Consider the following 46507-nt stretch of genomic DNA (forward strand, 5'->3'; position numbering starts at 1 on the left):
CTGCTGCAGTTCCCGCCCGAGCAGAGCCTCCCCGCGGCGGAATCGCGCCGCATCGGCAGTGGCGAGGAGCGCTTCCGCGCCGCGAGCGAGGCGATGCTGGCCTGGGCGGCGCAGCGTGCCGTGGCCGAGATCGTCGAGGTCAGGGCCGCCGCCGACACCGCCTACACGGGCGTCGACTTCGACGTCGACGGGAACCCCGTCGCGCCCGCCGAACTCGCGGGCGAGCAGCGCTTCGACGCCGACGGCGTCCCGCTCGTCTCGAGCGGCGCCACGATCTCGCTGCGCGGCCGTGTGAAGGCCTATCGCGTCACGGGCGAGTACCGCGTGGTGTCGCTGACCGAGACCTCCCGCCGGGTGTCGTTCGCCCTCGGCACGGTCTCAGGCGCCGTCGTCAGCGGCGAGGAGCTGTTCGCGCTGACGTGGCGCGAGGACGACGAGGTGTGGCTCGAGCTGCGCGCCTTCGACCGCCCGACCCGCCCGCTCGGCCGCATGTTCAAGGGGCTCGTCAGGGCACGCAGGCGCGCCCTCTTCGATCGCTACCTGCGCACCATCTCACCCCTGTTCAAGACCCCGTAATGGGCGCTGCCCTGCCCCTCGGCGACCCGGCCCCGGCCGACGGTGCGCTGCCGGCCGACCTCGCGGTCGACCCGGAGTCACCCTTCGGCGCGTACCTGCACGTGCCCTTCTGCCGCGTGCGCTGCGGCTACTGCGACTTCAACACGTACACGGCCACGGAGCTGCGCGGCGCCCGCCAGGATCAGTACGCCGACACGCTCCTGCGCGAGGTCGACCTCGCGGCCGACGTCCTGGCGGCCGCCAGCCCGCTGCGCCCCGCGAGCACGGTGTTCTTCGGAGGCGGCACCCCGACCCTCCTGCCGGCCGGCGACCTCGCGCGCATGCTGGGCGGCGTCCGCGACGCGTTCGGCATGGTGCCCGGCGCCGAGGTCACGGTCGAGGCGAACCCCGACACCGTAACCGATGCCGTCGCGGCGGAGCTCGCGGCGGCCGGCGTGAACCGCATGTCGATCGGCATGCAGTCGGTCCGGCCGCACGTGCTGGCGTCGCTCGACCGCACGCACACGCCCGAGAACGTCGCCCGCGCCGTCGCCGCCGGCCGCGCGAACGGCCTCGACGTCAGCGTCGACCTCATCTACGGGGCGCCGGGGGAGAGCCTCGACGACTGGCGCGCCTCCCTCGAGGCGGCGATCGCGCTCGAGCCCGACCACATCTCGGCGTACGCCCTCATCATCGAGGAGGGCACGAAGCTGCATCGGCAGATCTCGCGCGGCGAGGTGCCCGCGCCCGACGACGACCTGCAGGCCGATATGTACGAGCTCGCCGACGGAATGCTCGCCGACGCCGGCTTCGACTGGTACGAGGTGTCGAACTGGGCGCGGGGCGATGCGCACCGGTCGCGGCACAACCTGGCGTACTGGCGCGGGCACGACTGGTGGGGGTTCGGCCCCGGCGCGCACAGCCACGTCGCAGGCCTCCGCTGGTGGAACGCCAAGCACCCCGCCGCGTACGCCCAGCGCCTCGCGGCCGGTGAATCGCCCGCCGTCGGCACCGAGCGCCCGGATGCCGAGGCGCGGCTCCTCGAGGCCGTGCTGCTCGAGAGCCGCATCCGGGAGGGCCTCGACCTGGCGACGCTGCCGCCGCATTCCCGTCGCGCCGTCGCGGGCCTCGTCGCCGACGGCCTCGCCGACGGCCGCGACGCGCTGCGGGGCCGACTCGTGCTCACGCTGCGCGGCCGTCTGCTCGCCGACGCCGTCGTGCGGGCCCTCACCGCCTAACCCTTCATTTCTGGCACATCTCCCGTGGTGGTTCCGCCCGGAGATGTGCCAGAGATGAAGAGTTGTGTGGGGGAGCCGGTAGGATTGGCAGTCGTATGCGTCGAGTGCTAGGTGAGGAGGGGTGATGGTCTCCGAAAGAGGTCTTCAGGTCCTCCGCGCGATCGTGCAGGACTACGTCGACACGCACGAGCCCGTCGGCAGCAAGTCGCTCGTCGACCGGCACGCGTTCGACGTCTCGGCCGCGACGATCCGGAACGACATGGCGATCCTCGAGGAGGAGGACCTGATCGCTGCGCCCCACACGTCGTCCGGCCGGGTGCCGACCGACAAGGGGTACCGCCTGTTCGTCGACCACCTCGCCGAGATCCGGCCGCTCTCGGCGGCGCAGCGCTCCGCGATCACGACGTTCCTCGCCGACCCCCACGACCTCGACGACCTGCTGGCCCGCACGGTGCGCCTGCTGACCCAGCTGACCGGCCAGGTCGCGCTCGTGCAGTACCCCTCGTTCGCCCGCGCCACCGTCACGCACATCGAGCTCGTCGTGCTCGAGGCGCGCCGGATGCTCGTGATCGTCGTGACCGACACCGGGCGCGTCTCGCAGCGGCTCGCGACCGTGCCCGATGACCTCGACGAGGAGGACGTCGCGCAGCTGCGCGCCCAGCTCGGCACGCTCGTGGCCGGTCGCTCGGCACGCGAGGGCGCCGATCGGATCGCGGCCCTGCGGGCGCAGGAACCCGGCGATCGCCTCGCCCCGAGCCTCGAGGTGCTGGCCGGCGTGATCGGCGAGGAGCTCGAGGAGTTCCGCCAGAACCGCCTGGTGATGGCGGGCGCCGCAACGCTCGCGAAGCGCGAGCAGGACTTCCGCGGCAGCATCCACCCGCTGCTCGAGGCGATCGAGGAGCAGGTCACGCTGCTGCGGCTGATGTCGGAGATGGAGATCGACGACGAGGGCCTCGCCGCCTCGATCGGTCGCGAGAACGACGCGTTCGGGCTCGGCGAGGCGTCGATCGTGACGAGCACGTACGATGCGCAGGTCGGGTCGGCGCGCGTCGGCGTGATGGGCCCGACCCGGATGGACTACCCCAGCACCCTCGGGGCCGCGCGGGCCGTCGCGCGGTACCTCAGCCGGGTGCTGGAAGAGGACGGCAGGCGCTGACAGGGCGCCGACGACGAAGCAGGACTGAGCCCCGACCGGGCTGAGGAAAGGTGACTGGTGGCTGACCACTACGAGGTTCTCGGCGTTTCCCGCGACGCGAGCGACGAGGAGATCAAGAAGGCGTACCGCAAGCTGGCGCGCAAGCTGCACCCGGATGTCAACCCGAGCCCGGAGGCGGCAGAGCAGTTCAAGGACGTCACGCACGCCTACGACGTGCTGAGCGATGCCGACCAGCGCCGCCGCTACGACATGGGCGGCGACGAGAACCCGTTCGGCGGTGGTGGCGGTTTCGGCGGCTTCGGCGACATCTTCGAGACGTTCTTCGGCGGCGGAGGCGGGGGCGGCGGCGGTCGCCCGCGCGAGCGCCGCGAGCGCGGTGAGGACGCGCTCGTCCACGTCAAGCTGGGGCTCGGCGACGTCGTGTTCGGCGCCCACCGCGACATCGAGATCGATACTGCCGTGCTGTGCGAGACGTGCAACGGCTCGTGCTGCCAGCCGGGAACGAGCCCCGAGCGCTGCGACGTCTGCGGCGGATCCGGCCACGTGCGCACGCAGGTGCGCAGCCTCCTCGGCAACATGGTCACGACCCAGCCGTGCGGCTCGTGCCGCGGGTACGGCACGACGATCCCCTCGCCGTGCGTGACGTGCGCGGGCCACGGCCGCGTGCGCTCGCGCCGGACCGTCGCGGTGGACATCCCCGCCGGCGTCGAGTCGGGCCTGCGGCTGCAGATGCCCGGTTCCGGTGAGGTGGGCGAGGGCGGCGGCCCGAACGGCGACCTCTACCTGCAGGTCGAGGTCGAGCCGCACCCGTCGTTCAGCCGCGAGGGCGACGACCTGCTCGCGACGCTGGACGTCGCGATGACCGACGCGATCCTGGGCGCGACCACGTCGATCGATGGCCTCGACGGTAGTGTCGACCTGGAGATCCGCCCCGGTGTGCAGTCGGGCGACGAGCTGAAGATCGCCGGCCGGGGCATCACGGGCCTGCGCTCGAAGAACCGCGGCGACCTGCGCGTCGCCGTGCGGGTCGTCACGCCGACGAAGCTCGACCACAAGCAGCGCCAGCTGATCGAGGAGTTCGCCGGCCGTCAGAAGGCGGAGGGCCCGAAGCTCGCCGAGCACCACCAGGGCCTGTTCTCGAAGCTGCGCGACAAGTTCCGGGCCTGACGTGGCGCTGCACTTCGTCTCCGACGCGGCGGGAGCCGCCGTGCCGGGCGGCACGGTCGAGCTGACGGGGGCGGAGGCGCACCACGCCGCCGCCGTGAGGCGCGTGCGAGCGGGCGAGCGGGTCACGGTCACGGACGGGCGCGGGGCCTGGGCCACCGGCGAGGTCGAGGCGAGCGATGCGGCGAGCGTCGTCATCCGGGTCGCCTCGCGAGAGGATCGTCGGGCGGCCGAGCCGCGCCTCGTCCTCGTGCAGGCGCTCGCGAAGGGCGACCGCGACGAGATGGCGGTGCAGGCCGCGACCGAGCTGGGGGTCGACGAAGTCGTGCCGTGGCAGGCCGCACGGAGCGTCTCGCGCTGGGAGGGTAAGAAGCTCGTCAAGGGGCGCGAACGCTGGGCGGCGATCGTGCGCGAGGCCGCGAAGCAGGCGCATCGGGCGTGGGTCCCGGAAGTCGCAGAGCCGGTCACGACGACGCAGCTGGCCGCCCGCGCGGCCGCGGGCGGCATGCTCCTGCTCGATCCGTGGGCGAGCACCTCCCTGACGGCGGCCGAGCTGCCGTCGTCCGGCGAGGTGACCCTCGTCGTGGGCCCGGAGGGCGGCATCGCAGACGAAGAGATCGCCCGACTCGAGGCCGCGGGGGCCCGCGCCGTTCGGCTGGGGGAGACCGTACTGCGCACCTCCACTGCGGGGCCCGCCGCGCTCGCTGTGCTGAACGCCCGCTGGGGCCGCTGGTGAGTCGGCCTGCCGGGAGCGCGAGCCGCACCCGCCGGGAGAGCCGCGCCGCCGCGCGCGAGCTGTGGCGCCGACCGCCGCTGCCGCTGTGGGCGGCCGTGGCGATCGCCGCGGCCGGCGGCCTCGCCTTCGACCTCTCCTTCCCCGGCGTCGGGGCCTGGCCGCTCGCCTTCCTCGCCGTGACGGCGCAGCTCGTGGCTCTGATCGGGCGCAGGGCGTGGAGCGCCGTGCTCGTCGGCCTCGCCTTCGGCGTCTGCTTCTACTACCCGCACATCGACTGGATGCGCGGGTTCCTCGGCGACGACCCGCTGCGCTGGGTGCCGTGGGTCGCCCTGGCGGGCGTCGAGGCGGTGTTCATGGGGCTCGGCGCCGTGCTGATCACCCTCGGCTACCGGTTCACGGACGGCTGGGGCGGCCGGGCCCGCACAATCGCGGTACCGACGCTCGTCGCGGGGCTGTGGACCCTGCGCGAGCAGATCATGGGCTCGTGGCCCTACGGCGGCTTCGCCTGGGGGCGCGTCGGCATGAGCCAGTCGGAATCGCCGATCGCCCCCGTCGTCTCCTGGGTCGGCGTCGCGGGCCTGACGTTCCTGATGGTGTGGCTGTGCGCCATGGGCATCGAGGCCGTGCGCACCTATGCGCGGGCGCGGCGCGGCGGGTTGCCGCCCGCGCGCTGGGCGCTCGTCCCCGTGCCGTTCGCGGCACTGCTCGTGCTGCTCGTCGCCGCGCCCCAGTTCCCGACGGCCGTCGTCGGCACGATCACGGTGGGCGCCGTGCAGGGGAACGGGCCGACCGCCTACTTCGACGATCGCGAGTACCTCGATCCGGCGCGCGCTCAGCTGGACGCGTCCGGGCCCGTCGCCGACGCAGACGTCGACGTCGCGCTCTGGCCGGAGGGCGGCATCGGCGGCGACCCGATGAACGACCCGCAGGCGGCCGCCGTGCTCGACGCGGCGACCGAGCTCTACGGCGCACCGCTGATCGCGAACGCCGCCGTCGCGGTCGGCGCCGACGATATCTACAACACGTCGATGGTGTGGGAAGACGGCGGGCCGACGCAGACCCACGCGAAGCGCCACCCCGTGCCCTTCGGAGAGTACGTGCCCAACCGCGAGATCTTCGAGCGGATCGTGCCGTCGCTGATCGGCATGCTGCAGCGGGAGTACACCCCCGGGACCGATGCGCCGCTGTTCGAGGTCGCCGGGGCCCGCATCGGCCTCGCGATCTGCTTCGACGTGATCAGCGATTCGCTCGTCCGCGAGGGCGCGACGGACGGCGCGCAGGTGTACATGCTGCAGACGAACAACGCCGACTTCCGCGACAGCGACGAGAGCGTGCAGCAGCTCGCCTTCGCACGGATGCGGGCGATCGAGACGGGGCGCACGGTCGTGAACCTGTCGACGGTCGGCGTCAGCGAGATCATCGCCTCCGACGGCGCGGCGCTCGACCGCGTCGAGGCGGGCGAGGCCGGCGCGATGGTCGACACCGTCGAGCTTCGCGAGGGCCTCACCCCGGCGATGACCATCGGCCCGTGGCTCGCGCCGGTGCTGACCTGGGGTGCGCTGGCCGCCCTCGTCGTCATCCGGATCGCCCGGCGCCGCTGAGGCGGTATCCGGACGCGCGGTGGCATACGCTGGCGGCATGGCTGAGGACAAGCGGTCGGAGCTCACGGGCGAGAAGTACTGGTTCAACATCCGGACCGAGAAGGTGGAGTTCGGTCGGCTGTCGCCGGCCGTGCACCGCATCGGCCCGTTCGACACGGAGGCGGAGGCCGCGCGCGCCCCCGAGATCGTCGCCGAGCGCGCGAGGGCGTGGGAAGCCGAGGACGAAGAGGAGCGCGGCGCCTGACGAACGCACGCCACCGCGTAACGTCGCGGAAACCTGGGGTGGCATAGGCTGACGTGAGTCGACAAGTCTCGGCCGAGCCTGCTCGGGATTCCGGCGGGCCGACGGGAGACTTGCGGAGTTGCCCCGCGACGCCCCGAGAGGACATTTCGATGGACAAGCAGATGGACTTCGTGCTCCGCACGATCGAGGAGCGCGGCGTCAAGTTCGTGCGCCTGTGGTTCACCGACGTGATCGGCACGCTCAAATCGGTCTCGATCGCCCCGGCCGAGGTGGAGGGCGCGTTCAGCGAGGGCATCGGCTTCGACGGCTCCGCCATCGAGGGCCTCACCCGCTCGCACGAGTCCGACCTCCTGGCGCATCCGGAGCCGTCGACGTTCCAGGTACTGCCATGGCGCGGCACGATCGACCCCGCTGCCGGCATGTTCTGCGAGATCCGCACGCCCGACGGGCAGCCGGCCGTCTCCGACCCGCGCAATGTGCTGAAGCGTTCGCTCGAGAACGCCGCCGATGCCGGTTTCAGCTTCTACATCCACCCCGAGATCGAGTTCTACCTCCTGAAGTCGCGGCAGTTCGGCCAGGAGGGCCCCGTTCCCGTCGACTCGGCCGGCTACTTCGACAACGTTCCGGGCGGCACGGCCCACGACTTCCGCCGCAGCGCGGTGCGCATGCTCGAAGACCTCGGCATCTCGGTCGAGTACTCCCACCACGAGGGCGGCCCCGGCCAGAACGAGATCGACCTGCGCTACGCGGATGCGCTCACGATGGCCGACAACATCATGACCTTCCGCACGGTCGTGAAGGAGGTCGCGATCGAGCAGGGCGTGCACGCGACGTTCATGCCGAAGCCGTTCGCCGACCAGCCGGGCTCCGGCATGCACACCCACATGTCGCTCTTCGAGGGCGACGGCAACGCGTTCTACGAGGAGGGCGCCGAGTACCAGCTCTCGCAGGTCGGCCGCCAGTTCGTCGCGGGCCTGCTGACGCACGCCCGCGAGATCGCGGGGGTGACGAACCAGTTCACCAACTCGTACAAGCGGCTGTGGGGCGGCGACGAGGCGCCCAGCTACGTCACGTGGGGCCACACGAACCGCTCGGCGCTCGTGCGCGTGCCCCGCTACAAGCCGGGCAAGGGCAGCTCGGCGCGCATCGAGCACCGAGGCATCGACTCGGCCGCCAACCCGTATCTCGCGTACGCGCTCATGCTGGCCGCCGGTCTAAAGGGCATCCAGGAGGGCTACGAGCTCCCGGCCGAGGCTGCGGACAACGTGTGGGCGCTGAACGAGCGCGAGCGCAGGGCGCTCGGCTACAAGGCGCTCCCGACATCGCTCGACGAGTCCGTCGCCGCGATGGAGGACTCGGAGCTCGTCGCCGAGACCCTCGGCGAGACGGTGTTCAGCTACGTGCTGGCGAACAAGCGCGAGGAGTTCCAGCGCTATCGCCACCAGATCACGCCGTTCGAGCTGAACACGCAGATGAACATCGTCTGAGGCGCCCCGCATGGTCTCCAGGGACCGGATCGAGGCGCACACGGGCCTCATCCGGCTCGGCTTCACCCGCATCGCCGAGGTCCTCGGTGAGCTCGACGAGCTCGCCGAGCTCACCGGCACCGATCGCGATGCGATCGTCGAGGCGAGCGTCGGGGCCGCCGACCCGAACGAGGCCCTCCGCTCGCTGAACAGGATCGCCCGCGCCGACGCCCCCGGCGTCGCGGCGGTGCTGGCCGACGAGCGGGTGGGCGCGACGGCGTGGCGGCTGCTGGGCGCTTCGCGCGGCTTCGGCGAGTTCTTCGTGCGCCGCCCTGCGAGCCTCGAAGTGCTCATCGGCGCGGGCGTCGCCCTGCCGACGCCGGATGAGATGGCGGCCGCCCTGACGCGCGCCGTCGGCGGAGCCCCCGCCGGTTTCGCCGGTACCTGTGACGAGTCCGCATGGGTGGCGCTGCGCGTCGCGTACCGCGAGCAGCTCGCGCGCATCGCGGCCTTCGACCTGCTGGCGGAGGAACCGCTCGCCGTCGTCGCCGACGTCTCGCTCGCGCTGAGCGACCTCGCGGCGGCGGCGGTCGAGGCCTCGCTCGCGGTCGCGCGCGCGCAGCTCGTGTCGGGGACGGGCGGCGCGGGGCGCTTCCCGCAGGCCGACGTCGAAGCGACGCAGCTGTCGGTCATCGGCATGGGGAAGACCGGGGCCCGCGAGCTGAACTACGTCAGCGACGTCGATGTGATCTTCGTGGCGGACGCCGCCGAGGGCGCCGACATCGCCGAGTCGCGGATGCTCGACATCGCCACGCGGCTCGCGCGGCAGACCATCCGGGGCATCTCCGGCTTCGAGACCGAACCGCCGCTGTGGGAGGTCGATGCGAACCTCCGGCCGGAGGGCAAGAAGGGTGCCCTCGTGCGCACCCTCGCCTCGCACGTCGCCTATTACGACCGCTGGGCGGAGAACTGGGAGTTCCAGGCGCTGCTCAAGGCACGCCCGCTCGCGGGGGACGCGGCGCTCGGGGAGGCGTACATCGCGGCGGTCTGGCCGCACGTGTGGGAGAGCTCGGGCCGCGACGGCTTCGTCAGCGGAGTGCAGCGGATGCGCCAGCGCGTCGAGGAGCACATCCCGCAGGACGAAGCGGACCGGCAGCTGAAGCTCGGCAGCGGCGGCCTGCGCGATATCGAGTTCGCGGTGCAGCTGCTCCAGCTCGTGCACGGCCGAATGGACGACGCGATCCGGCAGCGGGGCACCCTCGAGGCGCTCGACGCGCTGGCGGACCAGGCGTACATCAGCCGCGACGACGCCGCGGCGTTCGCGGCCGACTACAGGGTGCTGCGGCTCTGGGAGCACCGGCTGCAGATGCAGGGGCTCAGCCGCACCCACCTGATGCCCGCGGACGACGACGGCCGCAGGGTGCTGGCCAGGGCATCCGGGTTCGGCTCCGCGGGCGAGCTCACCGCCGAGTGGGCGCGGGTGCGCCGCGATGTGCGCGACATCCACGTGCGCATCTTCTACCGCCCGCTCCTCGGTGCGGTCGCGGCGCTCGGCGACGACGAGGTGCGGCTCTCGCCCACGTCGGCGAGGGCGAGGCTCGCGGCGATCGGCTTCCGCGACCCCGACGGGTCGCTGCGGCACCTGCAGGCGCTCACGCAGGGCATCAGCCGCAAGGCGCAGATCCTGCGCCACATCGCGCCCGTCATGCTCCGCTGGTTCGCCGACGGCGCCGACCCCGACTACGGCCTGCTGACGTTCCGCAAGCTCAGCGAGTCGGTGGGGAGCACGTCGTGGTTCCTGCGCGTGCTCCGCGACGCCGCGGGGGCGGCCGAGAAGCTGACCAAGCTGCTCTCAGGCTCCCGCTTCGTGTGCGACCTGATGGACATGATCCCCGAGTCCGTCGCGTGGCTCGAGAGCGACCAGAAGCTCCGGCCGCGCACGGCGGCGCAGATCGACGGCGAGGCGCGGGCGATCCAGGCGCGGCACGCCACGATCGAGTCGGCGATGAAGGCGGTGCGCGCGATGCGCCGTCGCGAACTGCTGCGCGCGGCGATGGCGTCGATGCTCGGCGTCATCACGATGCCCGAGCTCTCGGCCGCCCTCACGGCGATCACGGAGGCGACGATCCAAGCGACCCTGCGCGCCGTCGTCCGCGAGGTCGTGCCCGAGGAGGACGAGTCGTTGGACTTCGCGATCATCGGCATGGGGCGCCTCGGGGGAGCCGAGGTCGGCTTCGGCAGCGACGCCGACATCCTGTACGTCTACCGGCCGGAGGCGGTCGACCCGCAGCGCGCCCAGAAGCTCGCCGAGAGGATCGTGGCGGAGTTCCGCCGAGTCGTCGAGGACGCGCGCGTTCCGCTCGAGCTCGACGCCGAGCTGCGCCCGGAGGGCAAGAAGGGCCCGATCGTGCGCAGCCTGGAGGCGTACCGGGCGTACTACTCGCGCTGGTCCCTGTCGTGGGAGGCGCAGGCGCTCCTGCGCGCCCGCGGCATCGCCGGCTCCGCGAAGCTGATCGATGCGTTCATGGAGATGGCCGACGAGGTGCGCTATCCGGAGGAGCCGTCGGAGCAGGGACTGCGCGAGATCCGGCTCATCAAGGCGCGCGTCGAGGGGGAGCGGCTGCCGCAGGGCGTCGACCCGAAGCGGCACCTCAAGCTCGGGCCGGGGGCCCTCAGCGACGTGGAGTGGCTCGTGCAGCTCCTGCAGCTCCAGCACGCCCACCGCGTGGAGGGGATGCGCACGACGTCGACGCTCGGGGCCCTGGCCGCCGCCGAGGCGGACGGTCTCGTCGACGACGACGCCGCCGTGCGGTTCCGCGAGGCGTGGCTCCTGGCGACCCGTCTGCGGTCGGCCAACACACTGCTGACGGGGCGCTCGAGCGACGTCCTGCCGACGGACGCAGGGGAGCTCGATGCGATCGCGCGCATCCTCGACTACGATGCCGGCTCGGCGATGGAGCTCGAGGAGGACTGGGCCCGCACGTCCCGCCGCGCCCGCTACGCCTTCGAGCGCCTCTTCTACGACGCCTGACGCCGCGCCCCGGTACCCGCCCGCACCCGCATCGGCACCCCGCCGCGGTCGCGGATGACGCGCCATCGGGGCGAAGTTCGGCGCGTCTTCTGCGACCGCGGCGGTGGCCCCGTGGGCCGGTCGGGAACCGAGGGCGAACGCCGGGCGAACGGGGTGGGAACCCCCTGGGAACGGGGCCGGATGGCCGATACCGGGCGTTGGCCGGAAGAGGACGTGTCGCGTGTCCTGGCGCGTTTCTGTCAGCGGCGGGCGTCGCCGGAGGGGTCGTTCACACCCCGCTCGGACCTGCGGCGGCTGCGGTGCTTCAAGAACGTCCTGGCGAGCGAACCGACCGCCAGGATCAGCAGACCCGTGCCGAAGCCCAGGCCCGCCGCGGCCAGCCAGGGGCTGTAGAAGACGCCTGCGAGCACGACGAGGGCGATCGTCAGGAGCCCCACCGGCCACGGCCTGACACCGCGGTGCCCGAGCATGTCGCTCGCGACGATCGCGGCCGCGGCGCAGAGTGCGAGCACGATCCAGTGCAGGATGGTCACGTTCTGAGCATAACGTCGTTGCGAGGCCGAGTCGGGTTCGCAACCGGTCAGACCGGCGGTTACCGTATTCGAGACGTGCCGGCGACGCTGCCGGATTCTTCGAGGAGGACGCAGACCCATATGACGATCACACGGGTGCCCGATAGGCCGGTATGGAGCCGCCGTGCTTAGGTTCATCTCGCTGCGGGTTCTCACCTACGCGATCCTGGCCTTCGTCGCCACGAGCTTCGCCTACCTGCTCGCCGCAGGCCTCATGCACCCGGAAGCGGTCCTCTACCCGCCGATGGCGACGGAACCAGTGCCAGCGGCGACGGCCCAGCAGTACCTCGACGTGCGCAACGTCAACCCCGACACCCCGCTCTTCCAGCGCTACGCCAACTGGCTCGGCGGCCTGCTGCGCGGCGACCTCGGGGTCACGACGGGAACCAACAAGTCGATGGTGCCCGTCACGGAGGAGCTCGCGAACCGCATCCCGATCAGTCTCCGCCTCGTCGTGATCGGCACCGTCATCGGCACGGCGCTCGGCGTCCTCATCGGCATGGTCTCGGCCGTGCGCCGCGGCTCGTGGGACGACCGCCTCACAACGCTCGGCGCCTTCGTCATCCTCGCGCTGCCGACGCCCGTGATCATCCTGATCGTGCAGCAGATCAACCAGGGGTTCATGGACCTCACGGGGTGGGGTCTGCCGGCGATCAACCCGATCAACCCGTTGCTCGAGCCGGGTTCGTGGGAGGCGATCTCGTACCAGATCAAGGCCCTCGTGATGCCGACGATCGTCATCGCCGTCACGGCCGCCGCGTCGTACTCGCGGTACATGAAGGTCACGACTCTCGACGTGCTCGGCAGCGACTACCTCCGCACCGCGAGGGCGAAAGGCCTCACGCGCCGCCGCGCGATGAACCGGCACGGGCTCCGGATGGCGCTGATCCCGATGGGGCAGTACTTCGCTTTCGCGGTCGGGGCCGCGTTCTCGGGCTCGCTCTTCGTCGAGCTGATGTTCAACTGGCAGGGCATCGGCCGATTCGCGATCTCGTCGATCTCCCTCGCCGACGTCAACGGAACCGTCGGCGTCGTCCTGTACACCGCCGTGCTGACCCTGCTCTCCGCCACCCTGGCGGACATCCTGCAGGGCGCGCTCGACCCGAGGGTGAGGTGATCCGGATGAGCGACACGCACACCCGGGGCGGCACGACCGTCGAGAAGAGGCTCGTCGAGGCGGGCACCCTGAGCCGCGGCCAGCTGCTGCGCCGCCGCTTCCTGCGCAGCAAGGGCGCGTGGGCCGGCATGATCCTGTTCGCGCTGCTCGTCGTCGTCGCGATCGTCGCGCCGATGATCTACCAGTACGGCCCGTTCGAGCGCGACCTCGCGAACGCGCTCACGGGGCCGAGCGCCTACCACTGGTTCGGCGTCAACGAGAACGGCCTCGACATCTTCGCCCGCACGATGCAGGGCCTGCGGATCTCGATCATCATCGGCATCGGCACGGCGCTGCTGACGGCGGTGCTCGCGGTGGTGGTCGGCATCACGGCCGGCTACGTCAGCGGCAAGGGCAAGTGGGGCGCGTTCGCCGACGGCGCGCTCGTCAACCTGATCAACCTGTTCCTCGTGGTTCCGTCGCTGCTGCTGCTGATGCTGTTCAGCCCCGTGCTGCAGCAGGCGTCGTGGCTGTGGATGATCCCGATGCTGTCGCTGTTCGCCTGGATGATCACGGCCCGCGTGCTGCGGGCCATGACGCAGCAGCTCGTGCGCACCGAGTACGTCGAGGCCGCGAAGTTCATGGGGGTGAACCCGCTCGTGACCATGGTGCGCCACATCATCCCGAACATCGCGAGTTGGATCATCATCGACACGACCCTCGGGGTCAGCGTCGCGATCCTCGGCGAGACGGGCCTGTCGTTCATCGGCTTCGGCATCCAGTACCCGCAGGTGTCGCTCGGCACGGTGCTGCAGGACTACAACATCGCCGCCCCCTACACCTGGATCCCGCCCGCGGCGGTCCTCGCCGCGCTCGTCGTCTCCATCAACCTCATGGGCGAAGCGCTCCGCGATGCCCTCGATCCGACCAGCGGCGCGAGCAAGCTGTGAGGGGCGCAGAAATGTCAGACATCGTTCTCTCCGTCGACGACCTCAGCGTCACGTTCCCCTCCGAGTTCGGCACCGTCGAGGCGGTGCAGAACCTCTCGTACGAGGTGCGAAAGGGCGAGGCGCTCGCGATCGTCGGCGAGTCGGGCTCGGGCAAGTCGGTCTCGTCGCTCGCCGTCATGGGCCTGCTGCCTGGTACCGCGAGCGTGTCCGGCAGCATCCGAATGCTCGGCAACGACATGTTCGCGCTGAACGACGCGCAGCTGTCGAAGCTGCGGGGCAACGCCATCTCGATGGTGTTCCAGGACCCGCTGTCGGCTCTCACGCCCGTGTTCGCGGTCGGCAAGCAGATCGCCGAGGTCGTGCGCATCCACCACCCCGGCGTTTCGCAGGCGAAGGCGGACAAGCGCGCCGTCGAGCTGCTCGACGCCGTCGGCATCCCCGAGCCGGCCCGGCGTGCGAAGCAGTACCCGCACGAGTTCTCGGGCGGCATGCGCCAGCGGGCGATGATCGCGATGGCCATCGCGAACGAGCCCGAGCTGATCATCGCCGACGAGCCGACCACGGCGCTCGACGTGACGATCCAGGCGCAGGTCATGGACCTGCTCAAGTCGGCACAGGAGATGATCGGCGCCGCGACCGTCCTGATCACGCACGATATGGGCGTCGTCGCCGGCTTCGCCGACCGCGTGCTCGTGATGAAGGATTCCCGCATGGTCGAGACCGGTTCGGTCGACGACATCTTCTACCGCCCGCAGGAGGCCTACACGCAGGGCCTTCTCGCCGCCGTGCCCAGGGTCGATCAGGACGCGGAGCACGCGTCGAAGAGCCTGGCAGGTGCGGCCCTCCGCGAGGTCGCGAAGATCGCCGAGAGCGCCGATCTGCCGCCGCGCGACGAGAGGAAGCCGGTGCTCGAGGTCGAGGGCCTCGAGCGGATCTTCCCGATCACGAAGGGCGCGATCGTGCGCCGCCGCGTCGGCGAGCAGCGGGCGGTCGACGGCGTGACGTTCGACATCCGCGAGGGGGAGTGCCTCGCGCTCGTGGGTGAGTCGGGCAGCGGCAAGACGACGACGCTGCTCGAGATCATGCAGCTGCGCCCGCCGCAGGCCGGCTCGATCCGGATCGGCGGCCAGGACACCGCGAAGCTCACGCGCGCCCAGCGCCGTGGCCTGCGCAGCGACGTGTCGATCGTGTTCCAGGACCCGATGGCGGCGCTCGACCCCCGCATGCCGATCGGCGACATCCTGCGCGAACCCATGCGGGTGCAGGGATACGACGCGAAGCGCATGGACGAGCGCGTCGACTGGCTCCTCGAGGCGGTAGGGCTGCTGCCGGAGCACGCCGCCCGGTTCCCCGCGGAGTTCTCAGGCGGGCAGCGCCAGCGCGTCGGCGTCGCCCGCGCGCTCGCGTGCGAGCCGAAGCTGATCGTGCTAGACGAGCCGACGAGCGCGCTCGACGTCACGGTGCAGGCGGGCGTGCTTGCGATGCTCGCCGACCTGCGCAAGCGGCTCGGCGTGAGCTTCCTGTTCGTCTCGCATGACCTCTCGGTCGTGCGGCAGATCTCGGACCGGATCGCGGTGATGAAGCAGGGCAAGCTCGTCGAGCTCGGCGACACCGACGCCGTGTTCGAGAACCCGCAGCACCCGTACAGCAGGGAGCTGCTCGCTGCCGTCCCGATCCCCGACCCGGAGATCGCACGCCAGCGCCGCCGCATCGCCGTCGACGCGGCGGCGTTCGAGGGGGCGGCGCTCGAAGAGGAGGAGGGCTGATGCCCGGCGCGTTGCGAAGCAGTAACGCTCGGCGCGGCCGTCACCTGCCGGAAACGACGGAATTCCTACACTGAACACACTCCGCGGCGGCCGATTCCGGCCTCCGCGTTCGGCACCACCAGGTGCCTGGGTTGCACGAAGATCTCGGCACCTGCAATCGAAGGAGATTCACATGAAGCTCACGCGGCGCACCGCATGGGGAGCGACGGCCCTGGCCGTCGGCGCGCTGGCCCTGGCCAGCTGCTCGCAGGCACCCGACGGCGGGGGTGACGGCGAGGGGAGCGGCGAGAACGAGGCGATCGAGGCCAGCGCGAACGACATCAACGAGATGGACGTCAGCGAGCTCGGACAGGGCGGCACGCTCCGCCTGGCGAACAACGCGTATCCCGCGAACTGGAACGGCCTGCACTCCGACGGCAACGAGGTCAACACGACCCAGATCCTGAACGCGATCTACCCGACGCTGTACCTGTACACCGCCGAGGGCGAGGTGGTTCCGAACCCGCAGTACACGAAGCGGCTCGAGCTGATCTCGGAGGACCCGCAGGTCATCGAGATCGAGCTGAACGAGGGCATGACCTGGTCGGACGGCACGCCGATCGACTACACCTCGATCGAGAACGTCTTCAAGGTGATGGACGGCTCGCAGGAGGGCTACGGCATCGCCTCCTCGGGCGGCTACGACCAGGTCGAGAAGATCGAGCAGGGCGACAACGAGCTCACCGCCCGCGTGACCTTCTCGGAGCCGTACGCCGACTGGCGCGGCCTCGCCGCCGTCGCCCCCGACTCGCTCGTCGAGTCGGCCGATGCGTTCAACACGTCCTTCCTCGACGAGCCGGCCGTGACCGCTGGCCCGTACAAGGTCAAGGAGCTCGACGCGAAGAACAAGACCGTCCTGCTCGAGCCCGACGAGAACTGGTGGGGCGACCCCGCGCTCCTCGACCAGGTGCTCTTCACGACGATCGAGGACCCTGCCGCGTCGGCCGCCTCGTTCCAGAACGGCCAGCTCGACGTCCTCGACGCCAGCGTCCCCGCCCAGTACTCGGTCGTCGAGCCGATGATCGGCGACGGCGTCGTCCTGCGCAAGGCGGCCGGCCCGAACTGGTCGCACATCACGCTGAACGGCTCCGAGGGCAACCAGCTCGAGGACGTCGCGATCCGCCAGGCGATCCAGAAGGCCTTCGACCGCGAGGAGATGTTCCTCGCGGTGAACGGCACGATGCCTTACCCGGATGACGTCGTGCAGCAGAACAACCACCTGCTGATGACGAACCAGGACGGGTACATCGACAACGCAGGCGACACCGCCGACGGCGACATCGAGGGCGCGAGGGCGATCCTCGAGGAGGCCGGCTACGAGTGGGACGGCGACGGCAACCTCCTGCTCGAGGGTGAGCCGCTCGAGATCGACTACACGTACAACGACGGGTCGAAGACGAACGAGGCCGTCCTGCCGATCGTGCAGGAGAACCTCGCCGAGATCGGCATCACGGTGACGGAGCGCAAGGTTCCGCCGACGGACCTGTTCGCGAAGTACGTCATCCCCGGCGACTTCGACATGACGCTGTTCGGCTGGGCGGGCAATCCGTTCCTCGCCAGCGGCGACACGATCTGGCGCACCGACGGCGAGCAGAACTTCGGCAAGGTCGGCGACGAGACCGTCGACGACCTGCTCGCGCAGGCCGCCGTCGAGGCCGACATGGACACGCGCCTCGACCTGATGAACCAGGCCGACGCCGAGATGTGGAACCTCGCCGGCACCGTCCCGCTGTGGCAGTCGTACGACTTCTTCGTGCAGGACGAGGACCTCGCCAACTACGGCGCGTGGGGCTTCCAGATGCCCGACTGGACGAAGATCGGCTACGTCGCCGGCTCGGACAACCTCGAGGGCTGACCCGCCCGTTCACGGCAGAGCCGTCGCCCCCCACCGGGGCGGCGGCTCTGCCGTTCCGCCCGTGGGGGCGTCAGGCCGTGCGCAGCCAGCCGCGAGGGGGCACGGTGAGGCGCTGCGCGCCGACGGCGAGCGTTCGCGGGGCATCGTCGAGGCTGGCCAGGAGCGCGCCCTCGTTCGTGCGGATCGCCCAGACGAGACCATCGACGCTGTGCGCGGTCGAGGCAGGAAGCCCCCCGAAGCCCGCGAGAACGCGGACGGCCTCCGCCGCCGGCAGCTCATCGCCCGTGGCCGTTCGGACGCCGCGCGGGCCCCATTCCTCGAAGAAGCTCAGCGTCGCGACGCCCGGCACGCCGAGCGCCGCGGCCGAGGCGATCGTCCAGGCGGCGAGCTCGGGGGCGGATTGCCGCTCGTCGTCGGCGTCGAGCAGCTCCGGGCCGTACCCCTCGCCGAGGTCGTCGGACGACGGGCGCGGGGGAGCGGTCGTCGCGACGTTGTTGACGTGGGTGCGCAGCGTGATCGGCCCGATGTGCACGGGCGCCCCGCCCGCGATGCGCACGGCCTGCTGGGCGGCGAGTCGCTGCATCGCGACCGCCTGCTCGACCTGGAGCGTCTCGGAGGAATGGAACGTCGGCGTCGTGCTGAAGGCGATGCCGGCGAGGCCCTCGGGCAGGCGATGGTGCTCGCGGTTCAGCTCGGTGAAATGGCTGCGGACCCCGCCGATCACGGGTGCATCGATGCCCGCGCCGGCGAGGGCCTCGCGCAGTGCGGAGATCGCTGCGGTGTCCGAGACGTGCTGCGCCTCGTGCCCCGCAGGCCGGAACGCCGTGACCCGCGCGACGTCCAGGCCCCGCAGGGCGCCGGCCGCCGCGCGCAGGGCCCCGCGAAGGCCCGCGTCCGCCGCGCCCGTGCAGGTCTCCGGGAGCACGAACCGCACGTCGAGCGGCAGGCCGCTCGCCGCGGCGCGGCGCAGCGCCGCGGGCCAGCCGGTCCAGCCGAGATCCAGCTCGACGAGCACGTCGGAACCGATCGGCTCGGCACGCGGGCCGACGCCAGGGGCGGTCGACGCGCCCACGGACACCGCGGGAAAGGGCGCGGTCGGGCCGAATCCGAGGGCCTCCGCGAGGCTGGGGTCGTTCCGCTCGCGCGCGGCCGAGGGGCTCATCGCCGGCGCGTCGGCCGGTGCGCCCGAGACCGTGACGGTGACCGCCTGTCGCACGGTCTCGCCCGCGCCGATCCGGTACGGGAACGGCAGCGCCAGCGGGCGGCTGTACGTCTTGAACGACGCATCGGACCAGTTGCGCTGGTCCTCCATCTCGAAGACGTCGCCGTCGAACACGCAGCGCACCGCCAGGCCGCCGTGCTCCCATCCCAGCTCCCGGATGTCGAAGGCCGGCTGGTGGGGCGAGATCTCCCGCGGGAACGCGGTGTCCGTGCGCGTTCCGTCCTCGTGCCCGACCGCCAGCGGCGCACCCGCGAGGCCGGGAGGGTGCAGCACGATCAGGCCCGTTCGGTTGGTGTCGAACTCGACGGCGCTCGTCGCCTCGAGCGCGACCGTGAGCCTCTCGCCATCGGCCGTCGCCGCCAGGGAGGCGTAGAGATCCGCGCCGAGCTGGGTCGTGCGCAGCGACATCCGGATGCCGCCGGGCACCTCCCGCACGTCGCCGAGCGCCCACTGCGGCGTCGCCCAATCGCGGTCGCGGGCGACGGCGCGCACGCTGCGGAGCACGTCGATGCCCCGGTACCTGATGCGCGAGACCTCGTCGTCGCGCAGTTCGAACGCCCATTCGCCGAGGGCGAAGGGGGTGACGGTCTCGCGGATCCACGCCATCGCGGTGCCTCCTGGAGGGGTGCGAACCGCGGGCCCGCCGCCCCGGGGTCGGTCGTGAGCTAGAGGTTGGTCATGCCGCCGTCGACGGTGAACATCGCGCCGGTCGCGAAGGCGCTGTCATCGCTCGCGAGGAACGTCATGACGCCCGTGAGGTCATCCGGCGTGGCGGGGCGGCCCATCGGGATGCGGCTCGTGATCGCGGCGCGCTCGGTCGGGTCGCCGCTGATGGCGGCGACGAGCGGCGTTTCGACGTACGAGGGCACGACGGTGTTGACCCGGATGCCCTGGGTCGCGTAGGCGGCGGCGACCGTGCGGCCCATGCCGTGGATGCCGGCCTTCGTCGTGCTGTACGCCGTGAAGTCGCTTCCCTCGCCCGTCACGCCGGTGGGGCTGCCTGTCAGGATGATCGACCCGCCGCCCGAGGCGAGCATCGACCGCACGGCGTGCTTGACCGTGAGGAACGTGCCCGTCAGGTTGATGTCGACGGTGCGGCGCCAGGTGTCGAGGTCGAGGTCGGCGACCTTCGCGTCGTGGCCGAAGAGCTGCACGCCGGCGTTCGCGACGACGACGTTCGGCGCCCACCCGGCATCCGACAGCTCGGCGAACGCGGCCGATACCTGCTCCTCCTGCGAGATGTCGACCGCCGAAGGCCGCGCCGCCGCGCCGATCTCGCCGGCGACGCGCTCGGCCGCGGACGCATCGCGGTCGGCGATCACGACTCGGGCGCCCTCGGCGGCGAACCGCTTGGCGACGGCCTCGCCGATGCCGGATCCGGAACCCGTGACGAGCGCGGTCTTGTTCTCGAGCCGTGCCATCAGCGCTCGATCCGCTCGAGGTGGAGCATCGCGGCGAGGTTCTTGTCGAGCTCGTCGTCGCGGAAGATCTTCTTCCAGTCGTCCTTGATGATCGTCTCCCTGCCGTACTTCATCGCGATCAGGCACGCGTCGCTGAACGGATTGTCGCCGCGCAGGCCGTTCGCGAGCGCCACCTGCGTGTGACCGTACATGATGCTCCGAGCCGCCGCCTCGGGCACGCCCATCGTGTGGACGGCCTCGTGGAGCGCCTCGTTGAGCAGCTCGCCGATCATGCACGCGACGGTCTCGACGAGGGTCGGCTCGAGCTGGGCGAGCTGCTTGATCGTGACGAAGTGCACGTCGATCACCGGCGCGTAGATCGCGCGAACGGTCTCCTCGACGAGCGCCTTCGCGGCGGGGTCATCGCTCTCGACGGCCGCGATCGCGTCCTGCGGCGCGGCGATGCCGCCGAACGTGTCGGCCCACTGCTCGGGCGTCTCCCGCTGCAGGAAGATCGACGGGTGGCACGGGTGTGCGACGGCCTGGACGACGTCGTCGCGCTCGGTGAGCAGCCCCGCGTACGCGGCGGCCGGGTCGAGGGTCAGGCAGACGGCGCCCGCCTTCATCTGCGGCACGAGCTCCGCGGTGACCGAGGCGAGGGCGAGGTCGGGAACCGCGAGCACGACGATGTCGGCGTCGGCCACGGCGGCGGCGCCCTCGGTGAGGGTGCGGCCGGCCCCGGCCACGCGCTCGCGCCCGGCGGGGGAGTTCTCGACGTATCGCACGTCGTGGGCGGTGCGGACGAGGTTGTCCGACACCCGCATGCCCATCTTGCCGCCGGCACCGATCACGGCGATGCGGTGCGTCTCTGTCATGGTGTGCTCCTCAGGTAGTCCAGTGCCGTGCGGGTCCAATCCCGTTCGGCGGTGATCGTGGTCGCCGCGTCGCCCTGCCATGGCAGCCAGTGCTCGACGATCTCGTTCGCGCCCCGCTCACGGGGGCGGACGGCTTCGAGCAGGGCGGGGTAGTCGTGCAGGCCCGTTCCCATCGGGGCGCCGGAGTAGGTGAAGCCGACCCAGCCGTCCTGTCGGGCGAAGGCGAAGTCCTTGGCGTGCACGTTCTTCACGTGCGGCGCCGACTTCCGGATGCATTCGCTCGGCTGCTCGAGCCGGGCGACGACGTTCGCGGGGTCGAGGCAGATGCCGAGCGCGTCGCTTCCGACCCGTTCGACGAGCCCGACGAGGTCGGAGGTCGGCAGCTGCTCGTACGTCTCGAGCGCGAGCTCGACGCCCGCGGCTTCGTACATCCGGACGCTCTGTTCGAGCCAGCCGGCCGCCTCGCCGAGCGAGGGGCGGGACCCGGGGCCGTAGACCATGCTGCGCACGAGCCGCGCGTCGAAGGCATCGGCGAGCCGCAGGAAGCGGTCCAGACGCTCCGGGGCGACGCCCTTCGTGCCGAGTTCGATCGTCATCGCGTTCTCCCGCGCGGCGGTGGCCGCGTCGCGCAACTCGGCGTCGCCCATCCGCTCGAGCCGCGCGTCGTCGCAGATCTGGAACAGCCCGACGCCCAGGCGGCGGGCGTCCTCGAACTCCTCCGCGAGGGTCAGGGGTGCGTCGACGCGGGCGGAATGCCGCCAGAAGTAGGCGTAGGAGCCGAGGCCGATCATGCGGACCGCGCCCCCGCCAGCTCCGCGGCCTCGTCGAGCACCCGCACCAGCGCGTCGGGGTCGTGGGCGAATCGGCCGAGGAAGACGCCGTCGACGTCGTCGCCCAGGGCCGTGATGAGGCCGGGCCCCGCGGCCCCGCCGTAGATGACGGCCGAGCCCGCCCTGTCGGCGTCGGCGTCGAGCATCGCGCGCAGGGCGCGGGCGACGCCCCGGATGTGGTCGTGCCCGGCCGGTTCGGGGGCCCCGATCGCCCACACGGGCTCGTAGGCCGCGATGACGGCGCCGGGCGCGGCGCCCGCGAGCGCGCGACGCAGCTGTTCGGCCGCGACCTCGGCCGCGGCGGCCGGGGCGAGGCGATCGACCTCGCCGATGCAGAGCACGGGGGTCAGGCCGTGGCGCAGGGCCGCCCGCGTCTTGGCCGCGACGACCTCGTCGGTCTCGCCGTGCATCCGGCGTCGTTCTGCATGGCCGATCTCGGCGATCGACGCGCCGACCTCGGCGAGCTCGGCCGCCGAGACCTCGCCCGTGTGGGCACCGGAGTCCTCGGCCGCGACGTCCTGCCCGCCGACGCGCACCGGGGTGCCCCGGAACGCGTCGACGGCGGGCAGGACCTGGAGATAGGTCGGCGTGATGAACAGCTCGACGGCGCCCGACATCACGCCGGCGTGCGCGCGCACGCGCTCCGCGACGTCGCCGAACCACGCCGAGGCGCGCTCGTGCCCGAAGTACATCTTCAGGCTCACGCCGACCCGCACCCTCGACATCGTCAGCAGGACCCCGTCGACTCGTACTTCCCGATCACCGCGACCTTCTCGGCCGATGCGCTCGTCTCGTCGAATCGGTAGGTCAGCCACTCCTTCGCGAGGCGACGGGCGAGCTCGATGCCGACGACGCGCTGGCCCATGCAGAGCACCTGCGCGTTGTTCGACAGCACCGAGCGCTCGACTGAGAACGAGTCGTGCGCGGTCACGGCCCGGATGCCCGGCACCTTGTTGGCGCTGATCGCAACGCCGAGGCCCGTACCGCAGATGAGGATCGCGCGGTCGGCCTCGCCGCGCGCGACGCGCTCGGCGGCCTCGATCGCGACCGTCGGGTACGGCGTGTGGCCGTCCTCGGCGACCCCCACGTCGACGACGCTCGCGACGCCGGGGTTCTGCTCGAGGTCCATTTTGATGGTCTCCTTGTAGCCGTAACCGGCGTCGTCGCCGCCGATCACGATGCGCAGTGCGTCAGCCATGGTGTCGTCCTTCTCTCATTCCGTCAGTGTCGAGGCCAGCAGTGCGAGCGAGTGCGCGCCGGGGTCGGGGGTGCCGAGGGCCTTCTCGTGATGGGCGCGGGCGCGGCCCATCTTCGGAATCATGTCGGCGGTCGCCGCGGCCGCCGCGGCAGCGGCGGACGAGGCCGCGCGCCACGCCGACGCGACGTCGGCGCCGGACGCGACGGCGGCGGCGAACGCATCCGCCAGGGGCACGAGCGCGTCGACCATCGTTTTGTCGCCGGGCACGGCGCCGAACGCGAGCACCCGCTCGGACGCGTCGGAGACGGCCAGCGCGAGCGCAGCGCCATCCGGAACGCCGTTGTCGCCGACGCGGTCGGCGACCGCGCTCAGGATGTTCCCCCAGATCGCACCGGAGGTGCCGCCCGCCCTGTCCGACCACGCGTACGCCGCACGGGCGATCACGGTGCCGGCGCCCGCACCGCGCGCCGCTGCGTCGCGTGCGGCGTCTCGGGCGGCGTGCACGCCGCGCTGCATGCCGATGCCGTGGTCGCCGTCGCCGGCGATCTGGTCCATCCGGCCCAGCTCGTCGGCGTGGGCGTCGATGGTGCCGACCCAGGCGTCGAACCAGGCGGCGACTGCGGCGGCGAGGGCGCGGGAGGTGTCGTCGGCCTCGCCGATCGCGTCATCGGTGTCGGCGGTGAGCTCGTCGGCCGTGAGGGCTTCGCCCGCCTCGGCGGTGCCGCGGCGATAGGCGGGGGTGTCGACCCCCGTGCCCCACAGGGCCTCGAGCTCGTCATCGAGCCAGAGCAGCGTGAGCGACGTGCCGGCCATGTCGAAGCTTGTGCAGTACTCGCCGACGTGCGGATCGACGGCGACGAGGCCGGCCTCGTCGAGCAGCTGGGCGATGCGCCGGTACACGACGAACATCTCCTCGTACTTCAGCGAGCCGAGCCCGTTCAGTACGGGAACGACGCGAGCGCCCCGGAGCTCCGCCACGTCATCCGGCAGCTCGTTCAGCAGGCTCGAGACGAGCAGCTCGGCGAGTGCGTCGGCCGTCGGGATCTCGGTCGCGTCGAGGCCCGGTTCGCCGTGGATGCCGAGCCCGACGGCCATGGTGCCCTCAGCGACCTCGAAGAGCGGCGCCTCGGCGCCAGGGAGGGTGCAGCCCGTGAAGGCGACGCCGAACGAGCGGGTGCGGTCGTTGGCGCGCCGCGCCAGCCGCGCGACCTCGGCGAGGGGGAGGCCGGCCGCGGAAGCGGCGCCGGCGATGCGGAACACCGTCAGGTCGCCCGCGATGCCGCGGCGCTTGTCGATCTCGGAGGCGGGCGCCGACGAGACGTCATCGGTCACGGCGATCGACTCGCAGGGGATGCCCGCGGCGCGGAGCTGCTCCTGCGCCGCGTCGAAGTTCAGCACGTCGCCGGCGTAGTTGCCGTAGCCGAGCAGCACGCCGCCGCCCCGCTCCGCGGCCTTGGCGACCGACAGCACCTGCTGGGTCGAGGGCGAGGCGAAGAGGTTGCCCATCGCGGCGCCGTGCGCGAGGCCGGGGCCGACGAGTCCGCCGAACGCGGGGTAGTGACCGCTGCCGCCGCCGATCACGAGCGCGACGTGGCCGTCGGGCGTCCTGGTCGAGCGGGCGACCCCGCCCGGAACGCGGCGCACCGAGCGCGCGTTGGCCGCGACGAAACCGTCGATCATCTCGTCCGCGAAGTCCGCGGGCTCGTTCCACAAGCGGGTCATAGCAGGGCCGTTTCCGTTCTTCGTCGCCATCGGCGGAGATGGACTCAGTGTGACAAACCGGTTGACCAATTGCAAGGCCCGGTGATTGCGTGTGGAGGGAGATGCGGGTGTCGACGCGCGCGGGGGTACCGTTGGAAAGGGCCTTCGGCCTGCCGTCCAAGCAACCGGTTGACCAGGAATCTCGGATGTGGGATACGCTCGGGGCACCGGCTCCGGGAGGCGGCGCGCGGTGGGTTTCTCACAGATGGGTACGGCCATGGCATCGGATGCCTTCTCTTCGGACCAGATCGTCGACGCGCTCGGCTCGATGCCGACGGGAACACCCGTGAGCGAGGTCGCGCGCCGCCTGTTGGACCTGTTCACGAGCGGCCAGATCGAACCGGGCACACGCCTGCCGTCGGAGCGCCAGCTCGCCTCTTCGCTCGCGGTGGGGCGATCGGCCGTCCGGGAGGCCCTCGCGGCGCTTGAGATGCTCGGGATCGTCGACGTGCGGCCGGGGTCGGGCACGTTCCTGCGGGGCCAGGCGAGCGAGCTGCTGCCCCAGACGCTGCGCTGGGGGCTCCTGATCGGCGAGCGCAACACGGCCGAGCTGCTCGAGCTGCGCAGCGGGCTCGAGATCTACGTCGCACGACTGGCCGCGACGCGTGCGACGAACGACGAGAAGGCGGCGCTGCGCGGTCACGTCGACAGTATGCGGGCCGCGGGCGACGACCTCGCGGCGTTCGCGAAGGCGGATCTGGCGTTCCATCTCGACCTGGCCGATGCCGCGGGGAACAGGACGCTGCACGATCTGCTGCACGTCGTCCGCTCGCTTCTGCAGGTGTATGCGGATCGCGCCGTGCATACCGTCGAGGAGGCCGAGACCGCGGTGCGGGAGCACGAAGCCGTAGCCGGCGCCCTCGAGGCGGCGGATCCCGACGGCGCGGCGTCCGCCATGGCGGTGCACATGATCACGGCGAGCGAGCGCCTGCGCAGCCTCACCGAGGGCGCCCCCGTCGAAGCCTGAGGCCTCTGGCCCTGATCAGGGATGATTCCGCGCGAACTGCTCGGCGCGCGGGAGCCAGCGACGTTCAGTGTGTCCTCGGGACCTCTGGTGCCGGACATCCGCCGTTCCCGGAGCGTTGCAGAATCCGTGGTTCCTCTGGCGCGGGTTGCATGCTAGTTTTGGTCAACCGGTTGATAGATGTCGTGCGCGGAAGCGCGCCGACGGAAGCTCGAAGAGGAGCCCATGACCCATGGCAGCACCCGATAGCCGCCCGCGGATCCGCCCCTGGATGATCGGAACGGTCGCATTCCTGGCCGTTGTGGCGGTCGGGGCGGCGACGACTACGTATCGGTCGATCAGCGACGTGAGCAGTGCGGCGGAGGAGGCGGCGTTCAGCCCCGCCGAGTATGCGGATGAGCGATTCGAGAGCGAGATCGTGCCGCAGATCGAAGAGGACGCCGTCGATCTGACCACGCTCCTCCAGGAGCTCGACGCGGGCGGGGACGAAGCGGAGTACGGCAACTCGTCCGGTTCATCCGGAAATGCGTACAGCTTCCCCGTCACGTTCACCGGCACGGCAGGCGCTCAAGAGGGGGCGATCGTTCCCGTCACGGTCGCGGGCGTGCCGGATGACGTCACGGTGCAGCTGCAGGTCGGGCCCGCGATCAACGGGACGGCGCTTCGGGACGCGACCGGCACCGTCTCGTTCAATGACTTCACGAACCAGCTCGAGTATCAGGAGGTCGCGACCGAGTTCAACAACCGGGTGCGTGACGGCGTGCTCAGCGACATCGAGATCGCCGAGGGCGAGACGGTGGAGGTCACGGGCGCGTTCACACGGATCAACCCGGCGCTCGTCTCCGTCGTCCCCGTCGACCTCGCGGTGGCGCCGTGAGCGCTCCCGCCGCCGTCGACCAGGTCGTGATGACCGCGCGCGGCATCACGAAGACCTACGGTGTGACGCGTGCGCTCAAGGGAGTCGACTTCGACATCCGAGCAGGGACAGTGACGGTGCTGTTCGGTGAGAACGGTGCGGGCAAGTCGACGCTCATGAAGATCCTCTCCGGGGTCGAGCAGCCCACGTCGGGCACGCTCGAGCTCGACGGAGCACCCGTGTCGCTCGAGAACACGGTCGACGCGGCATCGCGCGGCATTGCGATCATCCATCAGGAGCTCAGCCTCGCGCCGAACCTCAACGTGCGCGACAACATCTTCATGGGGCGCGAGTACCGCCGGTTCCGCGGGCTCTTCGTCGACGAGAAGGCCGAGACCGCCAAGGCCAGGGAAGTGCTTGCCCGCATCGCACCGGACATCGACCCGACCGCACCCGTCTCCGAACTGCGACTCGGCCAGCAGCAGATCATCGAGATCGCCAGAGCCCTGTCGGGTGACGCGCGCGTGCTGATCATGGACGAACCCACCTCGGCGCTCAGCGCGAGCGAAGTGGAGGTCCTGTTCTCGCTCATCCGGGAGCTGACCGACGCGGGCGTCGCGATCGTGTACATCTCGCATCACCTCGAAGAGGCACTGGAGATCTGCGACCACGCCGTGGTCTTCCGCGACGGTGACCTGGTCGCGAAGGGGGAGCGGCGCGACATCGACCTCGAGTGGATCATCTCGAACATGGTCGGACGCGCCGCCGACGACCTCGCGCCCGACCTCTTGGAGGAGTTCGGCGACGTGGCGCTCTCTCTGCGCGGCGTGACCGTCGCCGATCAGACCAACCCTGCGCGACTCGCGGTCGACCGGCTCGACCTCGACGTGCGTGAGGGCGAAGTGGTCTGCCTGTACGGCCTCATGGGTGCCGGGCGCACCGAGCTGCTCGAGGCGCTCGCGGGGCGGACGCCGATCGCGGGCGGCACGGTCGTCGCGAACGGACGGACGCTCGGCGCCGAGGGCGTCGCCGACAGGATCTCCGGCGGCATCATGCTCGCTCCGGAGGACCGCCAGCGCGACGGTCTCGTGCAGAGCATGTCGGTGGGGGAGAACGCCTCGCTGGCGAGCCTCCTGTCGTTCACGACCCGCGGCTTCCTCCGCAGAGGGCCGGAGCGCGAGGCCGTCGAGCGCGGGATCACCGACGTACGGGTGAAGACATCGGGCCCGAAGGCATCGATCACCTCGCTGTCGGGCGGCAATCAGCAGAAGGTCGTGATCGCGAAGGCCCTCATGACGACGCCGGACATCATCCTGCTCGACGAGCCGTCGCGGGGCATCGACGTCGGCGCCAAGGCGGAGATCTTCAACCTGATGGCACGAGAGGCCCGCAGAGGGCTCGCCGTGCTGTTCGCGACCAGCGAGGTCGGCGAGGCACTGCAGGTGTCGAACCGGATCATCGTCATGTCGAAGGGGCGCTTCGTCGCCGAGTTCGACCCGAGGACGACCACACGCGAAGACCTCATGGTCGCCTCTGGCGAGGCACCGGAGGAGGAAGAGGCGGGAAACGGCAATGACTGAGGCCACACAGACGACCGGGCGGGGCAGGAAGATCGACATCGGCGCACTGCTGCTGGAGGGGCGCGCGTTCATCGCGCTGGCGGCGCTGATCGTGATCTTCGCGCTGCTGAGCGATTCGTTCCTGACTTTCAGCAACCTGGTCACGATGACCAAGCACGTCGCCTACAACGCGATCCTCGCGCTGGGAATGCTCTTCGTCATCCTGAAGGGCGGCATCGACCTCTCGATCGGGTCCATCGTCGGCCTCTCGGGCGTCGTCGCCGGCACCATGCTGCAGGGCTGGCAGCTCACGCTGCTCGACATCGTCGTGTATCCGCAGGTCTGGTTCGTCGTGATCATCTCCCTCGCCGTCGGCACGTTCTGCGGCTGGGTGAACGGCGTGCTCGTGACGAGATTCAACGTCGCGCCGTTCATCGCGACGCTCGGCATGATGTACGTCGTGCGCGGCGCGGCGATGCTGATCTCGTCGGGAACGACGTATCCACGGCTGCGGGGAACCGAGGAGAACGGCAACCAGGGCTTCCTGCTGATCGGAGGCGGCCAGATCCTGGGCATCCCGGTGTCGATCTGGATCATGGCGGTGTTCGCCGTCGTCGCCTTCCTCGTCCTGCGCAAGACCCCGTTCGGGCGCTGGGTGTACGCCACGGGCGGCAACGACCGCGCGGCAGAGCTCTCCGGCGTCCCGACCACCAAGGTCAAGCTGCGGGTCTACATGATCAGTGGGTTCTGCGCCGCGACGACGGGCCTGATCATCGCCTCGGAGCTGACGAGCGCGGCGCCCCAGACGGGGGAGACGTTCGAGCTGAACGCGATCGCGGCGGTCGTCATCGGCGGCGCGGCGCTCAGCGGCGGCCGGGGCAATGTGCGCGGCGCCCTGATCGGGGCGTTCGTGATCGGGTTCCTCTCCGACGGACTCGTCCTCGTCGGCGTATCGACCTTCTGGCAGATGGCGATCAAGGGCGCCGTCATCATCCTGGCGGTCATGCTCGACCAGGCGCAGCAGCGCATCAAACGCTCGAAGAACTCCGCGGCCGCGGCCGCGAACAAGCGGGAACCGGTGGAACCGGCGCCCGCGACACCCTGACACCCGGCAACCACGCACCATTCAAAGGAGAAATCATGCGACGCACAACCTACTTCGCAGTGGCGGCCACGGCCGCGCTGGCGATCGGCCTTACCGGCTGCGGGTCCGACACGTCGGACGGCGGCGGTGGGGGCGCCGCGCCCGACGGCGGAGGCGAAGGCGGGGGCTTGATCTCGATCATCACGCCGAGCCACGACAATCCGTTCTTCAAGTCGGAGGCCGACGCGGCGGCAGCAGCCGCCGAGGAACTCGGTTACGAGACGTCCGTCGCCTCGCACGACGACGACCCGAACAAGCAGAGCGAACTGATCGACTCGGCGATCAGCAACGACGCCCAGGCGATCATCCTGGACAACGCGGGCGCCGATGCTTCGATCGGCCCGGTTCAGAAGGCGGTCGACGCCGGCGTACCGGTGTTCCTGATCGACCGCGAGATCAACGAGACCGGCATCGCGTCGGCACAGATCGTGGCGAACAACGCGCAGGGCGCCGCCCTCGTGGCGCAGGAGTGGGTCGGGGCGATTCCGGACGGCGGCAAGTACATCGAGCTGACGGGCAAGGAGTCCGACACGAACGCGGGTGTGCGCTCTGAGGCGTTCGCGAGCGTGATCTCGCAGTACCCGGAGTTCGAGCTCGCGGCTCAGGAGACCGCGAACTGGGACCAGCAGGAGGCCTTCAACAAGGTCGAGACGCTGCTGCAGAGCCACGACGACATCGTCGGCATCATCGCGGGCAACGACACGATGGCGCTCGGTGCGGTGGCTGCGGTCGAGGCGGCGGGCTTGACCGAGGACATCACGATCGCCGGCTTCGACGGCAGCCCCGACGCCGTCGCGGCGATCGAAGACGGCACGCTGTTGGCCACCGGCCTTCAGCCGGCCGTGCTGATCGCCGAGCTCGCGGTCGAACAGGCAGACAGCCTCATCACCACCGGTGAGACCGGCGCGGAGGAGAAGCAGTCGATCGACTGCATTCTGATCAACGCCGACAACGCCGACCAATACACGCTCTTCGGTATGGAGGAGTGACCGGATCGGCCCGGCGGAACGCGTTCCGCCGGGCCGATCCGATGCCGTACCCACCTCATCGGCACACATCACGAAGGAGTGAGACGAATGAAGCTGAACCACACCCACCGCCGACACCAACGGGCAGCGACCACGGCACTGTTGGGCGCGGCCTGCTTGGCGGCACCGCTGCTGGCCGCCGCCCCGGCCGCTGCCGTTCCGGACCCCGCAGCCGCGGTCCAGGCCGCTCCCGGCGTCACGGCAAGTGAGAAGGGTCAACCTGTTGCGACGCCGCGAACCGTCATCACCACCGATCCGGAGCTCGACGATCTGAACTCGATGCTGCGGATGCTGCTGTACAGCAACGACCTGAACATCGCGGGACTCGTGTACTCCGCGAGCCAGCACCACTACGCGGGCGACCCAGAGCGGGGAGTCGAGCCGCATCGGTGGCCGGCGCCCGATGCGCGTTTTCACATCGACGACGCGGTCGATCAGTACGAGAAGGTGTACCCGAATCTGGCCGCCCACGACTCCGGCTATCCGGCCCCTGATGAACTCCGCGCGCTCGTCCGGTGGGGGAACGTGTCGGACGTCGGCGCGATGAGCGTGGACACCGAGGGCTCCGATCACATCAAGCGGATCCTGCTGGACGACGAGCCCGGTCAGGTGTTCCTGCAGGCGTGGGGAGGAGCGAACACGATCGCCCGCGCGCTGAAGTCGATCCAGGAGGAGTACGAGGGCACCGACGATTGGGATGCCATCCACGAGAAGGTCTCGAACAAGGCGGTCCTGACGAGCTGGGGACAGCAGGACACGACGTTCGTCGACTACATCCGGCCGAACTGGCCGGAGCTCGAGCATCGCGAAGTCTCGACCAGCATCTGGGGGTACGGGGCGCGCTCGTCGGCACTGCCCGAGTGGCAGAAGTATCTCGAACCGGACTGGATGAAGACGAATATCTCAGACGTTGGTCCGATCGGTGATGCATATCGCGTCTGGGGCGACGGCAAACAGATGGCGGACGGCTTCGACGACGAGGACTACTTCGGGCTGTCCGGTTACACCGCCGACGAACTGCGCGACATGGGCTACGCCGTATGGACCCCGCCGCAGCCGCAGGGTGCATGGATCTCGGAGGGCGATTCGTCGAACTGGGCGCTGCTGCTCGACAACGGCCTCCGGAACTTCGCGGACCCTGGCTGGGGCGGATGGGGTGGCCGCCAGGCGCTGAACCCCGATGACCCGTATCAGTGGCGGAACCGAGGCGTCATGGACATCGGTCCCGACGGAGAACCGCGCGCCGACTACGCCGCCGGCCGCTGGTTCGAGGACTTCCAGCTCGACTTCGCGGCCCGCATGCAGTGGTCTGTCACCTCGGAATACTCCGATGCCAACCACGCACCGGAGGCGAGCGTTCCTGCCGGTCTGCTCGACGTCTCACGCAAGCCCGGAGCGAAGGTCACGATCCCGGGTCGCGCGAGCGATCCGGATGGCGACGCTGTGACGGCGAAGTGGTGGAACTACGCCGAAGCGGGGACCTATGACGGGGAGTTCGAGCCGGAGGGGAGCGACGGTGCGAAGCTTCGTTTCACAGTTCCGGAGGACGCGGATACCGGTGACACGATCCACATGATCCTCGAAGTCACCGACGACGGCGAACCGTCGCTCACGCGCTACCAGCGCGTCGTGCTGACCGTGAAGTAGGCGCGCGAGGGATCTGTTCGAGCGAGGAGGAATCGCGATCGTACGCAGGCGGCCCCAACCCGACGTTCGGGTCGCCTGCGTACGATGGGCCCCATGCCGACGCCCGATTTCATCCTCCGTCTGCGCGAGAAGATCGGGCAGGATCCGCTGTGGCTCATCGGCGTGACCGCCGTCGTCGTGCGCGGTGACGAGGTGCTCCTGGTCGAGCGGGCTGACAACGGCAAGGTGACACCGGTCACGGGGATCGTCGACCCCGGCGAACAGCCGGCGGATGCGGCCGTGCGCGAGGTCGCGGAGGAGACCGGCATCACCGCCGAGGCGACGGGGCTCTCTCGCGTGCGCTCGCTCCCGCCGATGACGCACGTCAACGGCGCCCGCGCGCAGTACCTCGACCTCGCCTTCCGCTGCGCCTACGTCTCGGGTGAGCCCCACCCCGCCGACGGCGAGAACGCGCGGGCCTGGTGGCACCCGATCGCGGAGCTCGACGGTGCGGGCCTCGCCGCCGAGATGCGCGACCGCATCGCTGCCGCGCTCGACTCTTCGGGAACGACGACGTTCGAGGGCGGCCGATGATCGACGACGAGAACCGGATCATCCGCGTGAGCGCGGTCGTGCTGCGGCATCCCGAGACGGGGCATCTCCTCACGGTGCGCAAACGGGGCACGAGCATGTTCATGCAGCCGGGCGGCAAACCGGAGCCGGGGGAGAGCGCGCTCGACGCGGCGGTCCGCGAGATCCGCGAAGAGCTCGGCGTCGAGCTCGACAGGGCCCGGATGACCGAGCTCGGCACGTTCACGGCACCGGCGGCGAACGAGGCAGGGTTCGACGTCACCGCCGATGTGTTCGTGCACCCGCCCGTGGTCGTCAATGCGCCGGCGGCCGAGATCGAGGAGATCCGGTGGGCCGACCTCGACGGCGAGCTCGGCGCCGAGTTCGCGCCCCTGATGCTGACCCGGATCGTGCCCGCGCTGCGGGCGTCCGGAGCGTAGCGGCGCACGAACATCCGCACGTCGGCCGAGGTCGGCGTCGCCCGCGCTGCGGGCGTCCGGAGCGTAGCGGCGCACGAACATCCGCACGTCGGCCGAGGTCGGCGTCGCCCGCGCATGGGGGCGACCCCGGGCCCCAGGCGCACCGATACCGCCGGCTGACAGGCGCTTCACCTTCGCGGGCCGTTCGTATGCTGGAATACGTGCAACTGGGCCCCCGTGCGGCCGATCCGCACGGGGTGCTCAATGGGGGATGTGGGCTGCCGCTGTGCTGTACAGCGGCCGGAGCAAGGGGATATATGTACCGTATTGCGGTGGTCGAGGACCATCTGCTGCAACGCCGGTATGCGACGGCGTTGATCAAGGCTCAGCCGGATATGACCGTCGTGTACGACGGCGATGACCTGCCTTCATTCGAGGCGTGGTTGCAATCGGCTGATCGGTTGTCCAAGCCCCACCTCGCGCTGCTCGATCTCATGGTCGAGCGCGGTCCGGACGCGAACCCGGCGACGGTGCGAGGGCTGGTGGCGGCCGGGATCCGCGTCGTCCTGTTCTCAGGGCTCGCATCGCCGCCGCTCGCCCGGCAGATGATCAGGGCCGGAGCCAGCGGCGTCATCGGCAAGCGCGACAATGAGACGAGCGTCCTCGCCGGGCTGCGGGCCACGCTCGCGGGACAGTGGTGGGTGTCACCGGAGCTGGCCGTTCTGATCGCGCACGATCCGAAGCAGCCCAAACTCAGCGATCAGGAAGAGCGCGCGCTCGTCCTCTACGCGTCGGGCCTGTCAGTCGACTCCGTCGCCGCCTCGATCGGCGTCAAGCCGGGTACCGCGAAGAAGTATCTGCAGCGCGTGCGCGAGAAGTACGCGGCGCTCGACCGCCCTGCTTCCACCAGGCAGGAGCTCATCAGAGCGGCGGCTCGGGACGGATACCTCCCGAGGCATGACCCGAGCATTGCGTGACTGCGGCGGAGCCATCGAGCGCTCCAGCACCGGCAGCAGACCGCGTGCGCGCTCGGCGAAGCGGGTCCGCGCGGAGCGTGTGGTGCGGCTCCTCTGACCTCCAAGGGGGGTCATTTCCGATCCGGCTGACCGCGCGTGGGGGTCAAGTGCCCGCGGGGTGATCAGCCGGAATACTCCGGGCACTTAGCTCGACGATGAGGGAGGCAATGCGACGCGTCCTGCGGCCACGGTCGCGGGTCGTCGCGCAGAGCCGGTGCTTCAGCACAGTTGTCCTGGGTGCCCTGCATCGTCATGCCCGTGGCGACCGCGCGTCCCTCGCAGCCATCGACGTCGCAGGGCTCGGGTGGGCCTCGTGACCAGGGGAGAGGAATCACGTGCACGACAACGAAAGATGGAGCCTTCGCGGCCCGGATCGCGACGAGGAGGTGACGACCGGTCGGAGCCGACGCGCATCCGGCAGGCGAGGGAGGAAGTCGCTCGCAGCCGTGATCGTCGCCTCTCTGATGACCTTCGGAGCTGCGGGTACCGCGAACGCTGTGGAGGCGTCGACGGCGCCGGCCCCGAACCCGCCGATGCCCGCGCAGTGTGAGCTGGACCTGGCTCTGAGCCTGGACCTGTCCAACTCCGTGGACGACACGCAGCTGCAGCAGATGCGTGACGGTGTGACCGAGCTGGCGCAGACATTGAGCGACTACCCGGTGCGGGTGGCCATGCACAACTTCGCGTCCAACGCGCCGGCGACCAACTCCGGAAGCAATGCCCCGCTCGCGATGACGGCCCTCGATGAGCCAGGCGTTGCGGCCGTGACCGAGTGGGTGCAGGGCATCCAGCGTCCTGCGCAGTCACTGGGCGGGACGAACTGGGACCGCGCCTTCGCCGCCGTCGAATCCTCGTCGGAGGAGTACGACGCGCTGCTGTTCGTCACCGACGGCAACCCGACCCAATACGGCAGCCCCGCGCAAGGGCCAGGCAGCTCCACGAACACCGCCACGATCACGGCGGCCGTCAACGCGGCGAACGCTCTGAAGGCCGAGGGCACTCGCGTCGTGGGCGTCGGCCTCACCGACAACATCGCGGATATGGCCGAGTTCCGCGAGCACATGTCGCAGATCTCCGGCCCCACCGAGGGCAGCGACTACCTGTCGACGAACTTCGAAGGCCTCTCCGACGTCCTGCTCGCGCTGATCGAGGAGAACTGCGCCGCCGCTCCTGCGCCGGCAATCGAGCTCGTGAAGACTGCGCAGCTCGCGGACGACGCCACGGGGGCGATCGGCGATACCGTCGAGTACACCTTCACGGCGACGAACACCGGTGACCAGACGCTCACGGACGTCGTGATCGACGACCCGAAGCCGGGCCTCACGGACCTCGAGTACACGTGGCCGGGAGAGCCGGGTGTTCTGGAGCCGGAACAGTCGGTGACGGCAACGGCCACGTACCAGGTGACCGAGACCGACCGCGACAACCGGATCATCCAGAACCACGCGACGGTGTCGGGCAATCCGCCGACGGGTCCTCCCGTCGCGGACGAGGACGACGCAGAGGTGACAATCCCGGACGACCCCGCGATCGAGCTGGTCAAGACCGCCGCACTGGCGGACGGCGACACCGGTGCTGTCGGCGACGTCATCGAGTACACCTTCACGGCCACGAACACCGGGAACGTCGCACTGACCGACGTCTCCATCTCCGATCAGCTCGACGGGCTGTCGGAGATCGCGTACGGCGAGTGGCCCGGCGAGGTCGGGGTCCTGAATCCGCACGAGCAGGTCACCGCGACGGCGACGTACTCGGTCGAGCAGTCCGACGTGAACATCGGCCGGGTGGACAACACCGCGACCACGACGGGAACGCCGCCCGAGGGCGACGATGTCTCGGACACCGACGACGCAACGGTGGACCTGCCGCAGGATGCTCGCATCGAGGTCGTCAAGACGGGCGCGCTGGAGGATGGCGCGTCGGGGCGTGCGGGCGACGTCGTCGAATTCGGCTTCACGGTCACGAACACCGGATCCGTGACGCTGACGGGCGTGGTGCTCATGGATGAGCTCGACGGCCTTTCGGACATCGTCTTCGGCGAGTGGCCCGGCGAGGTCGGGGTCCTGAACCCGCATGAGCAGGTCACCGCAACCGCGACCTACGTGCTGACGCAGTCGGACGTCGACGCCGGCGGTGTCGACAACACCGTCACCACAGCGGGAACCCCGCCTACGGGCGACCCGGTCGAGGACGAGGATGATGTGAACGTCCCCGTCGATTCCGCTCCTTCGATCGATCTGGTCAAGACGGGTGCGCTCGAGGATGGGGCGACGGGCCGGGTGGGCGACGTCGTGACCTACACGTTCACCGCGACCAACACCGGCAACGTCACGCTCGGTGACGTGTCGATCGCAGATGAGCTCGACGGCCTCTCGGACATCGCATACGGCGAGTGGCCGGGCGATGATGGCACGCTGCGGCCGGGGGAGCAGGTCATCGCGACCGCGACATACGCGCTGACGCAGGCGGATGTGAACGCCGGGCAGGTCGAGAACACCGCGTCCACGACGGGAACCCCGCCCACGGGCGATCCCGTCGAGGACGAGGACATCGAGATCGTCCCGGTCGAGCCGACTCCGGCGATCGACCTCGTCAAGACCGGTGGTCTCGAAGCGGGCGCCACCGCTGTGCCCGGCGACCACGTCGAGTACACGTTCACGGCGACCAACACCGGTAACGTGACGCTCACCGATGTGACGCTCGTCGACGAGCTGGTGGGCCTGTCGGACATCGCCTACGGCGAGTGGCCGGGCGAAGCGGGCACGCTCGCCCCGGGTGAGCAGGTCACGGCGACGGCGACCTATGCTCTCACACAGGAGGACATCGACGAGGGAGCGGTCCACAATGCCGCGACCGCGACGGGCAACCCGCCCTCGGGCGACCCGGTCGACGACGGCGACGAGCACGACGTGCTGCTGCCGCAGCTGCCCGTGATCGATCTGGTCAAGACCGGAACGCTCGACGGCGACGGCGTCGCCGGCGACATCGTGGACTACGAGTTCACCATCACCAACGTCGGGAACGTCACGCTCGTCGACGTCTCGATCGACGATGCGCTGGAAGGCCTGTCGGAGATCGTGTTCGGAGAGTGGCCGGCCGAGGCAGGAGTCCTCGCACCGGGTGAGCAGGTCGTTGCAACGGCGGCCTACACGCTGACGCAGGCCGACGTCGACGCCGGAAGCGTGGACAACACCGCGACGGTGACGGGCACACCGCCGGAAGGCGATTCCGTGACGGACGAGGACGACGTGACCATTCCGGTCACGCAGGGACCGGCGATCGAGCTGCGCAAGGTCAGCAGCCTCGAAGCGGGTGCCGGCTCCGGCGCGGGCGACCGGGTGGCGTACGCCTTCACCGCGACGAACACCGGAAGCGTGACGCTCACGGACGTCGTCATCGCGGACGAGCTGGAAGGCCTGTCGGAGATCGAGTACGACTGGCCGGGCGAGGCCGGAGTCCTGGTTCCGGGCGAGCACGTGACGGCAACGGCGACCTACACGCTGACGCAGGCCGACATCGATGCGGGCAGCGTGAACAACCACGCGCTCGTGACCGGCAACCCGCCGGTCGGCGACCCGGTTCGCGACGATGACGAGGTGACCACGCCGCTTGTGCAGCAGGCCGCGATCGACATCGTCAAGAGCGGCCAGCTCGATGGTGACGTCGTCGCGTACGAGTTCGCCGTGACCAACACGGGCGGCGTCACTCTCTCGGGTATCGAGATCACCGACGAGCTCGAGGGCCTGTCGGAGATCGTCTACGGCGAGTGGCCCGGCGAGGCTGGGGTGCTCGCTCCTGGCGAGTCCGTCACCGCGAGCGCGAGCTACACCGTCACAGGTGCCGACCGCGACCGCGGGCATGTCGACAATCACGCCGCGGTGACGGGCAACCCGCCCACGGGCGACCCCGTCGACGCTTCGGATGACGAACGCGTCGTCGTCGGTTCCCTCGCCGTCACCGGTGCCGAGCTGAGCTGGGGCATCGCAGTCCTCGCCCTGCTGCTCATCGCGGGAGGCGCCATCCTGGTGATCGCTCGCCGACGCATCTCGGCGGCCAGCTAGACCGTCGGTGCCGGGACAGTCCTTCCCCCAAAAGGCGGCCCCGGCACCGATAGGCACCCCTCGTCCCGACGGGTGCGACAACTGAACAGATCGGCGCACCAAGGGATGCGAACCCCTTGGTGCGCCGATGGCGGCGCAGAGCGCCGCCGCTTCGGCCCGTCCACACCCCAACAGGGAACAGGATGGGCCGTCCGCGCTTCAGCTATCGGTGAAAGGATCTCCTCATGGCACAGATCACCGGTCTGTCCGCCGGCGCGCCTCGCGCGCGCCCCGGCGCGATGCCTCCCGATTCTTCTCTCGACGAAGCGCCCGGGGTCGGTTCGAGTCTCACCATGGCTATGCGCCGTGCTCAGCTCGCCGGCATCTTCTTGCTTCAGCTCGTGCTGCTGCTCGCCTCCTGTGCCTCCGCGCTCATCGTTCCCACGGCCACAGTATTCGTGGTCGCTGCGATCGTCCTGGCTGCGGGTCTCAGCGTTGCGCTCCTGCGCGTGCACGTGTTGGCGCTGATCGTTGTCCACTACGCGGCGCTGGGCTTCTACTGCGTTGCGGCGGCGACGCCCGATGATGCGCTCGTCGAGGCGCTGGTCCCGTTGACAGCCTTCACGATCATCCTCCCGATCATGCTCCTTCCCGGGGTGTTGCCGATCGCCGTATCCTGCTCGCTCACCCTGGCGTACGCGGCTCTGCTCGCGATCGCACATCCGGAATGGGATCGTGCGGTCGTGAGCAACTCGCTCGCGACGAGCGGAGTTCTCGTCGTCAACGCCGCGGTCTTCATCTATGCCCTGCGCAGGATCGCGCGTTCGTTCGACCGGCGGAAGGTGATCGCCACGGCAGAGGAAGCACGTGCGGTGCGCAGACGGGCCGCGAAGGATGCGACGGCCGAGTACGTGAGGGTGCTCCACGACACGATCGTGAATACGTTCGGCGCACTGGCGCGAGGCGGGGACCACGGCCCGACTCCCGCGGACGCCAGGGCACGGTGCCGCCGAGACCTCGAGCGCATTCGTGACTTCCAACGGCGTACGGCAGCGGGCCGAACCTCTCGGGTCAGCCTGACAGACATCGAGCGCGTGGGCCTGCCCGTGAGGTGGAAAGGGATCGTCGGGGATGACCTGCGCCGGTTCCAGGCGCTGCTTCCGGTGCCGGTCCTCGAGGCGCTCTACGGATGCGCCTCGGAGGTTGCTCTCAACGCAGTCAAGCACTCCGGGGCCGATCACATCGTCATCGACACCCGCTACGTCGATGACGTGCTCCAGGTGGAGATCTCCGACGATGGCAGTGGTTTCGACCGGAACCGCGTGACGCAGCGCGGGGTCGCGGAATCCCTCTTCGCTCGAGGCGAGGCCCACGGCATCGCCGTCGCGCTCGAGACGGAGGTCGGTTCGGGAACCACGGTCCGACTCTCCTACCCGCTCAGCACGGGGGCCGGGGATACGGGCACGGAGGGAGCGGCCAGAAGGGCTCGACCCTTGCGCCGCTTCACACGGGAGGTGACGATCGCCTGGGCGCTGCACGTGAGCGCGATCAGCGCGTCGCTGGAAGTCCTGGGCCCTCGCGGCGGCGACCCTTCGGCATACGCGACGATCGGTGCACTCCTGCTCTTCACTGGCGTGGTCTGGCTCACGACTCGAGACGACCGCTGCTTGCCGAAGTGGCTTGTCGGGCTCGCGATCGTCGCTGTTCCTGCGCTGAACTGGGCAGCGCTCGTCTCCATCGGTGAGGGGTATGACGCACCCTACTTCTTCCAGTCCCTCTCGCTCACCGTGCTGCCCGTCCTGCTTCATGCATCGAGCCGGACGATCGCGCCGTTCCTCGTCGCCGCCGCGCTGCAGGGCGTCAGCATGGTGCCTCTGGGGCTGGTTGTTCTCACAGGTGAGGACCCCGATCAGCTGTCACGCGCTCTTCTGCTCGAAGCCCCCGCCGCGGGTCTGCTCGCTATGTGGTGGCTCGTGTTCCGGAAGTTCCGGTCTCTCGAGGCAGAGGCAGACGTGTCAGAGCGGCGCATGGAGCGGGCGATGCGAGATTCAGCTGCGCATACGGCGGCGATCGAAGTCCAAATGCGCTGGAACGCATCCGGATTGCAGGGCTCCTTCCGTCTGTTGCGTGACATCGCGGACGGGACGGTTCAACCGGATGACCTGGAGGTGCGACGTCGCTGCGGCGATGAAGAGGCGTTCCTTCGTCAGGTCAGCGCGCTGTCACAGGCAACGGCGCTGATGGGACGCTGGTTCGCATTGGCCCTGGCCGAAGCGCGGAGGAAGCAGATCCGCCTCGAGCTGCATGCCGAACGGGCAGAGGTCGAGGACCCTGCCGATGCCGACGCGCTGGGACACCTCATCCTCGACTGCATCGATGCCAGCGCCGAGGACAGCACGGTGAACGTGACGCTCCTGAAGCGCGACGACGTCGTGCGCATGCTCATCGTCGGGAATCGCGACGGTGAGCTCGCCGCTCGCGCGAAAGACCATGTGCAGGACAGGCTGTGCGTCGTGACGGAGACGCTTCGCGACCGAGTTCTGGTCGATGTGACGCTGAGCGGAGCCGTGGCAGTCCTGAACTGACGCGCGCCACCGTCACCGGTATCGCGCCGACGCAACGAGGGCCTGGCTTCCCATTGGGGAAGCCAGGCCCTCGTGAAGGGTCAGCCGGAGCTCAGACGCCGAAGTAGAGCTCGTACTCGTAGGGGTGCGGGCGCTGCGCCATCGGGAGCACCTCGTTCTCCATCTTGTACTCGATCCAGGTCTGGATGAGCTCTTCGGTGAACACGCCGCCCTCGAGGAGGAACGCGTGGTCCTCCTGCAGGGCCTCGAGCACCGCAGTGAGCGTCGTCGGGACCTGGGGGATGCTCTTGGCCTCCTCCGGGGGGAGCTCGTAGAGGTCCTTGTCGATCGGCTCGTGCGGCTCGATGCGGTTCTTGATGCCGTCGATGCCGGCCATCAGCTGGGCCGCGAACGCGAAGTACGGGTTGCCGGACGCGTCGGGGGCGCGGAACTCGATGCGCTTGGCCTTCGGGTTCGAGCCGGTGATCGGGATGCGCACGGCCGCCGAGCGGTTGCCCGCCGAGTACACCAGGTTGATCGGGGCCTCGAAGTGCTTCACCAGGCGGTGGTACGAGTTGATCGTCGGGTTGGTGAACGCCAGCAGCGCCGGGGCGTGCTTCAGGATGCCGCCGATGTACCAGCGGGCGATGTCGGAGAGCTGCGCGTAGCCCTGCTCGTCGTAGAACAGCGGCGAGCCGTCCTTCCAGAGCGACTGGTGCGTGTGCATGCCCGAGCCGTTGTCGCCGAACAGGGGCTTCGGCATGAACGTCGCCGTCTTGCCCCACTCGTCGGCGGTGTTCTTCACGATGTACTTGAACTTGAGCACGTCGTCGGCGGCGTGCACCATCGTGTCGAACTTGTAGTTGATCTCGGCCTGGCCGGCGCCGCCGACCTCGTGGTGCGCGCGCTCGAGCTCGAGGCCCGCGTCGATCAGGCGCAGCGAGATGTCGTCGCGCAGATCGGCCTGCTTGTCGACGGGCGAGACAGGGAAGTAGCCGCCCTTGTACGGGGTCTTGTTGGCGAGGTTGCCGCCCTCTTCCTCGCGGCCGGTGTTCCACGCGGCCTCCTCGGAGTCGACGGCGTAGAAGCTGCGACCCTGCGAGACCTCGTAGCGCACGTCGTCGAAGATGTAGAACTCGGCCTCGGGCGCGAAGAACGCGGTGTCGGCGATGCCCGTCGAGGCGAGGTACTTCTCGGCCTTCTTGGCGACCTGGCGCGGGTCCTTCGAGTAGACCTCGCCGTTGCGCGGGTTGTAGATGTCGAAGACCATCACGAGCGTCTTGTTCTCGCGGAACGGGTCGAGGTAGGCGGTCGTGACATCCGGGATCAGCTGGAGGTCGCTCTCGTCGATGGTGGCGAAGCCGCGGATCGACGATCCGTCGAACATCTGGCCCGTCGTGAAGAAGTCTTCGTCGACCGTCGACGCGGGGATGTTGAAGTGCTGCTGCACACCGGGGAGGTCCGTGAAACGGATGTCGAGGAACTTGACGTCCTCGTCCTTGATGTACTTCAGCACCTCGGAGGAATCGTTGAACATTGGGGCTCCAGAATCGCCGATCTCATGTGGCCGCCGCTTCGGGCGACAGTTAGAACCTACCCACGCGAGGTTGCTCTGTCATATCCCTGATGTTTCAGGCATGTTACGAGCGGGGCCTGCGTAGGCTATCGGGGTGAGTGAAGCCACCGCCGATCAGGACTACCCCGGCCAGCGACTCGGCCTGCCGCCGCAGGGCTCGTCCGGGAGCATCGCGACCTTCGGGCGCCGCATCGCCGCCCTCGTGATCGACCTCGCCTGCGCGGCGCTGATCGGGCTGGCGTTCTTCGACTACTCGCCGTGGGCGACGAACCTGGTCTTCGCCGCCGTGCAGATCGTGTTCATCCCGACGCTCGGCGGCAGCCCGGGGCACCGCATCATGGGCCTGTACCTCGTGCGTGTGTCGGGCGGTTGGGTCGGGGTCTGGCGCCCGATCATCCGGACCGCGCTGCTGTTCCTCGTCATCCCTGCCGTCGTCGCCGACGACGACCACCGCGGCCTGCACGACAAGGCCGCCGGCACGATGCTCCTGCGGCGCTGACGCCGCGCGAACGACGAGGGCCTCCGGATGATCATCATCCGGAGGCCCTCGTCACGGAACGCTCAGCGCGGGCGGGGGGCCCTGGCCTTCATGGGGTCGATGCCCTTGGGGATCGGGAGCGAGCTGAGCGACTGCGAGAGCGACTCGAGGCGCGAGATCACGGCGCCCATGGTCGCCTTGTCGATCGTCTTCGGCAGGGCCTTGATGGTCTTCGCGAGGTGCTTGATCTCGACCTCGTCCTCACCGTGGCCGACGTAGAACGTGTGCACGGGCACGCCGGCGGCGGCGCGCTTGGCCTTCATGTTCTCGTCGCGCATCAGCTTCTTGAGGCGACCGCGCTGGCCCTCGCCGACGAGCACGATCCCTCCGCGGCCGACCGCGCGGTACACGGCCTCCTGAGTCTTGGGGTTGACGCCGACGGGCATCTCGTCGCCGCGCCACTTGCGGCCGAGCATGTTCGAGACCACGTGGCCCGCCGCGCCGGGGTTGCCGTCGAGGCGCCGGTACATCACGACGGTCGCGAGGCGGTTCATCATCAGCATCGCGGCGATCATGCCGAGCATGAGGCCGAAGATCGGCCACAGCACGAAACCGAGGATCGTGGGCTGGAACAGGAGCGCCAGCAGCACGCCGATGGCGATGCCCAGCACGAGGATGCCGACCAGGCCGTAGGGCAGCCAGGGGTAGTCCTTCTTGGTGAAGGAGATGAGGTCCTTGATCTGCGAGAAGAAGTTCGGGCGCTTCTCCGGTTTGCTGCCGCGTTCTGCCATGCCCCCAGTTTACGTGGCTTCCCTCACAGGTGCCGCACACGCGGGCGCCGCCTCCACAGGCGCTCCGCCGCACTTGTGCCATCGGGGCCGTCCCGCGTTCCGTGGTCGATATGGACGAGTTCGACGACATCATCGCGGGGCGGGGCGCGGCGCCGGAACCGCTGACGGACGCGTACCGGGTGATCCGCCCGCTCGGCGGGGCGGAGCACCCCGTGACCGCCGTGCTCGCCCATGGCCCCGATGGCCCGGTCGCTCTGGCGGATGTGCGCGACCTCACCGGCTGGCCGGGGTGCGGCCTGCGCGGCCAGCACGTGCTTGCGCCCATCGATGTCGCGCGCACCGCGGGCGGTCATGCTCTCGTGCTGGCGTGGTGCCGCCATCGCATCACGACCCCATGGGCGGCAGGGAGCCTCTCGGGCGGACAGGCCGTGACGTTGGCGGTCAGCATGATGCGGGGTGCGCTCGAGGCACGTGCGAGGGAGCGCGGCGTCTCGGAGGGCCCGCCGGGTACGTGGTGGGCCGACGACGACGGGCGCCCGCTGTTCGCGGCGACGGCCCCGGGAGCCGCCGTCGGTGACGGCTCCCGGCCCGCAGGTCCGCGGGCGGACGACGCCGGGCGAGGGGGTCGCCGCGGGTCGAGGGGTTCGTCGAGCGGGACGGCGGGGGAGACGGCGGCGCTCGGCGCCGCGGCCGTGCTCGCGGTCGTCGCCGACGGCATGGCGGACAGGGTGGTGCGCCGCCTGCTCGAACGCGCGGTCGCGCTGCTCGGCGATCCTGCGGAGCTCCCGCGCGGAATCGACGAGATCGAGGCCGAGCTCTTCGAGGCCTGTGCGCCGCAGCCGCTCGACTTCACCGACCCGGACGGCTCGGAACCCGATGACGCCCGACCGCCGGCGCGCGTCGGGCGTCGCTTCGCTCCCGCTGGTGGCCGTGCGCCCGGCGGCGCCGCCCGCGGGGGCGGCCCGGCGCGGACGGTGCGGCGCGCAGCTCGGCCGAGGGGCCGTGCCGAAGGTCGCGGCCCCGGGAGGGACAGCGCCGCCGGCGCGCGTGCGTCGGCGGGCGGGAGTATCGGCGCCGCGGCGAAGACCGCGCGGCGGGCAGCACGAGCCGTGGCGAGCCGTGCGGGTGCGGGGCTGAGCGGCCGCCGCGCGGCGTACGCGCTCGGCGGGGCCGCGGCGGCCGGGGTGCTGATCGTCGGGCTGCTGTGGCCGAGCGGCGAGCCGCGCGCACAGGCGGACGAGGCCGGATCGGTCGGGAGCAGCGAGGCCGGTCACGCCGACGGGGCCGATGGTGAGCGCGCTGATGCGGGTGGGGGCGCGGTCGCGGCGGATACCGGTGGCGAGGAGAACGACGGACGGCGAATCGGGAGCGACGGGTCACGGGGCCCCGACGGCGGCGCCCCGAACGCGCCCGACGATGCCGCGGGCGGAGCCGAGGAGGAGCCCGCCGCCGACGACGCGCCCGGCTCCGACGCGGGCATCGAGGTCGAGGTCTCGGCGGATCCCGTCGAATCGGCCGCGCGGCTGATCGGGCGCGCGGCCGAATGCGGCGACGCCTGCGACGGCGTATTCGCCGCCGGGGCCGGCGCGGGGCCGGAGTCGGCGCCGTGGCCCGAGCTCGCAGGCGAGGGGGTCGCGCTCGTCGACGACTACGGCGGCGTCACCCTGGTCAAGGCGGGCACGGGCGGGGGCGCGCACTACCTCAGCCTCGTGCTCTCCGACGGGCGCTGGCTGCTGCGCGACGCGTACCCAGCGGGTTGATGCACGCACGGTCGGGCGGCGCGTCGCGACCGGGAAGCGGCCGCGTCCGTCGCCGTGCGGCGCGAGCACCGCTGGCCGGAGCGGGCCGCGAACACAGACGACGAGGGCGGGAGGGGCTCCTGCCCCCTCCCGCCCTCGTCGGTGATCCGTGCGATCAGATGCCGAGATCGCCGCGGAAGTCGGCGGCCTCGAGGCGCGCCTTCATCGCGGAGAGGAAGCGTGCGGCATCCGCGCCGTCGATTGTGCGGTGGTCGTACGACAGCGCGAGGTAGACGTACGAGCGGATGCCGATGGCCTCACCCGCGTCGGTCTTCACGACGCCGGGGCGCTTGTACACGACGCCCGTGCCGAGGATGGCCGACTGCGGCAGGAACACGACGGGGGTGTCGAACAGCGCGCCGCGCGAACCGGTATTGGTCAGCGTGAACGTACCGCCGGCGAGCTCGTCGGGCTTCAGCTTGTTGTCGCGCGTGCGGGCGGCCAGGTCGGCGATGTCCGCCGCGATCTGGGAGATGTTCTTGTCGCCGGCGTCGCGGATGACCGGCGTGAGCAGACCGCGCTCGGTGTCGACCGCGAACGAGATGTTCTCCTGCGCCGGGTACACGATGTTCTCGCCGTCGAGCGTCGAGTTGATGATCGGGTACGCCTTGAGCGCCTCGACCGCCGCGAGGGCGAAGAACGGCATGAACGAGAGCTTGTTGCCGGTCTTGGCGAGGAACTCGTCCTTCGTCGCGGTGCGCAGCGCGGCGACCGCCGTCACGTCGACCTCGACGACCGTCGTCAGCTGTGCCGTCGACGTCATGGACTCGACCGCGCGCTTCGCGAGCACCTTGCGCAGGCGGCTCATCGGCTGCGTCGTTCCGCGCAGCGGCGACGTCTCGAGCTTCGGGGCGGCAGAGGCAGCGGCGGGAGCCGGAGCTGCCGCCGGGGCCGGAGCGGACGCCGCGTTCAGCACGTCCTCCTTGCGGATGCGGCCGCCGACGCCGGAGCCGGCGACCGTCGCCAGGTCGACGCCGTGCTGGGCCGCCAGGCGGCGCACGAGCGGCGTGACGTAGACCCTGTCGTTCGACGCAGGAGCGGCGGGAACCGGAGCCGGAGCCGCGGCGGCCGGCGCGGCAGCGGGCGCCTTGGCAGCGGGGGCCGGGGCCTCGGCGGCGGGCGCGGCCGGAGCCGGTGCGGCGGGTGCCGCTGCCGGGGCCGCGGGAGCGGCGGCCGGGGCCGCGGGAGCGGCGGGCGCTGCGGCGCCGGAGCCGACGCGGGCGAGCACTGCGCCGACCTCGACGGTGTCGTCTTCGGCGGCGAGCAGTTCGAGCACGGTGCCGGCGACGGGCGAGGGGACCTCGGTGTCGACCTTGTCGGTG

The 46507-nt window shown here is 70.5% G+C and carries 37 protein-coding genes (1 of these 37 cut by a window edge); 26 read left to right on the top strand and 11 right to left on the bottom strand.

Going from position 1 to position 46507, the window contains the following annotated elements; genetic code table 11:
- The 9 genes from C0010_RS08195 to C0010_RS08235 form a co-directional block, all read left to right on the top strand.
- Positions 1-576, top strand: the 3' portion of a protein-coding gene (locus C0010_RS08195) for a DUF1990 family protein (protein WP_105566571.1). 69 nt of this gene lie to the left of the window's left edge; only the last 576 of its 645 coding nucleotides appear in the window; the start codon falls outside the window, past its left edge; its stop codon occupies positions 574-576.
- The gene (gene hemW, locus C0010_RS08200) at positions 576-1793 is read left to right on the top strand and encodes a radical SAM family heme chaperone HemW (protein ID WP_105566572.1); all 1218 of its coding nucleotides are present in this window, start codon (positions 576-578) and stop codon (positions 1791-1793) included. The genes C0010_RS08195 and hemW overlap by 1 nt, the downstream gene beginning before the upstream one ends.
- A 124-nt stretch (positions 1794-1917) precedes the next feature.
- On the top strand, positions 1918-2949 hold the full coding sequence (gene hrcA / locus C0010_RS08205; RefSeq protein WP_105566573.1) for a heat-inducible transcriptional repressor HrcA: 1032 nt from the start codon (positions 1918-1920) through the stop codon (positions 2947-2949).
- Positions 2950-3006: 57 nt separating this feature from the next.
- Positions 3007-4116 (top strand): molecular chaperone DnaJ, encoded by a 1110-nt coding sequence (dnaJ, locus tag C0010_RS08210; RefSeq protein WP_105566574.1) that lies wholly within the window; start codon positions 3007-3009, stop codon positions 4114-4116.
- Position 4117: 1 nt separating this feature from the next.
- Positions 4118-4849: a 16S rRNA (uracil(1498)-N(3))-methyltransferase gene (locus tag C0010_RS08215; protein WP_105566575.1), complete on the top strand. Its 732-nt coding sequence runs from the start codon at positions 4118-4120 to the stop codon at positions 4847-4849.
- A complete protein-coding gene (lnt, locus tag C0010_RS08220; RefSeq protein WP_232531832.1) occupies positions 4846-6450 on the top strand; it encodes an apolipoprotein N-acyltransferase in 1605 nt (534 codons plus the stop codon). The genes C0010_RS08215 and lnt overlap by 4 nt, the downstream gene beginning before the upstream one ends.
- 37 nt (positions 6451-6487) lie before the next feature.
- Positions 6488-6694 carry a hypothetical protein gene (locus C0010_RS08225; protein ID WP_105566576.1) on the top strand — a complete coding sequence of 69 codons (207 nt, stop codon included), beginning with the start codon at positions 6488-6490 and terminating at the stop codon, positions 6692-6694.
- 149 nt (positions 6695-6843) lie between these two features.
- Positions 6844-8181: a glutamine synthetase family protein gene (locus C0010_RS08230; protein ID WP_105566577.1), complete on the top strand. Its 1338-nt coding sequence runs from the start codon at positions 6844-6846 to the stop codon at positions 8179-8181.
- Positions 8182-8191: 10 nt separating this feature from the next.
- Positions 8192-11191: a bifunctional [glutamine synthetase] adenylyltransferase/[glutamine synthetase]-adenylyl-L-tyrosine phosphorylase gene (locus tag C0010_RS08235; RefSeq protein ID WP_105566578.1), complete on the top strand. Its 3000-nt coding sequence runs from the start codon at positions 8192-8194 to the stop codon at positions 11189-11191.
- A gap of 239 nt (positions 11192-11430) precedes the next feature.
- Here C0010_RS08235 and C0010_RS08240 read toward each other — a convergent pair whose 3' ends face one another.
- Positions 11431-11724 (bottom strand): hypothetical protein, encoded by a 294-nt coding sequence (locus C0010_RS08240; RefSeq protein ID WP_105566579.1) that lies wholly within the window; start codon positions 11722-11724, stop codon positions 11431-11433.
- Between the two features lie 163 nt (positions 11725-11887).
- Between C0010_RS08240 and C0010_RS08245 the strand changes: the two genes are divergently transcribed.
- From C0010_RS08245 to C0010_RS08260, 4 genes are all read left to right on the top strand, one after another.
- Positions 11888-12880, top strand: coding sequence for an ABC transporter permease (locus C0010_RS08245; RefSeq protein ID WP_232531833.1), 993 nt, complete (start codon positions 11888-11890; stop codon positions 12878-12880).
- 5 nt (positions 12881-12885) lie between these two features.
- The gene (locus C0010_RS08250) at positions 12886-13809 is read left to right on the top strand and encodes an ABC transporter permease (RefSeq protein WP_105566630.1); all 924 of its coding nucleotides are present in this window, start codon (positions 12886-12888) and stop codon (positions 13807-13809) included.
- An 11-nt stretch (positions 13810-13820) separates the two neighbouring features.
- Positions 13821-15575, top strand: a complete 1755-nt coding sequence (locus C0010_RS08255; protein ID WP_105566580.1) for an ABC transporter ATP-binding protein — start codon at positions 13821-13823, stop codon at positions 15573-15575.
- Between the two features lie 172 nt (positions 15576-15747).
- On the top strand, positions 15748-17469 hold the full coding sequence (locus tag C0010_RS08260; protein WP_105566581.1) for an ABC transporter family substrate-binding protein: 1722 nt from the start codon (positions 15748-15750) through the stop codon (positions 17467-17469).
- A 70-nt stretch (positions 17470-17539) separates the two neighbouring features.
- Here the strand turns inward: C0010_RS08260 and C0010_RS08265 are convergent, their stop codons facing one another.
- Genes C0010_RS08265 through C0010_RS08295 form a run of 7 tightly spaced genes read right to left on the bottom strand, consistent with a single transcriptional unit; the run spans position 17540 to position 24716 of the window.
- Positions 17540-19297, bottom strand: coding sequence for a hypothetical protein (locus C0010_RS08265; RefSeq protein WP_105566582.1), 1758 nt, complete (start codon positions 19295-19297; stop codon positions 17540-17542).
- Positions 19298-19356: 59 nt separating this feature from the next.
- Positions 19357-20112 carry an SDR family NAD(P)-dependent oxidoreductase gene (locus tag C0010_RS08270; RefSeq protein WP_105566583.1) on the bottom strand — a complete coding sequence of 252 codons (756 nt, stop codon included), beginning with the start codon at positions 20110-20112 and terminating at the stop codon, positions 19357-19359.
- Positions 20112-20966, bottom strand: coding sequence for a phosphogluconate dehydrogenase C-terminal domain-containing protein (locus C0010_RS08275; protein ID WP_105566584.1), 855 nt, complete (start codon positions 20964-20966; stop codon positions 20112-20114). The genes C0010_RS08270 and C0010_RS08275 overlap by 1 nt, the downstream gene beginning before the upstream one ends.
- Entirely contained in the window at positions 20963-21757 is a 795-nt protein-coding gene (locus C0010_RS08280) for a sugar phosphate isomerase/epimerase family protein (protein WP_105566585.1), read from the bottom strand. The genes C0010_RS08275 and C0010_RS08280 overlap by 4 nt, the downstream gene beginning before the upstream one ends.
- Positions 21754-22500, bottom strand: a complete 747-nt coding sequence (locus tag C0010_RS08285) for a triose-phosphate isomerase family protein (RefSeq protein WP_232531835.1) — start codon at positions 22498-22500, stop codon at positions 21754-21756. Before C0010_RS08285 ends, C0010_RS08280 begins: the two co-directional genes overlap by 4 nt.
- A 23-nt stretch (positions 22501-22523) precedes the next feature.
- Complete coding sequence (locus tag C0010_RS08290) at positions 22524-22994, bottom strand: ribose-5-phosphate isomerase (protein WP_105566587.1); 471 nt, start codon at positions 22992-22994, stop codon at positions 22524-22526.
- A 15-nt stretch (positions 22995-23009) separates the two neighbouring features.
- A complete protein-coding gene (locus C0010_RS08295) occupies positions 23010-24716 on the bottom strand; it encodes a dihydroxyacetone kinase family protein (RefSeq protein WP_105566588.1) in 1707 nt (568 codons plus the stop codon).
- A 256-nt stretch (positions 24717-24972) separates the two neighbouring features.
- On the opposite strand from C0010_RS08295, the gene C0010_RS08300 reads away from it, so the two are divergent.
- The 11 genes from C0010_RS08300 to C0010_RS08350 all read left to right on the top strand — a co-directional run bounded on the left by C0010_RS08300 (position 24973) and on the right by C0010_RS08350 (position 40562).
- Entirely contained in the window at positions 24973-25722 is a 750-nt protein-coding gene (locus C0010_RS08300) for a FadR/GntR family transcriptional regulator (protein ID WP_105566589.1), read from the top strand.
- 229 nt (positions 25723-25951) lie between these two features.
- Entirely contained in the window at positions 25952-26596 is a 645-nt protein-coding gene (locus C0010_RS08305; protein ID WP_105566590.1) for a DUF2291 family protein, read from the top strand.
- Positions 26593-28155, top strand: a complete 1563-nt coding sequence (locus C0010_RS08310; RefSeq protein WP_232531836.1) for a sugar ABC transporter ATP-binding protein — start codon at positions 26593-26595, stop codon at positions 28153-28155. The genes C0010_RS08305 and C0010_RS08310 overlap by 4 nt, the downstream gene beginning before the upstream one ends.
- Positions 28148-29239, top strand: coding sequence for an ABC transporter permease (locus C0010_RS08315; RefSeq protein ID WP_105566591.1), 1092 nt, complete (start codon positions 28148-28150; stop codon positions 29237-29239). Before C0010_RS08310 ends, C0010_RS08315 begins: the two co-directional genes overlap by 8 nt.
- A 35-nt stretch (positions 29240-29274) precedes the next feature.
- On the top strand, positions 29275-30267 hold the full coding sequence (locus C0010_RS08320) for a D-ribose ABC transporter substrate-binding protein (RefSeq protein ID WP_105566592.1): 993 nt from the start codon (positions 29275-29277) through the stop codon (positions 30265-30267).
- Between the two features lie 87 nt (positions 30268-30354).
- Positions 30355-31953 (top strand): DUF1593 domain-containing protein, encoded by a 1599-nt coding sequence (locus tag C0010_RS08325; RefSeq protein WP_105566593.1) that lies wholly within the window; start codon positions 30355-30357, stop codon positions 31951-31953.
- Between the two features lie 93 nt (positions 31954-32046).
- On the top strand, positions 32047-32526 hold the full coding sequence (locus C0010_RS08330) for an NUDIX hydrolase (RefSeq protein WP_105566594.1): 480 nt from the start codon (positions 32047-32049) through the stop codon (positions 32524-32526).
- A complete protein-coding gene (locus C0010_RS08335; RefSeq protein ID WP_105566595.1) occupies positions 32523-32942 on the top strand; it encodes an NUDIX hydrolase in 420 nt (139 codons plus the stop codon). Before C0010_RS08330 ends, C0010_RS08335 begins: the two co-directional genes overlap by 4 nt.
- A gap of 188 nt (positions 32943-33130) precedes the next feature.
- Entirely contained in the window at positions 33131-33898 is a 768-nt protein-coding gene (locus C0010_RS08340) for a response regulator transcription factor (protein WP_158685385.1), read from the top strand.
- 572 nt (positions 33899-34470) lie between these two features.
- Positions 34471-37998, top strand: coding sequence for a DUF7507 domain-containing protein (locus C0010_RS08345; RefSeq protein WP_158685387.1), 3528 nt, complete (start codon positions 34471-34473; stop codon positions 37996-37998).
- 380 nt (positions 37999-38378) lie between these two features.
- A complete protein-coding gene (locus C0010_RS08350) occupies positions 38379-40562 on the top strand; it encodes an ATP-binding protein (RefSeq protein WP_232531838.1) in 2184 nt (727 codons plus the stop codon).
- 91 nt (positions 40563-40653) lie between these two features.
- Here C0010_RS08350 and glnA read toward each other — a convergent pair whose 3' ends face one another.
- Positions 40654-42078, bottom strand: a complete 1425-nt coding sequence (gene glnA / locus C0010_RS08355; RefSeq protein ID WP_105566599.1) for a type I glutamate--ammonia ligase — start codon at positions 42076-42078, stop codon at positions 40654-40656.
- A 133-nt stretch (positions 42079-42211) separates the two neighbouring features.
- Here glnA and C0010_RS08360 point away from each other — a divergent pair, with 133 nt between their 5' ends.
- Positions 42212-42616 carry an RDD family protein gene (locus tag C0010_RS08360; protein ID WP_174150257.1) on the top strand — a complete coding sequence of 135 codons (405 nt, stop codon included), beginning with the start codon at positions 42212-42214 and terminating at the stop codon, positions 42614-42616.
- Between the two features lie 62 nt (positions 42617-42678).
- Here C0010_RS08360 and C0010_RS08365 read toward each other — a convergent pair whose 3' ends face one another.
- Positions 42679-43386, bottom strand: coding sequence for a DUF4191 domain-containing protein (locus C0010_RS08365; RefSeq protein ID WP_105566601.1), 708 nt, complete (start codon positions 43384-43386; stop codon positions 42679-42681).
- A 110-nt stretch (positions 43387-43496) separates the two neighbouring features.
- On the opposite strand from C0010_RS08365, the gene C0010_RS08370 reads away from it, so the two are divergent.
- On the top strand, positions 43497-45146 hold the full coding sequence (locus C0010_RS08370; RefSeq protein ID WP_105566602.1) for a hypothetical protein: 1650 nt from the start codon (positions 43497-43499) through the stop codon (positions 45144-45146).
- Between the two features lie 154 nt (positions 45147-45300).
- Here the strand turns inward: C0010_RS08370 and sucB are convergent.
- Positions 45301-46507 (bottom strand): 2-oxoglutarate dehydrogenase, E2 component, dihydrolipoamide succinyltransferase (sucB, locus tag C0010_RS08375; protein ID WP_105566603.1); only part of this gene is annotated, 1207 nt, incomplete at its 5' end.

This window comes from Microbacterium halophytorum (genome assembly GCF_002970975.1).
Lineage (GTDB): Bacteria > Actinomycetota > Actinomycetes > Actinomycetales > Microbacteriaceae > Microbacterium > Microbacterium halophytorum.

Bases quoted from the DNA above. Each gene is read 5' to 3' on its own strand.
- hemW (WP_105566572.1), top strand. From the start codon at position 576: ATGGGCGCTGCCCTGCCCCTCGGCGACCCGGCCCCGGCCGACGGTGCG.
- hrcA (WP_105566573.1), top strand. From the start codon at position 1,918: ATGGTCTCCGAAAGAGGTCTTCAGGTCCTCCGCGCGATCGTGCAGGAC.
- C0010_RS08225 (WP_105566576.1), top strand. From the start codon at position 6,488: ATGGCTGAGGACAAGCGGTCGGAGCTCACGGGCGAGAAGTACTGGTTC.
- C0010_RS08230 (WP_105566577.1), top strand. From the start codon at position 6,844: ATGGACAAGCAGATGGACTTCGTGCTCCGCACGATCGAGGAGCGCGGC.
- C0010_RS08235 (WP_105566578.1), top strand. From the start codon at position 8,192: ATGGTCTCCAGGGACCGGATCGAGGCGCACACGGGCCTCATCCGGCTC.
- C0010_RS08250 (WP_105566630.1), top strand. From the start codon at position 12,886: ATGAGCGACACGCACACCCGGGGCGGCACGACCGTCGAGAAGAGGCTC.
- C0010_RS08255 (WP_105566580.1), top strand. From the start codon at position 13,821: ATGTCAGACATCGTTCTCTCCGTCGACGACCTCAGCGTCACGTTCCCC.
- C0010_RS08260 (WP_105566581.1), top strand. From the start codon at position 15,748: ATGAAGCTCACGCGGCGCACCGCATGGGGAGCGACGGCCCTGGCCGTC.
- C0010_RS08265 (WP_105566582.1), bottom strand. From the start codon at position 19,297: ATGGCGTGGATCCGCGAGACCGTCACCCCCTTCGCCCTCGGCGAATGG.
- C0010_RS08270 (WP_105566583.1), bottom strand. From the start codon at position 20,112: ATGGCACGGCTCGAGAACAAGACCGCGCTCGTCACGGGTTCCGGATCC.
- C0010_RS08275 (WP_105566584.1), bottom strand. From the start codon at position 20,966: ATGACAGAGACGCACCGCATCGCCGTGATCGGTGCCGGCGGCAAGATG.
- C0010_RS08280 (WP_105566585.1), bottom strand. From the start codon at position 21,757: ATGATCGGCCTCGGCTCCTACGCCTACTTCTGGCGGCATTCCGCCCGC.
- C0010_RS08290 (WP_105566587.1), bottom strand. From the start codon at position 22,994: ATGGCTGACGCACTGCGCATCGTGATCGGCGGCGACGACGCCGGTTAC.
- C0010_RS08295 (WP_105566588.1), bottom strand. From the start codon at position 24,716: ATGACCCGCTTGTGGAACGAGCCCGCGGACTTCGCGGACGAGATGATC.
- C0010_RS08300 (WP_105566589.1), top strand. From the start codon at position 24,973: ATGGCATCGGATGCCTTCTCTTCGGACCAGATCGTCGACGCGCTCGGC.
- C0010_RS08305 (WP_105566590.1), top strand. From the start codon at position 25,952: ATGGCAGCACCCGATAGCCGCCCGCGGATCCGCCCCTGGATGATCGGA.
- C0010_RS08315 (WP_105566591.1), top strand. From the start codon at position 28,148: ATGACTGAGGCCACACAGACGACCGGGCGGGGCAGGAAGATCGACATC.
- C0010_RS08320 (WP_105566592.1), top strand. From the start codon at position 29,275: ATGCGACGCACAACCTACTTCGCAGTGGCGGCCACGGCCGCGCTGGCG.
- C0010_RS08325 (WP_105566593.1), top strand. From the start codon at position 30,355: ATGAAGCTGAACCACACCCACCGCCGACACCAACGGGCAGCGACCACG.
- C0010_RS08330 (WP_105566594.1), top strand. From the start codon at position 32,047: ATGCCGACGCCCGATTTCATCCTCCGTCTGCGCGAGAAGATCGGGCAG.
- C0010_RS08335 (WP_105566595.1), top strand. From the start codon at position 32,523: ATGATCGACGACGAGAACCGGATCATCCGCGTGAGCGCGGTCGTGCTG.
- C0010_RS08340 (WP_158685385.1), top strand. From the start codon at position 33,131: ATGCTGGAATACGTGCAACTGGGCCCCCGTGCGGCCGATCCGCACGGG.
- C0010_RS08345 (WP_158685387.1), top strand. From the start codon at position 34,471: ATGCCCGCGCAGTGTGAGCTGGACCTGGCTCTGAGCCTGGACCTGTCC.
- glnA (WP_105566599.1), bottom strand. From the start codon at position 42,078: ATGTTCAACGATTCCTCCGAGGTGCTGAAGTACATCAAGGACGAGGAC.
- C0010_RS08365 (WP_105566601.1), bottom strand. From the start codon at position 43,386: ATGGCAGAACGCGGCAGCAAACCGGAGAAGCGCCCGAACTTCTTCTCG.
- C0010_RS08370 (WP_105566602.1), top strand. From the start codon at position 43,497: ATGGACGAGTTCGACGACATCATCGCGGGGCGGGGCGCGGCGCCGGAA.